Genomic DNA, 57671 nt, shown 5'->3' with positions numbered 1-57671 from the left:
GGACGGGCAAATGCGATGTTGCCGGCGACCGTTGTCGAAAACAGGAAATGGTCCTGCGGCACATAGCCGATTGCTTCCCGCAAGCGCTGCTTTTTGTAGTCGTTGACCGGCGTTCCGCCGAAGGCAATTTCTCCTTCAAAATCATCGAATTCCCGCATCAATAACCGCAGAATCGCTGATTTTCCGGAACCGGTTTTCCCGGCGATGCCGAGCGTTTGGCCGCGTTTCAACATAAAATATACATCCCGCAGCGCCGCGCGTTCGTCTCCCGGAAACTGGAACTTCTCGACCGAAAAAACGATATCGCCTTCTGGGCGCTTGTCGATGGCATTTTCCCGGTCATCGATGTCGACCGGTTCGGCAAGCAGCGCACGGATGCGGTCATAAGAAGCCCGGCCCCGTTCAACGATATTGAACAGCCATCCGAAAGCGAGCATCGGCCAGATAAGAAGCCCAAGATAAGCAGTGAATGCCACCAAGTCCCCAATGGTCATTTCGCCTTGCATGACAAAGTAAGTGCCAAAACCAATCGTTAAAAAATAGCAGATTCCGATAATGGCCGAAATAGTTGGATCAAACAGAGAATCGACCCGCGCGACCCGAATATTTTCTTCCACTACCCTGCCCGACATTTTTTTAAAATCCTCAATATCTTCCTGCTCTTGCCCAAACGTCTTGATTACTTTCATTCCTGATATGCTTTCCTGGGTTTTATCATTCAAATCCGAAAACGTTTCTTGTGCTTTATGGAAACGTTCGTGCAGCAGCTTGCCGTAATAACTCGTCATATAAGCCATAAGCGGCATCGGCAGCAGCACGATGAGCGTTAGTTTCCAATTGATGGTCAGAGCCATAGCTCCGATGACAAAGCCGCCTGTTGCAAATGAGTCGACCAGCGTCAATACACCCGCCCCTGCTGTCTGCTGCACAGCTTGCAAATCATTGGTCGCATGCGCCATCAAATCGCCCACACGGCGTTTCTGGTAAAAAGCAGGCGACATCCGCGTCAAATGGCGGAAGATTTGCTGCCGCAAATTGCGGGCCAGCAAAACCGACGAACCGAAAATCATCATTCGCCATGCGTAACGCAGCACGTACATCGCCAGTGCCGCAGCGGCCAAAATGCCAAGCCACTTCACCAAAAAGGCGGAAGTGAGTGTCCCGCGGCTGATTTCATCGACCACAAAACCGATAATGCGCGGCGGCAGCACTCCCAGGAAAGCTACCAATAACAGCATCAAAATTCCGATGGCGTACTGTTTTTTCCTTTCCTTAAAAAACCAACCTAATTCCAAAAAAACGCGCATTGAACTTTTCCCCTTGCTGTAATGTACTTGTATGTATTGGACTTGTATTATTTTACAGAATTTTCGGGATGAATAAAAGAAAATAATTCGAGTTTTGAAATAAATCAGTCTTCTGGTGTAGATTCTGCCATGCCGGACAAGTGGCCGCCGATCAAATTGGCGCGTTCAAGCGCCGTTCCTGCTTCGGTATAAGAAACAGCCCGCAGCACGGCAGTGGGCCCGTATTTGGCGCGCATGGCATCCATCGCCGCTCCGAGTTTTCGGGTTTGCCATTTGCGCTCTTCAAATAAACTCAGCTGCATCGACGTCTCGTCTTCCAAATTCGACAACGCGATGGCCAGCCGCCGGACCGGGCGCCCGTCGTAAAATTCAGCCAGCAGGCTTTTGCACACTTTGTGGACTTTCAGCGTGTCATTGGTTGCTTCATCAATCGACCGCGACCGGTTAAAGCCGCCGCCAAATGCGTGCATGCTGTAGCCGACCGAAAGCGTTACCGTCCGCCCTGCTTTTCCGGCGACGCGTGCACGCCTTGCGACATCTTCCGACATTTCCAATAAAACCGTTAAAATCGCTTCGCTCGTCGTGTAGTCCCGGTACAGAACTTGCCCTTTTCCAAAGCTCACTTGCCCTTCAATCAACTGCGCGCCGAGATCCGACAAATCGATGCCCCACGCATGGTGATAAAGCTGATTGCCCAAAATGCCAAATTTGTCTTCCAACGCGGCCAAATCATAATTTGCCAAATCACCGACCGAAAAAATGCCCATCGCGTTCAATGTTTTCTCCAAGCGCGAACCAATGCCCCACATTTTGCTGAGCGGCGCCACCGGCCACAGCTTTTTCGGCACGTCTTCGAACGTCCAATGTGCAAATCCTGTTTTCTTGCCATCCAAATCAAGCGCCAGTTTCGCCAGCAGCATATTCGGCCCCATGCCAATGGCAGACGGCAACGAGAACTGCCGGATGATGTCATCTTGCAGATGGGAAATGATGGTTTTCGGCGGCCCCCAAATTTTTTCAGTTCCGCTCAAGTCGACAAAACTTTCATCAATGCTGTAGACGTGGACGGCTTCGCTTGGCACATATTCTTTCAGCAAGCGGGTGATTTCCGTCGAAACGCGGAGAAAAAAATCCATTTTCGGTTCGATTTTTAAAATGCGCGGATCATCGGGAATTTCAAACAGCCGCGTTCCGGTCCGCACGCCAAACTCTTTTTTCAGCGCAGGCGATGCTGCCAGCACGACGCTTCCTTTATGCTCTTGATTGCCGATGACGGCAATGCACGCAGTCAGCGGATCCAACCGGTGGTCAATGGCGACGCAGCTGGCATAAAAACTCCTCATATCCAAACAGATTATAGGGCGCTCTTCCAATCCTTCATACATCTGAAGTCCCCCTTATTTGGTAAATGCTGCTCTTTATAATAATATAGGAACATTTGTTCTTATTCAATAGCCGTTTTTGGATAGAGCTAAACGGCAAAAGAAAGTATTTCCCCCGTTTTGGAAAGTATTTTGATGGAATTGGAAAGTATTTATTCGAAATTGGAAAGTAAATAAGCACATTCGGAAAGTAACTCCAAAAATTTACAAAATCCATAAAAAAATCCGGCTTCCACGAAGTGTGAAAACCGGATTTTTTAATGGGATCCGCCAAACCAAACTAGCGCGCGCTGCTCCATTTCCTGGACAAATGCTTTTTTTGCTTTGCTGTAGAAACTCGTGTCGTCGTGTTGCAAAGCCAGTGGTTCTTTCAACTGATTATAGCGCTTTACTTCTTCCGGATGGCTCTTCAAATAATCGCGGAACACCAAATGCCGCTCAATTTGCGGGTGGTTCGCTGCATACACATGGATGTGGTGGCTTCGATTGTCGCCGCCTTTTCGGAACAGCCGCCTGCCCGAAATTCCCCAATCGCCTGCAACTTCATAGCCCTGCGACAGCATCTCTTCATTGAACACGTCAATTTTTCCGATGTCTTTGACGAGGCACATCATGTCGATGACCGGTTTTGCTTTCATTCCGGGAACCGAGGTGCTGCCGAAATGCTCGAATGCGACAATTTCATCCCCAAAAATCCTTCGTAAAATACGCGTTTCTTCTTCAAACATCCGCGCCCAATTCGGATCAAACTCCGTCAGCCGTACTTTCATATAGTCGCCCCCTTATTACACTATTCCACAGTATAGCGAATCTCCTAAATACTCCGCAATCGATTTTTAAAAGATGCAAAAAACCGGCTTTCCTGAAGGGGGCAGGAAAGCCGGTTCAAAAAATGGACTGTTTACCCGAGAAGTTGCTTGGCAAGTCCGAGTTGGTTGCGTACTTGGTCGAAACCGGTGCCGCCTAGCGAATCGCGGCGTTTTACTGCCGTTGCAGGCTTCAAGGTTTCGTAAATGTCTTCTTCAATCAGCGAACTTGCTTCCTGGAGATCAGCAAGCGGCAAATCTTTCAGGAAATAGCCGCGCTGGATGCAGGTAAATACAAGTTTTCCGGTGACGTCATGCGCTTCGCGGAACGGCATGCCTTTAGCGGCCAAATAATCGGCAAGCTCCGTCGCATTCGAGAAGTCGGAATGAACCGCTTTTTCCATGGAATCCGTGCGGATGGTCATCGTGCGGACCATCCCTTCAAAGATCGGCAAAGAGCCGGCAAGCGTTCCGACAGTATCGAACATGCCTTCCTTGTCTTCCTGCATGTCTTTGTTATAGGCAAGCGGCAAGCCTTTGAGCGTTGTCAGCAAGCCGAACAAATTGCCGTAGACACGTCCGGTTTTGCCGCGGACAAGTTCCGCCATATCGGGATTCTTTTTTTGCGGCATGATGCTTGAGCCGGTTGAAAACGCATCGTCGAGTTCGATAAAGCGGAATTCCTCGCTTGACCACAAAATAATTTCTTCGGCAAAACGCGACAAGTGCATCATCAGCATCGACGCGTTGCTTAAAAATTCAACAATAAAATCGCGGTCGCTGACGGCATCCAAGCTGTTTTCGTAGACGCCCGAAAAACCAAGGAAGCTCGCGGCGAGTTCCCGGTCGATTGGAAACGTCGTGCCGGACATCGCGCCTGCACCAAGCGGCGACAAGTCAATGCGCTTTAGCGACTCGCTCAGACGCGCTTTGTCGCGTTCGAGCATCCAGAAATAGGTCAATAAATGATGGCCAAATGAAATCGGCTGGGCTCGCTGCAAATGGGTATAGCCTGGCACAATCGTCTCAACATGCGCTTCCGCCTGTTCAACGATGGCGCCTTGAAAAGCGGCAATCGATTGGATGATTTCCTGTACCCGATTTTTCAAATACAAATGCATATCCGTTGCCACTTGGTCGTTGCGGCTTCTCGCCGTGTGCAGTTTGCCCCCGACCGGACCGATTTCGTCGATCAAGAGCTTTTCCAAATTCAAATGGATGTCTTCATTTGCCACACTGAACTCAAGTTCGCCGGCTTGCGCTTTTTCTTTGAGCTTCGCTAGCCCCGATAAAATGAGCGCCGCATCTTGTTCGTTCAAGATTTGGCAGGCTGCCAGCATTTTCACGTGCGCCGTGCTGCCTTCCAAATCTTCCATCACCAATTGCTGGTCAAACGAAATCGAGGCCCCAAATTCGTCTACCCATTGTTCGGCCGATTTTTGAAACCGACCGCCCCACAATTTGGTCATGGCTGCACCTGTTTTTTAGCGGCCGGCTCTTTTTTATTGACCATTGAATTGACTACTGTCGGAAGGCCCCATAATTCGATAAAGCCGACAGCAGAAGCATGGTTGAATGTGTCGTCTGTCGAGTAAGTGGCCAACTGCTCACTGTAAAGCGAATTCGGCGATTTACGCCCATCAATGATGGCATGCCCTTTAAACAATTTGACGCGCACCGTACCGTTTACAAACACTTGCGTTTCTTTCAAGAACGCTTGGAGCGCCACACGCAGCGGCGAGAACCACAAACCTTCGTAAATCAACTCGGTCAATTTCTTTTCGATGACCGGCTTGAAATGCGCCATTTCTTTTACCAATGTAATATCTTCCAATTCTTTGTGCGCAGCAATCAACGTCATCGCAGCAGGCGCCTCGTAAATTTCACGCGATTTGATGCCGACGAGGCGGTTTTCCACGTGGTCGATTCGGCCGACGCCGTGTTTGCCGGCGATGGTGTTTAATTCCAAAATCAATTCCGTGAAACCGAGCGGCACGCCGTTCAACTGGGTCGGCACGCCTTGAACAAATTCAATTTCAACGATGTCAGCCGCATCGGGCGTATTTTCCAAAGCGGTCGTGATGTCGTACGCTTCTTCTGGAGGTGCGGCCCACGGATCTTCTAACACGCCGCATTCGTTGGCGCGGCCCCATAAATTTTGGTCGATGGAGAACGGGCTGTCCAAATTAACCGGAATCGGCACATCGTTTTCTTTGGCATAGGCGATTTCTTCATCACGCGACCAAGCCCAAGCACGGACCGGCGCAACCACTTCCAAATTCGGATTTAACGACTTGATCGATACTTCGAAACGCACTTGGTCGTTGCCTTTTCCTGTGCAGCCATGCGCTACAGCGGTGGCTCCGGTTTCTTCAGCTATCTCCACCAGTTTTTTGGAGATAAGCGGCCGGGACAATGCCGACACCAACGGGTATTTGCCTTCGTATAAAGTATGGGCTTGAAGCGATACCAATGCATATTCCTCGGCAAATTCTTGTCTGGCATCAACCATGAAACTTTCCACCGCTCCAACTTGCAGCGCTTTTTGTTTGATGAAATTCAAGTCTTTTCCTTCTCCAATATCGAGGCAGACCGCGATCACGTCATAGCCTTGCCCTTTCAGCCATGGAATGGCTACCGATGTATCAAGTCCGCCTGAGTATGCAAGTACGATTTTTTTATTCATATGTGAAAACCTCCGATGTATTTTTATGCATTATTTAAAATGAATATACACATAATAGCATGGCGTATTTATTAATGCAAGTATATATATAAACAATAATGCATAAAAAAAGCAGCTTTAGCTCCTCGGCTTGTCGAAAAATTTTTTTAAAAAGGTATTGTCTTTGCGGTTCCTGGATGTTTCATGCAATAGAAAATAAATAAAGGCCAGTACAAGTGTATGTTCCTACTTGTACTGGCCTTGAATAAGCTGTTTTACTTGGCGTCGATCGTGTATTTGTGTGTATCAAGATCAACTTTCACTTCGGAAACTTTGCCCGTTTCCATGTTGTTAAACAAAAAGCCAAATTCGTTGTCGCGCACAATCGGCTGGCCCATCATCAAAATGCTCGAAAGCTTTTCTCCCTTAATGAAAGCCTGGAGCGCATCTGCTTGTTCAGTCGACTCCTCATCCGTTAAAATCGTCACCGCATCTGCTTCGCCTTCCATTGGAAACGATCCGCCAAGGGGCCCTTTATAATCGACGCTGACTTTCATGCCAGCACGGATATCGCTAATGACGGCATCGCTTTTCTCGCTGCCGTTGTCCGATTGGACCGTTACGTTTTCATCGACGGTAAAGTAAACATTGTTGACAAGAATTTCAGATTCCGTAACACGAGTAATAAACCCTTTTTCCGCCATTTCTTTCTGCTCTACTGCTGCTTCTTCTTTTTTCGGTGCTTCAGTTTCTTTTTCCGGTGTCGCGGCTTGGTCATTCGAACAAGCGGCCAACATTAAAAAACTTGCTAAAACTACGGTTAATTTCTTCAACATATCCCATTCCTTTTCCTGTTTTTCTCGGTGTCTTAATCTCTATTTTATATACTAGACGCGTTAATTGTAACGGCAAAGCAGAATTGTTGCAATAAAAACAATTGCTCGCCAACTTATGCTTGCGCGTAGCGGAAAATGCCGCCAGCGTCCATTCGTTCGAAAATGAGCCCTTCTTCGAGCAAATAATCGATTTGGCCGATCGTTTCCGAAAGCGTCAGCCCTAGTTCTTTTTCAAAAGCATACGGAAACAATTGGACGGTCAATTCATACACCGTTTTTTCTTGGCCTTTTAACATATCAAGCACTTTTAACGCACGCTGGTGCTGTTTTTCAAGGCGCGAAGACACCAGTTCGTGCACATTCCTCACTTCTTCCCCGTGCCCGCTGTAAATTACATCAATCGGCATTTTCAACAAACGGCCAAGTGAGGCGTTGTATTGAAGCAGCGATTTCGGGCGGCCTTCGGCAGGATCCAGTGGCGGTTCGATCAACGGATTGGATGAAACTTTGGCAATCACGTGGTCGCCGCCGATCATTTCCCTGGTTTCTTCATTCCAAAACGACAAATGGCTTTGGGCGTGGCCCAGCGTTTCCATGACCCGCCATTCGGCATGCCCTGGCAATGCATCGCCTTCGTTGATCGACATATCAAGCGGCCGGCTGCCCATCAAATTGAGCGGGCGCTTCATTTTCTTGACCCAGAAAAACGATTCTTCCGGCACGCCTTCTTCTTGCAGACGCTCCAAGTAAAAAGCATCGTGATACTCAAAGAAAGCCTCATCGCGGCGCAGCCATAAATCATTATACGGATGTCCGTATAATTTCGCGTTTTTGAAGCCATCGACCCAGCCGGCATGATCCGGATGGTGATGCGTCAACACCACTTGCTCGATGTCTTCCGGTCTGACATTTGCTTCTTTCAACCCCGCTTTCAATGCTTCCCATGCTTCGGGAGTTTTAGGGCCGGCATCAATCAGCGTCAGCACATCGCCTTTCATCAAATACGAATTCACGTCGCCTACAGCAAACGGTGTAGGAATAATTATTTTATGTAAACTCATCTGTCCATCTCCTTTGAAACTGAATGACTATTCATCTATCATACCGTTAATTGTTGATGCCGTCACGCTGAAAGAAGAGTTGACAAAAAGTTCGGTCTCCTTCTATAATGCTTGTACATATGAAGCGAAGACGAAGGCCAGTACAGATGGTGAAGGTGCCAAGAGAGTGTGCGACAGCTGAAATGCACATCCCCGCTCCCGTCTCGAACCTGCTTTTGAGCTGCCGTGCAAACACGGCCGTCGTTCCGCGTTAAGGAAATTGAGCCGTGCCGATCGTCGGCAAACTTAGGTGGTACCGCGGAAACCCGAGCGTTTTCGTCCTTGCAGCAGCAGGGACGGATGCGCTTTTTTGATTTTTTGAAAGGACGTGGAAATATGAAAATCGTATGTGTAGGAGCTGGATCGATGGCCGAGGCCATGATTCACGGCTGGGTCAACAAACGCATCTTAAAACCGGATGACATTGCGGTCATGAACAAGTCCGACCTAGAGCGGCTTGAGTTTTTGCGTGACGAGTACGGCGTCCATATTGTTGAAGCCGAAAAAACGGAACTGACGAATGCCAATTTTGTGCTGCTTGCCATGAAGCCGAAAGATTTAGCGGCGGCGCTTGCGCCAATCAAAGAAAAATTTTCGCCTGGCACTGTGATTTTGTCCATCGTCGCCGGCGTTTCCATCGGCGCCATCCAAAAACATGCCGGCGATTTGGCTGTGGCGCGCGCCATGCCGAATACGTCGGCCAGAGTCGGAAAATCGGCAACGGGCGTCGCTTGGAACAAGCAAGTGACGCTTGAAAAGCAGCACGAATTGCGGGAGCTCTTGTCGTCGATCGGCACTGTCACAGTTGTTAAAGAAGAACAGCTCGACGCCGTAACAGCCGTTGCTGGAAGCGGTCCTGCCTACCTTTATTTCATGGCAGAAGCCATGGCGGAAGCAGCGGTTGCGCAAGGCTTGTCCAAGGAAGACGCCGCCAAACTGGTGCGCCAGACGTTTTCCGGTGCCGCCGATATGCTGCAAAGCGGCGGCTTTGCCGAGCTGCGCCAAAAAGTGACCAGCCCTAACGGCACAACTGCGGCTGGAATTGCCATGCTCGAACAGCGGCAATTCAAACAAATCGTCGGCGATTGTGTCCAAGCGGCTTGTCTCCGTTCTCAAGCGCTTGGACGAGAATTCGACTGATTCTTTCTGCTATACTAAAAATCGAACCAGTTTAGGAGGGATATAATGGCAAAATTGTTTGAACCTATGTCTATTAAAGGCATGGATTTTAAAAACCGCATCGTCATGGCGCCGATGTGCATGTATCAAAGCGATCAAGAAGACGGCCAAGTGACCGATTGGCACCGCATCCATTACCCAACACGCGCAGTTGGCCAAGTAGGATTGATCATCATTGAAGCAACTGCTGTGCAAGGCCAAGGCCGCATCTCTTCTCGCGACCTCGGCATTTGGGAAGATGGCCACATTGAAGGGCTGTCTGAAATTGTCCGTCTGATGAAAAACAACGGCGCAAAAACCGGCATCCAATTGGCGCATGCCGGCCGTAAAGCCGATATCACCGGGACCATTTTTGCACCAAGCGCTTTGGCATTCAACGACCGCTACCAAACACCGGTTGCGATGACGATAGAAGACATCCAAGAAACCATCCAAGCGTTCAAAGACGGCGCCATCCGCGCGAAAAAAGCTGGCTTTGATGTGATCGAAATCCATGCAGCTCATGGCTATCTGATCAATCAGTTCCTGTCTCCGCTAACCAATAAACGTGAAGACGAATACGGCGGCTCTTCTGAAAACCGCTATCGGCTATTGCGCGAAGTCATCGACGCCATCAATGAAGTGTGGGACAAACCGCTATTTGTGCGCGTATCCGCCCACGATTACACCGAAGGCGGCATGACGCCAGAAAGCTATATTGAAATGGCAAAATGGATGAAAGAACAAGGCGTCGATTTGATCGATGTCAGTTCCGGAGCCGTTGTGCCAGCGCGCATCCACGCTTTCCCTGGTTATCAAGTGCCGTTTGCGGAAGTGCTGAAAAAAGAAACACCGATCGCTACTGGCGCAGTCGGTCTGATCACGAGCCCACAGCATGCTGAAGAGATTTTGCAAAACGGCCGAGCCGATATGATTTTCTTGGCGCGTGAGCTTCTGCGCGACCCCTACTGGGCTTACCGGGCAGCAAAAGAACTCGGAGCCCAATCCGGCGTACCTGTTCCTTACGAACGCGGCTGGATTTAAAACTCAAAAACAAGCAGCCGCGATATAATCTCGGCTGCTTATTTTTTAAAAACATGATTGTCTCACCACTGGTTAAAGCGGGATAAAGCAGTTGCAAAATAAACGAGATTTAGTATACTAAAAGTAACGCAAAAAAGCCGGGTGTTTGAGCACCCGGACAGCTGTACCGCGTAGAGAGCGGTTGGCTTAGAAGTTAGGTTTTAGAGAATAACCGTCATTCCTTGCCCAGGGGACGGTTATTTTTTTTTGTTCATGACTACCATCATCGAAACGATGAGCGTTAAGCCGCTAATCGTCAAACCGATGCTCATAAAAACGAGCTCGAATGTTTCCGATATAGTCACGTTACCACCCCCTTTCCTGGGGAATGGCCGAACCGCCCTCATACAGCTGTATCTTTATTTTAGCACAAATCGAACGTATGTTCTATTATTTCCATAATCTTTTTTCTTTTCTCCAAATAAAACCAAAACTAAAGAATTTTTTACTATATTTTCCGTAAGGTTTGGTTTTGCTGCTGCCACGCATATTCCGCAAAATCATGGGCAATCAAAGTTTTCGGATAGCCGGCTTTGACTTGGTTCAGCAAGGCTTTTTCATCTTCCGGCAAAAAGCGCGCACTGATGTGGTTGGCGATCAACAGCTTGGCTCCTGCGAGGCGTGCCGTTTCCGCTGCGTCTTTTATGGTTGAATGCCCATATTCTCCTGCCAGTTTCTGGGTTTCGGCATCAAACGTCGCTTCGTGTACAATTACATCGGCATTTTTGCTTAAGCTTACCGCTGCTTCGGAAAACCGTGTGTCTCCAAGTATGGACACGATAAAGCCCCGCTTGCCCGGTTCTGTAACTTTAGCGCTTTCAACCACTTTTCCATTCTCCAGCGTTACATCTTCGCCTTTTTTCAGCTTCGCAAGCAGCGGCCCTTTCGGCACTCCGAGAGCGGCCGCTTTTTCGATCAGCAATTTCGGCGGCAAGGGCTTTTGAGTGATCCGATAGCCATAAGATGGAATCACATGGTCGAGCAGCGCTGTTTCCACCAACATTTCCGCATCTTCAAAAATGATGCCTTCCAATTTTTCATAAAACCGGATCGAATAGGACAAATGCGTCCGGCTAATGCGCAAAATCGTTTCGGTAAATTCCTTGATGCCGGGAGGGCCGTAAATATCCAGCGGTTCGTCTCCGCCTTGAAATGAACGGGACCCAAGCAAGCCCGGCAGTCCGAAAATGTGGTCGCCGTGCAAATGGGTGATGAAGATTTTTTCGATTTTCCGGGGTTTTAGCGTTGTGTGGAGAATTTGATGCTGAGTGGCTTCGCCGCAGTCAAACAGCCATACAGTGCCGCGCTCTTCAAGCAATTTGAGTGCGAGAGCAGACGTGTTGCGGTGTTTGGACGGCATGCCGGCGCCCGTCCCTAAAAACAATAATTGCATATGGTCCCTACTTTCTCTGTTGGTCATGGTCATCTAGAAAATCTTTGCTAAAGCTCGTTTCCGAACCCGAGGCTGGGCGTTTCAATTTGGCAGCTTTTGCACCTTTCACCAATACACTTTTGCCGAATTTCGTTTCCAGCTTCGACATCAGTTCCAAAATTGGTTCATCTTTTGCATGGTCTTGAAAATTAAAAATGGACAATTGCTCGGTCATTTCGCCTTTATCCGCTACATTGGACACCGTAACACCCACCAATCGCAGCGGTTCGCCGTTCCAGTGCTTCGTAAACAGCTGCCAAGCCGTCCGGTAAATATCGTCCGCTTTCCATACTGTGTTTTTTAAGGTGACGCTGCGTGTACGGTTTTGCCAATCGGAACTTCTTGTCTGAATGGAGACAGTCGGTCCTGCCAGCTCTTTCGTTTCGAGCCGCTTTGCCACTTTTTCAGATAATGTACGGAAAATTTTCTTCAAATTTGCTTCGTCCGTTTCGTCGATCGGCAATGTGGTCGACGTGCCGACACTTTTTGTATCATAAATCGAATCGGGATCGACCGCCCGGTTATCGATGCCGTTTGCCCGGTCCTGCAGGCGCACGCCATTTTTGCCCATCTTTTCTTTGATCATGCCCGGGTTGGCCAAAGCCAAGTCCCCGATCGTCCCAATGCCTTGCTTGTTCAGCTTGGCTGCGGTGCTTTCGCCGACGCCGTGCATTTCAATGACTGGCAGCGGCCATAATTTTTCCCCAATGTCGCGTTTTCGCAAGATGGTGATGCCGCGCGGCTTTTTCATATCAGATGCCGTTTTCGCCAAAAATTTATTGGGCGCAATGCCAATCGAGCAAGGCAGATCCAGTTCGGACAGAATGCGCTGCTGCAATTCTTTAGCAATGTCCACCGCATGGCGCTCTGCCGCCAGTTCCGTTACGTCCAAATAGCCTTCATCAATCGATACCGGTTCAACAAGGTCGGTGTATGAGCGCAAAATGTCAAACATCGCTTTTGAGGCCACACGGTAGCGGTCAAAGTTCGGCGGCAATAAAATCAGTTCGGGCAGTTTGCGTTTTGCTTCATGCACTTGCATCGTTGTGTAAATGCCGTGCGCCCGCGCTTCGTACGAACACGTGACAATGATGCCGCGCCGCTCTTTCGGGTTGCCGGCAATGGCGATTGCTTTTCCTTTTAACTCGGGATCATGCGACTGTTCGACCGAGGCATAAAAACTATTCATATCGATATGAAAAATTACTCGGCTTGCCATACAAATCGCTCCATCATCGTTTTCTTCCAGTTTACCACAAGAAAAGCGGCGCACATAAAAAAGAGAGGCACCCAGCCCCTCTTTGCTTACTTCTGTATAAATTGCTGCGTCCAGTAGTTGCCAGACGCAACATAGCCTACGCCAATATGTGTGTATTTTTTATTGAGGATGTTCGCTTTATGTCCCGGGCTGCTCATCCAGCCTTTCATGACTTCCTTAGGAGTTCTATATCCTTGGGCAATATTTTCTCCTGCTGACCGGTATTGGATTCCAAATTTTTTCATCATATCAAACGGACTGCCGTATGTACCGTCATGGCTCATTCTGTTGCGTTTTTTCATATCTTCCGATTTTAAACGCGATACTTTTGCGAGGCTAGTGTCTACTTTTAAAGCCTTAAGGCCAGCTTTCGCTCTTTCTTTATTGACCAAAGTGACTAGTTCGTTTTCATAGGAGGACAATTTATGTACGGAAGCTGCCGCTTTGGCTTGAGCTGCTGCTACAGTCGCCCCATTTTCTGAAGGCACGTTCGCTTGCGAGTGGACTGCCCCTAAAGATGTGGTAGCAGGAAATAGCAATGTTAGCGATAGAGCTGATGCGATAATTTTTTTGTTCATGATGCACTTCTCCTATCATTTTTTTACTATAATGTGTTGCTAAATTAATATAACACGAATTTAGCCACCTAACAATGTCAATATTTTGGAAATAAAGATGAGAAAAGAGAGTCTTCAGTAGAAGACTCTCTTTTGAGTGCTCGTATTCAACTAGATTCAATCAAACTGGCGCGCTGTTTTTTATTGCTTGGCTGATTCTTTGACGATTTCAATGAGCAGTTCCGCCAATTTTTCAAGCTCTTCGATCGGCATGCGCTCGTTGGTTGTGTGGATTTCCTCATAGCCGACGCACAAGTTGACAGTCGGGATTCCGAGGCCGTTGAAAATGTTCGCGTCGCTTCCCCCACCGCTCGTTAAAATGGGTGATGGGCGTCCGATTTTCGCAGCCGCTCTTTGCGCGATTTGCACCGCCGGCTCTGATTCATCAAAATGGAAGCCAGGATACATCAATTTCACTTCAGTCTTTGCCCGTCCGCCGAGGCTTTCGGCCACGTCTTCAAAAACCGATTCCATATGGGCCGTTTGTGCAGCGAGTTTGGCTTCTTTGATCGAACGCGCTTCCGCTAGGATGTGCACTTCGTCGCAGACGATATTGGTCGCCTGTCCGCCTTCAAATCGGCCGATATTGGCCGTCGTTTCCGAATCGATGCGCCCCAATTTCATTTTCGAAATCGCTTTGGCCGCAATCGTGATGGCGGAAATGCCTTTTTCAGGCGCCACGCCGGCGTGTGCCGTTTTGCCGTAAATCGTTGTCCATAGTTTGGCTTGGTTCGGCGCTGATGTGACGATGCCGCCCACTTTTCCGTCGCTGTCGACCGCATAGCCGTATTTCGCTAAAAGGAGTGATGCGTCGAATTCTTTTGCTCCTGCCAGCCCGCTTTCTTCGCCGGCTGTGATGACAAACTGGATATCGCCATGTTCCACTTGCTGTTCCTGGATCGAGCGGATCATTTCAAACAAAGCCGCAATGCCGGCTTTGTCGTCTGCTCCAAGAATCGTTGTTCCGTCTGAATACACATATCCGTCCCGGATTTGAGGCTTGATGCCTTTTCCGGGCACGACCGTATCCATATGCACGGTAAAATAAATGGCAGGAACGGACGCTGCCGAGCCGCGCAAAGTAGCAATCAAATTATTGGCCCCGTGGCCGTTGCGGAAAGAAGAATCGTCTTCAGCTACATAAAAACCGAGTGTTTCTAATTTTTGCTTTAGAACCACTGCAATGTCGCCTTCGTTTTTCGTTTCGGAATCGATTTGCACCAATTCCAAAAAATCGTTCAATAAACGCTCCTTATTCATCCGGTACACCTCTTCTTATAGTGGCATGTTGCCATGCTTTTTCGCGGGACGCGAGTCTTTCTTGTTGCGCATCATTTCCAGCGCTTGAATCAATTTGATGCGGGTTTCCCGCGGATCGATGACGTCATCGACCATGCCGCGGGCTGCAGCAACATACGGATTCGCAAATTTCTCGCGGTATTCTTCAATTTTTGCTGCGCGCGTTTCTTCCGGATTGTCGCTCGCTTCGATTTCACGGGCAAAAATGATGTTGGCAGCTCCTTGCGGCCCCATTACCGCGATTTCAGCATTCGGCCACGAATAAACCAAGTCGGCTCCGATTGACTTCGAATTCAGCGCTACATAAGCGCCGCCGTAGGCTTTTCGCAAAATGACCGTCATTTTTGGAACCGTCGCTTCGGAATAAGCATACAGGATTTTCGCGCCGTGGCGGATGATGCCGCCATGTTCTTGCTTAATGCCTGGGAAAAATCCGGTTACGTCTTCAAATGTGATAATCGGGATATTGAATGAATCACAAAAACGGATAAAACGAGCAGCTTTGTCGGACGAATCAATATCGAGCCCACCTGCCATCACTTTCGGCTGGTTGCAGACAAGGCCGACCGATTCCCCTTTAATGCGGGCCAGGCCGATAACGATGTTTTTCGCAAATTCCGGCTGCACTTCCATAAAGCTGCCGGCATCCACCACTTGTTCCACCACTTTGCGGACATCATACGGGCGAATGGCTTCGTATGGCACAACATCCGCCAGATCCGGACGGTAATCGTCGTCGTCGCCTCCATCCAAGCGCGGCGGCATTTCCTGGTTGTTCTGCGGCAAATAGCCGACCAGTTTACGCACCATGTCTAGCACTTCTTGCTCGGTGCCGCCGCGGAAATGTGCGTTGCCGCTGATTGCTGTATGTACTTTAGACCCGCCCAAGTCTTCAGACGAAATTTTTTCGCCGGTAACGGTCTCAATGACTTTTGGGCCGGTGATGAACATTTGGCTCGTTTTATCGACCATAAACACAAAATCCGTAATGGCAGGCGAGTAAACCGCACCGCCGGCAGATGGCCCAAGAATCACGGAAATTTGCGGAATCACGCCGGAATAAATGGAATTGCGGTAGAAAATGTGGCCGTAGCCATCAAGCGACAACACGCCTTCTTGAATGCGGGCACCGCCTGAATCGTTCAAGCCGATAAATGGAGCGCCGTTTTTAGCCGCCAGGTCCATGACGTTGACGATTTTTTGTGCATGCATTTCGCCAAGGGCTCCGCCGAAAACGGTGAAATCCTGCGAAAACAAATAAATCGGGCGGCCGTTCACTTTCCCGTAGCCGGTCACTACGCCTTCGCCTGGCCCATTCGCCATGCCGAAGTCTGTTGTCCGGTGCTCGACAAACGGATTCAATTCAACAAACGAACCTTCATCCACCAACAAGTCGATGCGTTCACGGGCCGTCAGTTTTCCTTTTTCGTGCTGCTTGTCAATTCGCTCTTCTCCTCCGCCTAGCTCGATTTCCCGCTTGCGGTCATACAATTCGTTAATTCTTTCGTAAATGTCCATTTCCCCACTCCTCTGCTACTGCTTTTCGCACAATTCGTATAATACGCCGTTTGACGATTTTGGATGCAAAAACGCGACCAACGCCCCGCCGGCACCCGTCTTCGGCTGTTCATTCAACAGCTTCACGCCATGTTCGCGAAGCTCAGCCATGCGTTTTTCAATGTTCTCCACGCCAAATGCAATATGGTGGATGCCTTCGCCTCGTTTCTCCAGAAACTTAAAGACGGCGCTTTGTTCATTCAATGGTTCAAGCAATTCCAATTTGATATTTCCCGCATCAATAAACGCCACGCGCAAATTTTCAGATGCCACTTCTTCAATTTTCAACAAAGGGCAGCCAAGCGTTTCCGTATAATATGGCAGAACCTCATTTAAATTCCGTACAGCGATTCCGATATGGTCAACTTTCTTCATCCCGATTCACTTCCCTTTTTTGGCTTCCACTTTATTGTACCCATTCGCTGTAAAAAACTCTAGTTGTTCGCGAATATTCAGCTATTGAGGCGGTTGTTCTTCAAATCGCATAAAAAATATGGTATCCTGATATCAAGTACATTTGAAAATAAAGGAGTTTTCCAATTCATGAGAAACAACTTTTTCCGCAAATTCGTCGTCTATGCTATGATCATTTTGATGCTATTGTCCAGTGTGATGATGGGAATCAGCTTTATCATCTAATTTTATAAGAAACAAAAAGCGGCCGAAACTATACTTCGGCCGCTTTTTTATTATGGAATCCTTTATACGATTGTTTGATTTCCAAATAGCTTTCCATTTCCTGGATCACTTGATACAAAGACGCCATCGCTAAAAACGTTTCGTGGCTTTGGGGCAGCGGCATCGCGGCAAAATCGGCTTTGACCGCATCCAGCTCGTCGATATAGCGATGCGCCGTGTTGCCCGAATGGACATTGTTCGCCAACTCTTCCAGAAAATCTGCGACGAGTTGTGCGTGGTTGACGATTACCGGCAAGGCCGTGATTTTCGGCAATATCCGTTCGATGATGCCGAATTGCTGCTCCCGCATATCGAAATAGCGGTAATGCTTGTTTTCCAAGCGCGTAACGTGATTTTCAACGTCCTGATAGGCCAATGCTTTCGCTTTTTTCAGCAGTTCCTCCGCTTCCATCAATTCTTTGCCGCTCCACGCCGATTCGCCCCGGCGCAAATACACCACCATTTCTTGAAAAATCGACGAATACAGCGATTCGATGTCATAGCGGTAGTCATCCAGTTTCCGCTCGATGCTCGGCATGTACATGTTTACCAAAAGCGCCGTGCCAAAACCGACCCCCATGAGCATCAATTCATTCAAAAACAAATCCCCGGTTAAATTTTTGGAATCGTAAATATGCAGCAAAATGACCGAACTGGACACAAATCCTTCTGAAAAGCCGAGAGACACGAGTGCTGGAATAAAAAGCAAAATCATGACACCTAAAACGACCGGCTGGTAGGCAATTCCTTCAAAGAAAACGAAGGCATACAAAATGGCGATTAAGCTTGCTACCAAGCGTGAAAAAGCGGCGCGAATCGATTTCTTTTTTGTTGGCTGGATGCACAAGATGGTCAGGATTCCTGCTGAGACGTAATAATCCAGATGCAGCAATTGGGCTAGTGTAATGGCAATCGCTACACCTGCTGCTGTTTTCATGGTCCGATAGCCAATAGAAAAACGCTTTAATTTCATAAATGCCTCCAATTTTCGACATGAAAAAATGCCCCGCTAATGGGGGCATTATGAGATTACAACTCGTCGCAATGCTCTTCGAACAATGCTTGGATATGCGTGATGACCGACATTGGGTCATGCCCTTCGATTTCGTGGCGCCCAATTTCATCCACCAATTTGCCGTCTTTCATGATGGCAAACGATGGAGACGATGGAAGATGGTCATCTCCAAAAATCGCGCGGGCTTGAGCCGTTGCTTCTTTATCTTGTCCTGCAAAAACTGTATACAAGTTATCAGGGCGTTTGTCGTAATGGATGGCATGCAATGCAGCTGGACGGGCAATGCCGCCTGCGCAACCGCATACAGAGTTGACCATGACAAGGCTTGTTCCTGGTTTAGAAAAAGCTTCAGTTACTTCTTCAGCTGTTTGGAGCTGTGTATAGCCGCCGTCCAATAATTCCTGGCGGGCTTGTGTTACGATATCATTCATTAAAAAATTAAAATCCATAGCCATTCTTATCACTCCTTCTATCATACTCTGTTAATCATAGCATCCCTTGAAAAGACATGCAAAAAACCTTACTCGAAGAGGCTGGAAATAGCTTTGGAAACCGTCAGTTCCCCGTTCACCACTTGTTTTTCAAGCGTTTTGACCAGTTCCCGCTTAGCGGATTGGCTGAAAAAACGGCTGTGGAGTTCATCGGCAATCATGGAACCAAACCAGTCTTTCGTCTGCTCCTGCCGCCGTTTTTGCCAGTAGCCGCTCGCCTGCACCGTTTCCTCAAACTGCTCCACCATGTCCCAAATATCCCGAATGCCTGTCTGTTCGAGAGACGAAGCCGTGAGCGCCTGCGTCTTCCAGCTTTCGGTAGCCGGCTGCAAAAAATGCAGCATTTGCTTGTACTCGGCTTGCGTTTTCTTGGCCAGTTTGGCGTTATTGCTGTCTGCTTTGTGGACTACGATGGCATCAGCCAGCTCCAAAATGCCTTTTTTCATGCCTTGCAACTCATCACCAGCTCCGGTCAGCACGAGCAGCATGAACAAATCCACCATACCGCGCACCAAGGTTTCGCTTTGGCCGACTCCGACCGTTTCAACCAGAATTACGTCATAGCCTGCTGCTTCACATAACAGCATCGTTTCGCGCGTTTTCTTATGGACGCCACCGAGCGTACCGGCAGTCGGCGATGGCCGGATAAACGCGTGCGGATTGCGGGCGAGCTGCTCCATCCGCGTTTTATCGCCCAAAATGCTGCCGCCGGTTAATGACGAACTGGGATCGATCGCGAGTACCGCGACGCGTTTACCGAGTTCTGTTAACATTCCACCGAACGTTTCGATAAACGTGCTTTTCCCGGCTCCTGGCACGCCGGTGATGCCAATGCGGATGCTGTTTCCGGTAAAAGGCAACAGCTGGTTCAATAATTCCTGCCCTTGTGCTTTATGGGCAGGATTCGAACTTTCCAAAAGCGTAATGGCTTTTCCCAAATAAAGACGGGAGCCGCTTTTGACGCCTTCTGCAATTTCTGCAATATTAAGCGCCGCACCAGGCGGTTTTTTGAATTTTTTCCGAGGATTTGAACTCATGCCGTCGTGGGAAGCAGCAACGCCTTTTAAGACTTGCCGAGAGACGTTTTCCTGATCCATCAGTCCGCCACTTCCTCATAGCCAAGGCGCGTGTAAATTTCCTCGATGACTTTCTGTGCTGCTACCGGAATAACGGTTCCGGGGCCAAAAATGGCACTGGCGCCATTTGCGCGAAGAAACGCATAATCTTGCGCAGGGATTACGCCGCCGACGACGATCAAGATGTCTTCACGGCCGATTTTTTTCAATTCAGCTGCCAGTTCCGGCACAAGCGTCATATGCCCAGCCGCCAGCGAACTCACCCCAATTACGTGGACATCGTTTTCTGCGGCTTGCTGAGCCGTTTCAGCCGGCGTTTGGAACAACGGTCCGATATCCACGTCAAAGCCGAGGTCCGCGAATGCGGTTGCGATAACTTTGGCGCCGCGGTCATGTCCGTCCTGCCCCATTTTCGCAATCAAAATGCGGGGACGGCGCCCTTCATTTTCCATAAAGTCTTCCGTCATTTCTTTGACCACTTGGATTTCTTCTTGGTTGGAGAAATTCGAACTGTAAATGCCGCTCACAGATCGGATCACCGCCTTATGCCGTCCTGATGCCACTTCGATGGCATCGGAAATTTCACCGAGGCTTGCCCGGTGGCGCGCCGCTTCCACTGCATACGCTAAAATATTGTCTTCTTCGTTTAAAGCTGCTTCTGTCAGGCGCTTTAGCGCTTCCTGAACTTTTTCATTGTCGCGTTCCGCTTTCATGCGGTCCAAACGCTCGATTTGCGTTTTCCGAACCAGCGTATTGTCGATATTTAAAATATCGATCGGGTCTTCCTGATTAAGCCGGTAGCGGTTGACGCCGATGATGATTTCTTCATCCGAATCGATTTGTGCTTGCTTTTTGGCAGCCGCTTCTTCAATGCGCATTTTCGGAAGTCCCGTTTCAATCGCTTTTGCCATGCCGCCAAGGTTTTCAACTTCTTCAATCAAATCCCATGCTTTTTCCATCAGTTCATTGGTCAGCGCTTCCACTGAGTACGAACCGCCCCACGGATCGATGACGTTGGTCATTCCCGTTTCTTCCTGAAGGAACAATTGCGTATTGCGGGCAATGCGCGCGGAAAAGTCTGTCGGCAGCGCTATCGCCTCGTCGAGTGCATTGGTATGCAGGGACTGCGTATGGCCCATAGCTGCGGCGTTCGCTTCAATCAGCGTACGGGTGACATTATTAAACGGATCTTGTTCCGTCAAGCTCCAGCCGGACGTTTGGGAATGCGTGCGCAACGCCAGCGATTTATCGTTTTTTGGATCGAACGATTTCATCATTTTCGCCCAAATTTCACGCGCTGCCCGCATTTTCGCGATTTCCATGAAATAGTTCATGCCGATGCCCCAGAAAAACGACAGCCTTGGAGCGAACGAATCAATTTCAATGCCTGCAGCAAGCCCAGTCCGCACGTATTCCAATCCATCAGCGAGCGTATAGGCAAGTTCAATATCGGCAGTCGCTCCCGCTTCCTGGATGTGGTAGCCAGAAATGGAAATCGAATTGAATTTCGGCATCCATTGCGACGTGTAGCTGAAAATATCTGCAATGATGCGCATCGACATGGCAGGCGGATAAATATACGTATTGCGCACCATGTATTCTTTCAAAATGTCGTTTTGGATCGTCCCTGACAGTTGTTCGGGCGACACGCCTTGTTCTTCGGCGGCGACGATGAAAAATGCCATGATTGGCACAACCGCACCGTTCATTGTCATCGATACCGACATTTGGTCGAGCGGAATGCCGTCAAACAAAATCTTCATGTCTTCTACGCTGTCGATGGCAACGCCCGCCTTTCCGACATCGCCGACGACGCGCGAATGGTCCGAATCATAGCCGCGGTGTGTGGCCAAGTCAAAAGCAACGGATAAGCCTTTTTGGCCCATCGCCAAATTGCGGCGGTAAAACGCATTGCTTTCTTCAGCGGTCGAGAATCCAGCATATTGCCGCACGGTCCACGGCCGTGACACATACATTGTTGGATAGGGCCCACGGACATTGGGAGCAAATCCCGGCATGCTTTCTTCATGGAAAGCAACATCTTTTTCGGTGTAAACAGGCTTGATGGCAATGCCTTCATTGGTGACAAAAGCGTTGTCGTGTTTCAAACCGCTTTCTTGGATGTTGACGTTTTGGATATTCACTTTGGAAAAATCAGGTTTGGTCATATTAGAAAGCCTTCTTTCCTAAGCTAAGAATTTGTTCAAGTTTTGCCGTCAACGGTTTTCCGCTGTAAATAGCTTCGCCGATTCCGTTCACTTTCCACTCGTTCATCAGTTCGACCGGGAATTTCCCTGCAACATCGAGCACCGCTTCGGTTGAAATACCTGGAAGCACGGCTTCGATTTGGCTAGGCTGGCCGCAAATCACGGCATAACCAATTTCGTTTTCCGTTAAAAAGCGGTTGATGTCTTCAGCGGAATTCAATTCTGGACTCAACAGCGGCTCGATTCCGCCGACTGCTAAAAATCCGAGCACGAAATCCGATTGGCGTTTCACGTCTTTTAGCGGGCCTAAATGAAGGACGGCCGTTTTCAGCATACTTTCCTTGCTCGTTGCCCGCAATTTCTCGAATGGCGTAGCAAGGCGTTTTGCAGCCAAATATTCCAAATGGCTGAAACGGATGTCATCATTTTTAACTGCTTCTTGTGGGTTGGCGTAAATATTGGTGCCGATCAGCGATGCTTTTCGGCTGTCTGTTTTCGCTTCCCGCTCCAGCCATTTCGCTTGGAAATCATCGGTCAGCCAGCCGGATTTCACCGCTTCTTTATAGCCGCCCGCTTGTTCGATTTCTAGGAAATAACTCCAAGCCGCTTGCACAAATTCATGGGTCAAAGTTTCAATAAAATACGATCCGGCAGCTGCATCGATTACATGCGAAACATGCGCTTCTTCTTTTATGACCAATTGAACGTTTCGCGCGATCCGCCGGCTGACGGCATCTGGAGTCGTTAAAAAGTCGTGTGGATGGACCGTATGGGCATCGGTTCCGCCAAGCACCGCAGAAAGTGTTGCGTTTCCTGCCCGCAGCAAATTCACGTACGGATCCAGCTTGGAATAGGAACGTACCGAAGTTTCGGTGAAAATCGGTACCGTGTGAGCCGTTTCGCCGTAAGCCGAACAAAATGCGTTCCACAAGACGCGGAATGCCCGCAATTTCGCGATTTCCTGGAAAAAATGCGTATCAATGGCAAAACGCACCCACAAGCGCTCGGCTTGCTCTTTGAAATTGCCCGGTTCGATGTGATCTGCCAGCATGCTGAGTGCGACGCCCAGTTCATGGACGATCGAACCGCCTGAATTGTGCACCGGCAGCAAATCGATCAATTTCGTGCGAACATTCTCAGGCGCTTCGACCGGATCTTCCGAGAAAATAACGCCTTGGACGCGAGCCGCTTGGTCCGCTTCAATAAAATCAAAAACGCGTAAAATCGCCCGGTCTTCGTGGGTCAGTTTAAAATAAATCGGGTAATCGACAATCAATGCCGCCAGCTCTTGAAGTTGATCGTCTTCCCATTCCAGGTTGTTTAAACTCGTGTAAACGACCATTTCATTTCCACGTGCCAAGCCTTCTTTAATGGACTCTAAAATTTGGCCGGCTGTTTCGCCAACCACTTCTTGTGCCACCAGCCAGCCTGCATGGTTTTTGCCATTCTGAACGGCAGCCGTCTGCATCGGCAGAACGCCTGAAAGTTTGTCGAGCATTTCTTTCGTATACAAAGGCTCTAACAGGATGCCTTCAACGGTCGGTGTTTTTAACGCAGCATCAAAAGACTTGCCTTTTAATGCCTGTTCAGCAGCTGCTTGCCACTCCTGATATGTACGTTTTGAAAATCGGGTCTTTTTCATCGATTCAATTGTCACGCTATTCCCTCCCCAAGGCTATCTCTTTTCATTTTACCTGACTCATCGTGGACATTAAAGCAAAAAAAGCTTGAAGCCGCGATGGACTCCAAGCTTTTCATTAATATACCGACGTATTTTCTTTAGACATATTCTCCAAAATTTCTTTCACACGCGCCAGGAATTGTCCGCAAACAAGTCCGTCAAGCACACGGTGGTCAAGAGATAAGCACAAGTTCACCATATCACGTACGCCAATCATGCCGTTAGCCATGACCATTGGGCGCTTCACAATCGACTCCACTTGGACAATAGCCGCTTGCGGATGATTGATGATGCCCATGGACTGGATGGAACCGAATGATCCGGTGTTGTTGACCGTGAATGTGCCGCCTTGCATATCTGCCGATTTCAGCTTGCCAGAACGGGCTTTTAGCGCCAGCTCGTTGACTTCCTTGCCGATGCCTTTGACCGATTTTTCGTCCGAGTTGTGGATGACCGGAACGAACAATGCATTGTCTGAAGCGACCGCGATGGAAATATTGATGTCTTTTTTCTGGATAATTTTGTCTCCAGCCCACATCGAGTTCATCATCGGGAATTCTTTTAATGCTTGCGAAATGGCTTTTACGAAAAACGCAAAATACGTAATGTTGAAGCCTTCTTTTTTCTTGAATTCGCCTTTGATGGAATCGCGGTAAGCGACCAGGTTCGTTACATCCACTTCAATCATCATCCACGCATGCGGCGCTTCGTGTTTGCTCTTCAGCATATTCGCTGCAATTGCGCGGCGGACGCCGGTAACTGGAATTTCAATGTCGCCAGGTGCGCTTTCAATCGAAGCCGATTTTGCTGCTGGTGCAGAAGCTTGCGGCTGTGCTGCTTGTGGAGCTGCGGGTTGCGCAGGTTCCTGGGCTGCTGCAGGAGCATCGCCCGCTTTCGGAATGTTGCCGCTGTCGATCAGCGCCATCAAATCTTTGCGCGTGATGCGTCCTTCATTGCCTGAACCGTTTACTTGGGCAAGGTCGATGTCGTTGTCTTGCGCCAAACGAAGCACTGCCGGTGAATACCGAGCTTTGGATCCCGCTGGACGCGCAGGCTGTGAAGAGCCTTTGGTGCCGGTCATGCCGGTTGTCAGTTCCGTGTCAGCTGCTGGCATGACGTTTTCCTTGCCAACATTTGCCGGCTGCGGAGTTGCGTCGCCCGCTGGAGCCGAATCGCCGCCTTCGGTTTCAATCGTACAAACGATTTCGCCGACTGCAAGCGTATCGCCTTCTGCAGCGACTAATTCTTTGATGATCCCTGTGAATGAAGAAGGAACTTCCGCTGTTACTTTATCGGTGTTCACTTCTGCCAAAGGATCGTATTTATTGACATGGTCGCCTGGCTGAACAAGCCATTTTTCAATGGTTCCTTCTGTTACACTTTCACCAAGCTGAGGCATTTTAATGTTTTCAATAGCCAAAGGGATTCCTCCTTAACTGCTTTTTTCTTTCTTTTTCAACCCTGTACGGACGCAACTGCTTCTGGATGTCATTGCAGATATTCCGCAAAACAGCTTCGCTTGCCGCGAAGCGATGCAGGAGTACTACTCGCTGCATAAATCGCGTAGAGTCCTGCCCAAAGCGGCTGAAGCGGCTTATAAAAGGCACCTTCTTTAGTTCAACTTATAAAATTTATTATTAAAACTCAGCAAGTTCTCTCATGGCTTTTTCAACTTTATCCGGATTGATCATAAAGAATTTTTCCATGGTCGGCGCGTAAGCCATTGCCGGCACGTCTGGACCTGCTAGGCGTTTGATCGGAGCATCCAGGTCGAACAAGCAGTTTTCAGCGATGATCGCTGCCACTTCTCCGATGATGCTTCCTTCTTTATTGTCTTCTGTAACAAGCAATACTTTGCCGGTTTTTTTCGCAGCTTCGATGATGCCTTCTTTATCCAGTGGATAAATGGTGCGAAGGTCAAGGACGTGTGCGGAAATGCCGTCTTCTGCCAAGCGTTCTGCTGCCTGCAAAGCGAAATGGACCGCCAAGCCGTAAGTGATGACGGTAATGTCATCGCCTTCGCGCTTGACGTCTGCTTTGCCGATTTCGATTGTGTAATCTTCTTCAGGCACTTCGCCTTTGATCAAGCGGTACGCGCGTTTATGCTCGAAAAACATGACCGGATCTTCATCGCGGATCGCTGCTTTCAACAAGCCTTTCGCATCGTATGGCGTTGAAGGAATAACGATTTTCAGCCCTGGCTGGTTGGCAAATACCGCTTCTACCGATTGCGAATGGTAAAGCGCGCCGTGGACGCCTCCGCCAAATGGTGCACGGAAAACGATCGGGCATGACCAGTCGTTGTTCGAACGGTAACGAATGCGGGAAGCTTCTGAAATGATTTGGTTGACTGCCGGCATGATGAAATCGGCAAACTGGAATTCAGCGATTGGGCGCATGCCGTACATCGCAGCTCCGATAGCTACGCCTGCAATGGCAGACTCAGCAAGCGGTGCATCCACTACGCGGTCTTCGCCGAATTGGTCGTAGAGGCCTTGCGTCGCTTTGAACACGCCGCCTTTTTTGCCGACATCTTCACCGACAACAAAAACGTTTTCATCGCGTTCCATTTCTTCTTTCATGGCAAGCGTGATGGCGTCAATATAATTCATAACTGCCATTATTCGTTTCCTCCTTTTTCAGCGTAGACGTATTTCAATGCATCTTCCGGTGCTGCGTACGGTGCATTTTCTGCATAATCCGTTGCTTCGTTGACAATCACCATGATGCGGTCGTTGATTTCTTTTTCAAGTTCGTCGGTTAAGATGTTGTTTTCTTTCAAATAAGCGCCGAATAACAAAATCGGGTCTTTGTCTTTTTGTGCAGTCAATTCATCTGCAGACCGGTATTGGCGGTGGTCATCATCTGATGAGTGGGCCGTCATTCGTTCTGATACCGTTTCGATCAAGCTCGGGCCTTCGCCTCTGCGTGCGCGGTCGGCTGCTTCTTTAACATGCTTGTACACTTCGATCGGGTCGTTGCCGTCGATCGTAACGCCCGGCATGCCGTAGCTTGCCGCCCGGTCCGATACGTTTTTGCTCGCTACTTGGCGGTCAAAAGGAACCGAAATCGCGTATTTATTGTTTTCAACCATTGTGATGATTGGCAATTTGTGGACGCCGGCAAAGTTCAAGCCTTCGTGGAAATCGCCTTGGTTGGATGATCCTTCGCCAAGAGTTGTAAACGTGATGAAATCTTGTTTTTTCATTTTTCCAGCAAGTGCAACGCCAACTGCGTGAGGCAATTGCGTCGTAACAGGTGAAGAACCCGTCAAAATGCGGTTTTTCTTCTGCCCGAAATGCCCCGGCATTTGGCGTCCGCCTGAGTTTGGATCTTCCGCTTTTGCAAACGCAGAAAGCATCAATTCTTTTGGCGTCATGCCGAAATGAAGGACTACGCCTAAATCGCGGTAATAAGGTGCGATATAATCTTTTTGATTGTCCAGTGCAAATGCTGCCCCTACTTGAGCCGCTTCTTGCCCTTGGCAAGAAATAACGAACGGAATTTTTCCTGCACGGTTCAAAAGCCACATGCGCTCATCGACGCGGCGGGCAGTCATCATCGTTTCGTACATCTTTAGCACATCGTCATTCGTCAAACCAATTTCTTCGTGTTTTGCAACCATTCCAATTCCTCCTTTAACTATGGATCGCTTTGCCGTCAACCGCCAACGCCGCTTCGCCCATCACTTCGGAAAGTGTCGGATGCGGATGGATGGTATCGGCGATTTCCCACGGAGTGGCATCCAGAACCATGGCAAGGCCTGCTTCTGAAATCATATCGGTTACGTGGGGCCCGATCATATGGACGCCTAAAATGTCGTTGGTGTCTTTATTGGCGATGATTTTGACGAAACCATCAGATTCGCCATATACTAAGGCTTTGCCGATCGCTTTAAACGAAAACTTGCCGACTTTTACGTTAAATCCTTTTTCTTTTGCCTGATCTTCCGTAATGCCGACGCTTGCTGCCTCAGGGCTCGAATAAATGCAGCGCGACACAAGATCGTAATTGATGGCATGGGGGTTATTGCCTTTAATGTGCTCAACTGCAGTAATTCCTTCATGGGATGCAACATGTGCCAATTGAAGACCGCCGATCACATCACCAATCGCGTAAATATGGGATTCTTTTGTCTGGAAGGAATCTTTCACTTTGATAAATCCTTTTTCGACGATGATATCGGTATTTTCCAAGCCGATGTTTTCGATATTTGCTTGACGGCCGACTGATACCAGCATTTTTTCAGCAGAGAATGTTTCCATTCCGCCTTTTATTTCCGCTTGGACCGTTACACCGTTGTCGCCGGTTTCAAGCGTTTCTGCCATAACTTTAGCGCTCACTGCAAATTTGATGCCTTTTTTCGCAAGCAATTTTTGCATTTCTTTGGAGACGTCTTTGTCTTCGGTCGGAATAATGCGGTCCGCATACTCAATGACGGTCACTTCGACGCCGAAATCATTGAGCATCGATGCCCATTCGATTCCGATAACGCCTCCGCCGACTATTAGAATAGACTTAGGAAGTTCTTCCATTAACAACGCTTCATCCGAACTCATCACGTACTTGCCATCAATCGTTAAACCAGGCAATGTGCGCGGGCGTGAGCCGGTCGCAATGATGACGTTATTTGGAATCAGCATTTCGTTTTCTTCGCCGTTATTCAGTTCAACGGAAATCGTTCCTGCATTTGGAGAAAAAATAGACGGTCCCAAAATCCGGCCAATTCCTTCGTAAACGTCGATTTTGCCTTTTTTCATCAAGCCTTGGACGCCTGCATGCAATTGGTCGACAATGCCTTGTTTCCGCTGCTGCACCCGAGAAAAATCAAGGGATACATCGCCTGTGACCACGCCGAAATCTGCTGCGTGATTTTTAGCCGTCGAGTAGACTTCAGCGCTCCGCAGCAACGCCTTGCTTGGAATACAGCCTTTATGTAAGCAAGTTCCGCCAAGATTTCCTTTTTCGACGATTGCCGTTTTCAAGCCAAGCTGTGCTGAACGTATAGCAGCTACGTATCCGCCCGTGCCGCCGCCTAAAATTACCACGTCATAGTTTTGAGCCATGAAAATGACCTCCTTCTTGCTTCTTTATCCTGTTGGATAGATTTTTGATTTTTCCTCGCCTTTTAATACCCGGACCGCACCTTCCGCTAAAGCTTGAAGGTCGTTTTCTCCTGGGTACACCACCACATCCGCTATCCAGCTGACTCGTTTTGTAATGGAATCGACAAATCCTTTTCCATACGCCAGTCCGCCGGTTAAGATGATGGCATCTATGTTTCCACTTAATACAGCGCTTGCAGAACCGATTTCACGAGCAACTTGATAAGCCATTGCTTCGTAAACTTGCTCCGCTTGTTTGTCGCCTTTTTGGATTCGCCTTTCAACAGCCATTACATCATTCGTGCCCAAATATCCGGCCAGCCCACCGTGGCCGATCAGTTTTTTCATGATTTCATGGCGGTAATACTGCCCGGAAAAACACAAATCAACCAAATCGCCAGCTGGCACTGTTCCGGCGCGTTCAGGACTGAAGGGCCCGTCGCCGTGCAAACCGTTATTGACTTCAATTACGCGTCCACCCGAATGGACGCCGACAGTTATGCCGCCGCCCATGTGAGTGACTATTATTTTTAATTCTTCGTATTTACAGCCCTGCTCTTTTGCATAAAGGCGGGCTGCTGCTTTTTGGTTTAACGCATGGAAAATCGATTTCCGGTCAATCAAGGAAAACCCTGAAAACCGGGAAATTGGATCCAATTCGTCCACGACAACCGGATCGACAATAAATGAAGGAATGTTCAGCCCGCCGGCAATTTCGTAAGCGAGAATTCCGCCTAGGTTCGAGGCATGCTGGCCAGCATAGCCCGCCCGCAAATCGCTAAGCATATCCGAATTCACCAAATAGGTGCCTCCTTCAATTGGCCGGAGCAATCCGCCTCTGCCGCAGACCGCTGACAAGTTGGACACGTTCATGCCTTCTTCATCCAACGCTTCCAAAATTTTTTGTTTCCGGTATGCGTGCTGGTCGGAGAACGAGGCAAATTGTGCCAACTCGCGTTCAGAATGATGAATGGTTTTTTCCATAATCAGGATATCGTTGTCAAAAACGCCGATCTTAGTCGAAGTTGTGCTGGGATTGATGACTAATATGCGATGCAGCTGTCCTTGCAAAACGATCTCCCCATTTCTTTGCTTTTGTCCAGCTTCAGCGGCCAGCTTCTCGGGTCGTAAGCCACTCTGCCTGTGTGGCAAAAAGCGCCACTTCGGCAGATTGTCTTACGCCTGTCGAACCTAAACGGCCGCTTCCGCTTTTCTTTTGTCTAGTCTCCAGTGCCTAGCTCTTCGGGACATAAGACTGCTCGGCTGTGCAGCAAAAAGCGCCGCTTCGCCGATCTGTCTTATGCCTGTCAGAGCTGAACAGGCACTTCCGCTTTTCTTAGCGTCTGCTTAAGATATTGTGTTCGTTGCGCAAAAACTGGCTGCGCGAGTTGCGTACGCGTTCAATGCGCTCTTCCGCCATACGGTCAGCAGCAATATAGCTTGGCACGTTATCGCGTTTTGAGATTTCGAAGATTTTAGAAATGCTGTCGTAAATTGTTTCAACGCGCTTCATCGCACGTTCGTTGTTGTATCCGTATAATTCATCTGCAACGTTGATGACGCCGCCAGAGTTGATAACAAAGTCAGGTGCATAAACGATGCCTTTTGCTTCAAGTTCATCGCCGTGGCGTTCTTCTTTTAATTGGTTGTTCGCAGATCCTGCAACCACTTTCACTTTTAATTGCGGAATGGTGTCATCGTTGATGATCGCGCCCATTGCACATGGAGCAAAAATGTCGGCTTCTTGCGAATAAATTTCGTTCGGTTCAACTGCAATTGCACCAAAGTCGTTTACTGCGCGTTCAACAGCTTCTTTGTTGATATCGGCAACGATCAATTTCGCGCCTTCTTCGTGAAGGTGTTTGCAAAGTGTATAAGCAACGTTTCCGACGCCTTGGACAGAAATGGTTTTGCCTGCCAACGAGTCGTCGCCGAATGCTTCAAGCGCTGCCGCTTTCATGCCGATGTAAACGCCGTAAGCAGTTACTGGCGAAGGGTTGCCTGAAGATCCGAATGCTGGAGAGATTCCAGTAACAAAATCTGTTTCTTCGTGGATCAAGTCCATATCAGCCACAGTAGTCCCTACATCTTCAGCTGTAATGTAACGGCCGTTCAAGCCTTGGATAAAGCGGCCGAATGCGCGGAACATTTCTTCGTTTTTGTCTTTCAACGGATCGCCGATAATAACGGTTTTCCCGCCGCCAAGGTTAAGCCCAGCAGCTGCGTTTTTATAAGTCATGCCGCGGCCTAGGCGGATTGCATCTTCGATTGCTTCTTCTTCTGTTGCGTAGTTCCACATGCGCGTCCCGCCGAGTGCAGGCCCAAGCGTTGTGTCATGAATGCATATGATGGCTTTAAGCCCTGAGTTTTTATCTTGGCAAAAAATTAATTGTTCGTAGTCGTGTTGTTCCAGTCTTTTGAAAATTTCCATTGTCAATTCCTCCTAATATGTCTCATGAAATAGTTGAAGATTGAATCGCTAAAGCCAGGGAAAGCAATCGGCTTTCTGCGCTGTCTGCCCGGGAAGCTAAAACTATTGGCGCTTTTGCTCCCATCACCACAGACCCGGCTTTTGCATTTGAAAAATGAATCAATGATTTGTATAGGATATTGCCGGATTCAATGTTTGGAACGAGCAAAATATCGGCTTTGCCGACTGAATCGCCCAAAATTCCTTTGTGTTTGGCCGCTCCTAGCGAAATCGCATTGTCGAGCGCCAAAGGCCCATCGACAACGCAGCCCGGAATTTGGCCGCGCTTGTTCATCACCGCCAGCGCAGCCGCATCGAGTGTGGCTGGCATATTGGGATTGATGGTTTCGATTGCAGCAAGAGGCGCCACAATCGGCATGTCAATGCCAATTGACGTTGCAAGTTGAACAGCATTTTGGATAATGTGTTTTTTGTGTTGGAGGTCTGGTGCAATATTCATTGCCGCATCGGTTATAAATAACAGCCGCTCAAATCCAGGAATTTCGAATGCTGCAACATGGGACAATAGCTTGCCCGTCCGCAGGCCAAAATCCGGATGCAAGACCGCTTTTAAAAACAATGCGGTAGGGATATACCCTTTCATCAAAACAGTGGATTCATTGACGAAAACCGATTGTACAGCCTTTTCAGCTGCGTCAGCCGATCCATCGGCATGAACCAGCTCAATTTTCGGATGTCCGATCAATTGCGGGAAATGGCCTTGAATCATTTCCGTTAATAGTTCTTCATCGCCAAACAGTTTAAACGCGGCCAATTGTTTTTGGAGAGCCAAATTAACCGCTTCCAAAACTATATTATCTGCCGCTGCTGCCACCGCTATGGTTTCAATCGTATGTACGGCCATTTTTTCGGTTAAAGCAGTCAATGCAACCAAGTTTTGTCACCCCGCTCCTTATCTATTAAAACAGAAAAAAGCTTATTATATAAGGGATGTAAGCGTTTTATTTCGGTTTCCGGACCCTTTACCTTGCAAATCTTTGCAAAACCCTGCAAATCTTTGCAAAGCCCTCAGTTTAGGCCATATTTTTCGAGTTTATAATACAAAGTCCGGAGCGAAATTTCCAGCTGTTTAGCTGTTTTGGATTTATTCCCTTTAAATTGCGTAAGCGCATGGTGGAGAATGGCCCGTTCCACGGTATCCAGCTGTTCTTGCAAAGGCACCGAAGCTTCTACGACCACTTCGTTCTTGGCTTCAGCCGCTTTCAGCATATTCAAGGGAATGTGGTCTTCCGTCATCACTTTTTCGTACATCTGCATGAAGATCATGGCGCGGCTGATGACATTTTCCAATTCCCTGACGTTGCCCGGCCAATCATAGACCCGCAAAAGCTGCAGCGCTTTGTCTGTAATCGATTCGACATTTCGCCCGTACTCCTGGTTGAGTTTTAACAGGAGGCGTTCGATGATTTGCGGAATGTCTTGCTTGCGGCTGCGCAAAGGCGGAATTAAAATTGGCATGCGGTTGAGCCGATAGTATAAATCTTCGCGGAACGTGCCGTCGAGGAGCGCTTTTTCCATATTGGCATTGGTCGAGGCTATTACACGGACATTGACGGGAATCGGTTTGGTTCCGCCGATGCGCATCGTTTCATGTTCCTGCAAAACCCGCAGCAATTTACTTTGGATGGCCGGCGACAATTCACCGATTTCATCCAAAAAGATGCTGCCGTTGTTCGCTTCTTCGAAAAGCCCTCTTTTTTCCCCACTCTTTATAAAAGGAACGGCTCCTTCTTCGTAGCCGAACAATTCGCTTTCCAGCATCTCCTCAGAAAGAGCTGCACAGTTGACGCGGACGAATTTGTTGAATTTCCGTTCGCTTGCACTATGGATCGCGTGCGCAAACAACTCTTTTCCAGTACCCGATTCTCCCCTCAGCAAAACGGTAACAAGCGTTTGGGCGGCAAGCTTGGCTTGCTGCAGCGACAATTGCATTTCAGAAGAAAACCCGATAATGTCATCAAATGTATATTTGGATTCAAGCGTGCGGATGATGCTTCGGGCACGGTCCAATTCTTTCATTAACGATCGGATTTCTGTTGTATCGTGGATAACGCCGACGCTTCCTTTTAATTTATTGTCTACGATGATCGGGGCTACATTGACAATCACTTCGCGGTTGGACGGGCCGACTTTCATGTTGACGCCACGCACAGGCTTACGGGTTTTCAACGCTTTAAAGTGCATGCTTTCCCCCTCCGAAATATCAGCGGAGGCCGGCTGGCCGATGACGTCTTCCATCTGCAAGCCGGTAATGCGCGTATAGGCAGGATTGACAATTAAGCCGTTGCCGTTTTCATCCACGACGGAAATGGCATCGTCGCTCGACTGAATGATCGCTTGCAGCATTGTCTGAATTTCTTTCAAATCGGTTATTTCTTCGGCCAGCGACACCACTTCCGTAATATCTTTGAACACGGCAAAAGCGCCGATCGTTTCCCCGTGCTCATCAATCATCGGGAATCGCGACGTGACAATTTTCGAACCGTTTGTTAGTTGCAGTTCCCTGTTCAGATCGGTTCTTCCCGTTTCATAAATGCGCGGCAGTTCACTCGCTGGGATCAATTCGTGGATCGGTTGCCCGATGACGGAATCGATAGCGACATCAAGCATCCGGGCAGCGCTTTTATTCAAAAAAATGATCCGGTTGTTGCGGTCAATGCCGACCATTCCTTCTTCTATTGAATTGAAAATGATGTTTTGCTTATAGCTTTCTTCGCTTAAACGCGTAATGAAATGCTCTTTTTCGTTTAACAGTTTGACCAATACATTGGCAATGCTCCCAGGAATGATGACCGTTTTTTTTAAGAAGTGCCGCTGCAGCTCGAGTTGGACTTCGTCACTTCCCGTTGCATTAAAAACAATGTCAACATCGCCTGCCGAATAGCTGCGGTAGTCATTGTACGCTGAAATTCCAGCAGTCCGCGCCATCCCAATGGCGGGGGCAGCCAAATTAATGTCCACCACGCCTTGAACTTGCAGATAATCTGATTCCAGTAACATTTGAAGTATGGCAGAACCGCCGACGCCTCCGCCGACAATTAATACGTTTTGCAATTGCATTCAAACCCTTCATCGTGTTTTTTGCAAACCTTTGCAATCCTTTTCTTAGCGTACAGCAGGTTTGAATTCTTGACAACTTTAATGGAATTGGAAACAATGGGAGGGAAGGAGTGGAAACATGGGACGATTTTTAGCGTTTATAATCTTACTGATACCCGGCATCATGGCAGCTTACGGAATCAAACTTATGCGAGATACCTTATTTAATAAATTACTCGAGCCTTACCCCGCGTTATGGCTGCAATTTACTTTGGGAACGATTTTCGTTATACTCGGTATTGGATTTTTTGCTGGCTTCTTGCTTAACCGAGACCGCAAAAAAGGAACGGTTCAAAAAAGATTCCAAAAATAGAAAAAGTGCTTCCCTTTTTGGGAGAGCACTTTTTCTTCTTTAGACAACTGTTGCCTCTTCTAAGCAACTTAATCGAATGTTACATTATGCTGCACATCGTCTTGATTAGTCCAAGTAATGGTCGTTCCGGGGGCGACTGTAATGGTTTCTTCCCCGTATGCAAAGTCAGCGATCTCAATGGCAGCCTCTCCAGAAATATCCGCACCTTCTTCCACTAGGACTGTCATGGTCATCTTCGGATGAGGTTGGCAATGAATTGGAAATTCCCCTGCTTCATTAAACAAATAACTTACCTTTTCACCTTTGGCGATCAATGGCGATGCCTCTCCGCTTTTCGCTTCTGCCGGGTTGTCCCCGCTTGGTTCAGCAGCCGGTTTTTCTTCCTTTTCATGGTCTTGAGCATTCATGTCCTCTGCGGGCATCTCTTGATTTGCTTGTTGCGCTTCCCCGCCGCATGCACCAAGAAGCAAAAGCCCTCCAACAAACATAGCGCTGAATTTTTTGTTCACGTTGATCTCGCCCTTTCTATAGTTTATTCAATAAACGAAAGGAAATAACATGTCGAGACTTCCACAAAACAAAGCCAGTGCTGCTGCCGAAACCCTTATTTTAAGTAGATTATGCGCTTGAAAAAGCCGTTTGGCAATGCCCTTTTCCATGTATTTTCCCGTTGTTTTAGTTTTTTTTTGGTGCCGATTTGGGTTTTATGTATTTCCTTATGTAAAAAACTACATTTCTTGCTTTGCGCAGGATATTTTGTTTTATTCAAATAAAAACAGCAGTTTTTAACCAATGTAGGATAAAAACTGCTGTTTTATAACGTAGCAAAGCATGAAATTTTTTAACGTTTAAAGCGAATTGTATCCGCAACCATTGCGATAAATTGCGAATTGGCCGGCTTGAATTCCAAATGCTCTTCGCTATAGCCAAAAATAGTTGATAAATGCTGCGTATCGCTATTGTTCCAGACGGATTCAATGGCGCTGCGGATTGAGCGTTCCACACGCGTCGGTTTCGTATTATATAATTTTGCAATGGTAGGATATAATGATTTCGTCACTTTTGTTAAAAAGTCAGGATCTTCTAAAACCAAGGAAATGGCTTCCTTTAAATACGTATAGCCATTCAAATGAGGCGGAATGCCAATTTCTTTCACAAGGTTTGTGATTTGTTCGTCACGGATTTCTTTTTCGCTTTTTGGATCCCCTTTTGCCCGGTTATCCATGATGTGATTGATTTGCAAAACAAGCCGTTCCGCTTCAAAAGGTTTCATAATAAAATAAGAAGCCCCGTTTTCAGCGGCCTGGCTCATGATCGCTTCTTGGCCGAAAGCCGATAGCATGATCACTTCAATGTTTTTCAATTCCTCATCTTCTTTAATTACATCCAGTACGGCTATGCCGTCTAAAAAAGGCATGATGACGTCGAGCAGCAATACATCAATTTGATGGTTTTTTAGCATATCGACGCACATTTTACCGTTGTAGGCAACTGCAGATACCTCCATATTTGGCTGGTTGTTCAAATAATCGCTAATGAGGGTGACCAGTTCGCGATTATCATCTGCAATAGCGATTTTAATCTTCTCCATTTCGTACTCCCCCTGGCGACTGCCTCTTGCTGTTTCATCTCATCGTAAGCTTTCGGTCATGAGCCAGTGTCAACAGTTCTTCAGCATGCTGCAATGTTAAATCTGTGATTTCAGCTCCCGACAACATGCGGCTCATTTCTTCCGTCCGTTCACGGCCGCTAAGTTCATGGACCGCTGTTATGGTCCGTTGTTTGTCCACGCGCTTCTCGATAAACAAGTGCTGGTCTGCCATCGCTGCCACTTGAGGCAAATGCGAAATGCATAGCACCTGTGAATGAATCGAAATCGCCGCGATTTTTTCGGCAATCGCTTGCGCCACACGTCCGCTCACACCAGTATCCACTTCGTCAAAAATGAGGGATGTGACGCCTTGGTGCTTGGAAAAAATAGTCTTCAGCGCAAGCATCATCCGAGACAATTCTCCGCCGGACGCCACTTTCGTCAGCGGTTTAAGCGGCTCTCCCAAGTTGGTTGAGATGTAAAAAGAAATTGCATCCCGGCCATGCCGGTCAAATTTATTGTTCGGCAAAGCACTAAAGTTCACTTCAAAAGAGGCTTTCCCCATATGAAGCTCTTGCAATTGCTCCATAATGGCCATGCCAAGGCTGACTGCAGCTTTTTTCCGGAGAATCGTTAATTCTTCCGCTTCTACCCGAAGGTCTTCCGTCAATTCTTTCAGCTTTGCCTGATCCAGCTGAAGGCGCTGGTCGCGGTTAAGCAATTTGTCCAGTTCTTCTGTCTGCGCTTCATGGTAAAGCAAAATATCTTCGACCGAAGCACCATATTTTCTTTTTAGCGATTGAATGAGCGACAGCCGCTGTTCAATTTCGTTTAAGCGCTCTGGATCAAACTCCATCACATCAATGATGCGCTTGATTTCCGTTGAAATGTCCTGGATTTGGAAAAATGCGCTCGACAAAGACTCCGAGTGAACGGTAAATTGCTCGTCTACTGAAGCCGCATGCTCGAGTTCCGACATCGCTGAACCAACCCAATCCAACCCCTTGGATTCGCCTTGGATCGCTTCGTGCGCTGCAGATACCGATTCGTATATTTTATTGAAATTCTGCAGCTTCTTGCGCTCCTGGATAAGATCTTCTTCTTCGCCCGCTACAAGTTCCGCGGCCCCGATTTCGCGCAGCTGAAAAGTCAGCAAATCGATGCGCTGGGCAATTTGCTGCTCGTTGTCATTATAAGAAGCAAACTCGCGTTTTAAACGGCTGTATTTCTCAAACGTGTGGGCGTAGCTTTCTTTCGCTTTCGACAAACTGCTGCCTGCGAATTGATCCAATAAATGCAAATGTTGTTTTTCGTCCATCAATTCCTGCGTTTCATGCTGGCCATGGATGTCAATCAACGCTCCGCCAATTTCCCGCAAAATGGAGATTGTCACCAATTTCCCATTGATCCGGCAAACATTTTTCCCTTTATCGTTCAATTCCCGGCGCAGCACAATGTCTCCGTCGCTTGTCGGAACCCCGAGCTCTTCCAACTTTTGAAACACAGGATGGCTGGCGCTTTCAACTGAAAACAAGCCTTCGATTTCAGCTTTGCTCGCCCCATGCCGAATAAATTCCTGGCTTCCCCGTCCGCCGGCAAGCAAATGGACTGCATCAATAATGATTGATTTCCCTGCCCCTGTCTCTCCGGTCAAGACGGTCAGTCCTTCATTAAAACTGACAGCCAATGCATCGATAATCGCAAAATTGCGTATCCCCAATTCCCTTAGCATAATTTCTCACCTCAATTAAAGCATTTCAATTAAACGCTGCTTTAAAATTTCACGCTGTTCCGTGTCCCGGCAAATGATCAAACATGTATCATCGCCACAGATGGTTCCCAAAATTTCTTCCCAATCCAAATGGTCAATTAATGAACCAATGGCGTGGGCATTGCCCGGCAAGGTTTTCATAACCAGGAAATGGCTGGCACCGTCAATGCTGACAAATGCATCAGTCAATGCACGGTGCAATTTCTGCATAGGATTAAAGCGCTGATCAGCTGGCAAGCTATACTTGTACCGGCCATCCTGCAGCGGCACTTTCACCAAATGCAATTCTTTTATATCGCGCGAAACGGTCGCTTGGGTCACCGCATAACCTGCTGCTTTAAGCAAATCCACGAGCTCGTCTTGCGTTTCGATTTCTTGGTTAGAAATAAGGTCTCGTATTTTAATATGACGCTGTCCTTTGTTCATCGGGGCCTCCTGGGATGAATATTTATTCTATATCCCTAATATCGTACCTTTAAACGGCATCAAAAACAAGAAAACACATTCCAAAATGGAATGCGTTTATAACGTTTCGTGTGCAATTTTGACAATTTCTTCAACCGTTTCTTCGGAAACTGCTAAAATTTCGCTGTTTTCGTGGGCTGATTGAAGGTGAAAAAGAAATTCGATATTGCCTTCGCCTCCGGTAATGGGGGAGAAACTCATGTTTTTTAGATGAAAACCGGCCTCAGTCGCAAAAGCACCGACTTTCAATAGTACGCCACGGTGCACTTTAGGATCGCGGACGATGCCTTTTTTGCCGACATTTTCCCGCCCGGCTTCAAACTGTGGTTTAACCAAAGCGATGACATCGCCTCCCGGAACCAAAATTTGCTTCAACACCGGCAAAATGATTTTCAACGAAATGAACGATACATCGATCGTTGCAAATTCCGGCAAACCGCGTTCAAAATCTTCCGGTTTGGAATGGCGGAAGTTGGTGCGTTCCATGACGGTGACCCGCTCATCCTGGCGAATTTTCCACGCCAGCTGGTTATAGCCGACATCCAGCGCGTAGCAATGCTTGGCACCGTTTTGAAGCGCGCAATCGGTGAATCCGCCCGTAGAAGAGCCGATGTCTAACATCAGCTTGCCTTCTACAGAAAGATCAAATTCAGCCAACGCTTTTTCAAGTTTTAGACCGCCGCGGCTAACGTATTTCAAATCGCTGCCCTTCAGTTGCAGCGGAGCATCTTCCGGGATTTTTTCACCCGGCTTATCCATCCGCTCTTCATTGGAATAAACGATGCCCGCCATGACGGCCCTCTTCGCTTTTTCACGCGTTTCGCAGATGCCCCGTTCAACCAGCAAGACATCTACACGTTCTTTTTTCGGTTTGTTCATAAGGCTTTAAATCCTGCTTTTGTTTTTAGTTGGACATGCTTTTTGACCACGTTGACAATTTCATCGCTATTTAAATGAATTTCATCCATTAATTCCGCTACATCGCCGTGTTCGATAAATTGATCCGGAATGCCAAGCCGATCGACTACAGCTTTCGTGTACTGGTTTTCTTGGACAAATTCCAATACCGCGCTGCCAAATCCGCCTTGCAGTACAGCTTCTTCAACCGTAATAACAGGCACGCTGCGGTTAAAAATCGAATGAAGCATTTTAGTGTCCATTGGCTTGATGAAGCGGGCATTGACCACTTCAGCATGAATGCCTTGTTCTTCGAGTTCAAGTGCGGCATGAAGTGCCATCGGGATCGTTGTGCCAAAGGTTAAAATGACAGCATCTTTCCCTGGTTTCACTACTTCCCATGATCCGATCGGCAACGCTTTTAATTCGGTGTCCATTGCAACGCCCAAACCATTGCCCCGCGGATAGCGAAGTGCAATCGGACCGCCGTTGTAATCAATCGCCGTTTTAACCATATGCTGGCCTTCATTTTCGTCTTTAGGCATCATGATGACCATATTCGGCAAATGGCGAAGGAAAGCGATGTCAAAGACGCCTTGATGCGTTTCTCCATCCGCTCCGACTAGACCAGAACGGTCGATGCCGATAAAGACATTTAAGTTTTGGCGGCAAATATCGTGAAGCACTTGATCGTATGCGCGCTGAAGGAATGTCGAGTAAATTGCTAGAAACGGTTTCATGTTTTGAGTGGCCAGTCCTGCAGCCATTGTCGTTGCATGTTGCTCGGCAATGCCGACATCAAACATTCGTTCAGGGAATTCAGAAGCAAAGCCTTCCAGTTTAGAACCAACTGGCATAGCGGGCGTAATGGCCACAATTCGGCCGTCTTTTCGGGCAAGTTTCCGCACCGTTTCTGCGATCAATCCGCTCCAAGACGGCGCTTTCCCGGACGATTTCACCAAATCGCCAGTTTCCATTTTATAGGGGCCTGTTCCATGCCATGTGCCGATGATGTCTTGTTCAGCCGGCAAAAAGCCTTTTCCTTTTTTGGTCACAACGTGAAGAAGCACAGGGCCATCCACTTTTTTCGCATACAAAAGGTTTTCTTCAAGCTCTTCTAAGTTATGTCCGTCAATCGGTCCAAGATACGTAAATCCAAGTTCTTCGAAAAACATGCCGGAAACAAGCAAATATTTCAAGCTGTCTTTGACGCGCTCAGCTGTTGCCGCTAGTTTCCCGCCGACTGCAGGGATTTTTTTCAAAATGTATTCCAAATCATCTTTTGCTTTGTTGTATTTGCCAGCTGTCCGCATCCGCCCCAATACATTATGGAGAGCACCGACATTTGGCGCAATCGACATTTCGTTGTCGTTCAAAATGACGATCATATTAGTTTGTTCGTGGCCAATGTGGTTCAGCGCTTCAAGCGCCATCCCGCCGGTCAATGCTCCATCTCCGATAATCGGAATGACATGGTTTTTGTCTTTTTTGATGTCGCGTGCCGCTGCCATTCCCATAGCCGCAGACAATGAAGTAGAGCTGTGTCCGGTTTCCCATACATCATGCTCGCTTTCGATTCGTTTCGGAAAACCGCATAAGCCTTTAAATTGGCGAAGTGAATCAAATTGGCCCGCTCTGCCCGTTAAAATTTTATGGACATAAGACTGATGCCCTACGTCCCAAAGCAGTTTATCAGAAGGGCTGTCAAACACTTTATGCAGCGCTATCGTCAATTCCACAACACCGAGGTTCGGGCCGATGTGGCCTCCTGTTCGTGATAAGTTTTCTATTAAAAATCGCCGGATATCTTCACTTAATTCAACAAGCTGCTCATTGTTCAGCTGTTTTAAGAAAGATGGACTGGTAATCGTATGAAGATCCATTGCCATCACTCACCTTTTTAGAAATTTTGCCGTAAATATGTCTGTTTCTATTATAACAATGTATAAAGAATAGACAAATTACAGCACTGAAATTCAGTTTTTTCTTTGCACAATCAATTCTGTCAGTTCAGTTAGCAGCGTCAATTGGCCGCCAAGCGAGCTGATTGCCTGAAGGGCTTCATTTGCATGAAACTCCAATTTTTCCTTTGCTTTTGGCAGCGTCAAAATGCCCGGATACGTGCTTTTTTCGCTGGATTCGTCTTTTCCGGCTGTTTTTCCAAGCTCTTCAGAAGTGCCGGTTACGTCCAAAATATCATCTTGGATTTGAAAAGCGAGGCCCAAATGCTCGCCAAATCGGCCAAGCGCTCTGATGTCTTCCGCTGAAGCTTGGGCCAGTATGGCTCCGGCTAAAATGCTGAACGTTAACAAAGCCCCGGTTTTCAAACGATGAACGTTTTCCAGTTCTTGTAAGGAAAGCTTTTTTTCTTCTCCTTCGATGTCAAGAACTTGTCCACCGACCATGCCTTCGGCTCCGGAAGAAATGCTCATCAAATCAATGAGGCGGACCTTGTCGTCGCTTGAAACGTGTTCCAAGCGCGCAATAATGCCAAAGCTGTAAGTCAACAACGCGTCACCCGCTAAAATCGCCAGCGCTTCGCCGTAAACCACATGGTTTGTCGGCATCCCTCTTCTCAAATCATCGTCATCCATGCTCGGCAAATCATCGTGAATCAACGAATACGTGTGGATCATTTCGATTGCAGCTGCCACTTTTAAGGCATCTGGATGTTCACCGCCCAATTCATGGAGCACCGCCAACAGCAATATCGGACGGATCCGTTTGCCGCCTGCTTGCAATGAATAGTTCATTGCTTCTTTTAACGATGCCGGAATGGCCAAAGCCTTGATTTGCGCAGACAGTTCCTGTTGAATCAACGGTTCATAATGCGTGCGAAATTCGGCTAAGTTCATTTGGAAGGACCGTCCGTTTCTATGTTCGCCGGCACTTCTTTGCCGTCGTTCATCATGGTGACAAGCTGTTTTTCTGCACTTTGCAATTTATCATGGCACACTTTTGACAGTTTCATGCCTTTTTGATAAAGCGTCAGTGCGTGTTCAAGCGGCACATCTCCTTGTTCTAAAAGACGAACGATTTCTTCCAATTGTTCCATCGCTTCATTAAACATAATTTCTTTTTCAGCCATCTTAAGAATCTCCTTTGCTTGTTGGGATCACATCTTCTACGGACGCTTTTACGGTTCCATCTTTCAAAGCGATTTCAAGTTTATCGCCTCGTGCAACTTGGACCGTGCTTTTGACGACTGCCCCGTCTTTGTACGGGATTGAATAGCCGCGGTCCATAACTTTTAGCGGACTCAATGCATCAAGGGTGCGCATAGCGGCAGACAGCTGGTGTGAGCTGTTTTTTAAATGAACTTCCATCAATTGATCCAAGCGCTTGGCCAATTGATCGATGTCCAGTTCGGACTGCTTGATGCGTTTTAGCGGTGCTTTGCTTTGCAGCTGGCTATCCACACTGGCATGCCGTTCTTTGCTGCGCCGCAATTGCTGCAACGCTTCCCGCTGCAGCGAATCGGTCGCACGTTCAACGCGTTCGATAAACGGGCGGTACAACCGGTCCGGATAAGCGAGCGGAAACGAACTGGTCAACCGGCCTAGCGCCGCTTTTTCTTTCGCCAAACTGTTGGCAATGGTACGGTACATGCCGGCACGGTAGTTTAAGACGCGGTCCAGCAATTCCGTTTTGCTTGGAACAGCGAGTTCTGCCGCAGCAGTTGGCGTAGCAGCGCGCAAATCCGAAACAAAATCAGCGATGGTCGTATCGGTTTCGTGGCCAATTGCGCTTATGACGGGTATGCGAGAAGCGAAAATGGCGCGTGCGACACTTTCCTCATTAAATGCCCATAAATCCTCAATCGAACCACCGCCACGGCCGACGATCATCACATCATAATCGCTTTGGTTTGCCGCTTGGATCGATTTGACGATCGAAGGCGCTGCTCCCGTCCCTTGCACAAGCGTTGGATACAGCACGACTTTGGCAAGCGGGTACCGGCGGTTAAGCGTGATGATGATGTCTCGGACAGCCGCTCCAGTCTGGGCAGTGATGACCGCTATTTTTTTCGGAAACCGGGGGAAGGTTTTTTTGTGGGCAGGACTGAACAAGCCTTCTTTTTGAAGCTTTTCTTTCAGCTGCTCAAATGCCAAATAATAATCGCCGATGCCGTCCGCCTGCATAGATTGGGCATACAGCTGATACTGGCCAGAAGCTTCGTATACCGTCACATCGCCGCGAATCAAAACGGTCATTCCGCTTTCCGGCCTGAATTTCACCGATTTGGCATTGGCGGAAAACATGACTGCCGGAAGGCGGGCTGCATTGTCTTTGAGCGTAAAATAAATATGTCCGCTCGTATGGATTTTTACATTCGATAATTCGCCTTTAACGTAGACATCCCGCAAATGAGGATCCGCATCAAATTTCTTTTTTATGTATTTTGTCAACGCTTTGACGCTTAAATACGGGTCGGCCATTCCAATTTCAACCCCTGTCTCAGAAAGTAAAAAGCTGTCTTTCTCCCGAAAAACAGCCCTGCTTTTATTTAGTTTACATGGTTCCCGTACTTTTGTCTTTTGTGATGCTGTTTTCAGCTGATTGCACGGTGTTTTCCATCAACATGGCAATGGTCATCGGACCAACGCCTCCAGGCACCGGAGTCATATACGAAGCGGTATTTTCCACATCCGCAAAATCCACGTCTCCGCATAATTTTCCGAATTCATCGCGATTCATGCCTACGTCGATAACGACAGCTCCCGGTTTGATATGGGTGCTTTTCAGCATTTTTGGAATGCCGATCGCCGCAATCAGTATATCCGCTTGCTTGGAGTGGAAGGCCAAATCGACTGTTTTTGAATGGCAGTACGTCACCGTTGCGTTTTTTTGCAGCATCAATTGGCCGACCGGCTTGCCGACAATATTGCTTCGCCCAATGACGACGGTATGTTTGCCAGCAGGATCAATTTCGTAATGCTCCAACAGTTTGATGATGCCATGCGGCGTGCACGGCAAAAAGGCTTCTCTGCCGATCATCATATTGCCGACTGAAATCGGATGGAATCCGTCCACATCTTTTGCTGGATCGATCGCTAAAATGACATTGAATTCATCTATCTGTTTCGGCAGCGGCAGCTGGACCAAAATGCCATGGATGTTCGGATCTTGGTTGAGCGACTCGATGGTTGCCAAAAGTTCTTGTTCAGGCAGTGTATCTGGAAATTGGAGAAGATCTGACCGCATGCCAAGTGCTTCGCATGTTTTTTGCTTGTTTTTTACATATGTAAGAGAGGCAGAATTTTCGCCAACGATCACGACGGCAAGCCCGGGGACAATGCCTTGTTTTTTTAGTTTTTCGACTCGTTGCTGTACTTGCACTTTAATTTCTTGGCTTACTGCTTTTCCATCTATTCGTATAGCAGTCACAGTCATTCCTCCAAACTTAATTTGCTAGTTCATCGGTAAATTTCGACAACACGCCATTGACAAAACGGCTTGATTTTTCATCACCAAATGTCTTGCTGAGTTCAATTGCTTCGTTCATGACCACGCGGGACGGTGCATCTTCCATATAGCTCAATTCAAAAACTGCCATTCTCAGTATGGTCCGTTCAATTTTCGGCAAACGTTCAAGCGACCAATTTTCCAAGTGGCCTTTTAATTTTTCGTCGATTGCTTCTAAATTGGTATGCGTCCCTTGGACAAGCATATTGAAAAAATTATCGTTCTCGCCTGCCATGACATGGTCGATTGCTTCATCGATCGTAAGTTCAGTTCCATCCAATTGAAATAAGGTTTGGAGCGCCTTTTCTCTTGCTTCGTGTCGTTTCATAATAAATTCGGTCTCCTTTTTGGGCTAATTATCCCTCATTATACAGGTAAACCCGCTGAACTTCCATGTTTGAAATAGTCTGACAAGAACCAGCCCGAAAGGCACTTCGGGCTGGTTCTTTGCGTCGAAGCTAGCGCAGCGATGCAGGAGCACATGGTTTTAGCGGGGCTGTTTTACGGAATATCGGCAATTGGCAATTATTTATACAATTTATTTAACTTACATATTTTAAAAGATTAGAGCATAGTGTTATACATAAAAAGCTACCCATTAAAGCCAGAACAGGCGCTTCAACGGATAGCTCATGAGTTTATTCGATATGGGGTGCTGTTTCAAACTGGACGCCTGTAATATGGACGTTCACTTCCTGCGTTTGCAAAGAAGTCATCGTTTCAAGCGTTTGCCGTACTTGTTCTTGGATTTTTTGCGCCGTTTGAGGAATCGAAACCCCGTAATTGACGACGCAAAAAACGTCGATCATCAAACCGCCTTCGGTCAATTCGGTTTTCACGCCTTTGCCGAGCACTTTCTTCCCGAGACGTTCAACCACGCCGGAAGCGAAATTGCCGCGCATGCTGGCGACGCCTTCGATATCCGTTGCAGCAATGCTTGCAATGATTTCCAAAACTTCGGGCGCCACTTCAATATTGCCCAAGTTTTGCGCGCCAGTGGATTTCATTTTTAGGTAGGAAACTGTTTTTTCAGCCATTGGTGATTCTCCTTCCTAGGACTCTAGCACATCGTAAAGTTCAAGGAATTTCGTATTGAAATCCCCGGATTTAAACACTTCGTGATCCATTAATTTTGAATGGAAAGGAATGGTCGTATGGACGCCTTCGATTAAAAATTCGCCCAATGCCCGTTTCATTTTGGCAATCGCTTCTTCGCGCGTATCAGCAAAAGTGATCAGCTTCGCTACCATGGAGTCGTAATATGGCGGAATGCTGTAGCCTGGATACATCGCGGAATCGATGCGGACGCCCATGCCGCCTGGCGGCAAATAGACTTCCACTTTGCCTGCTGAAGGCATAAAATTCTTCGCCGGATTTTCGGCATTGATGCGGCATTCGATTGCCCATCCCTTGAATTTCACATCTTCTTGTTTGTAAGCAAGCGTTTCGCCAGATGCAACTTTTAATTGCTGCTGGATCAAGTCAATCCCCGTAATCATTTCCGTTACCGGATGCTCCACTTGGATGCGGGTATTCATTTCCATGAAATAAAACTGTTGGTTGGCCACATCGAAAATAAATTCAACGGTGCCCGCTCCGCGGTAGTTGACGGCTTGCGCCGCTTTTACTGCCGCGTCGCCCATTTGCGCCCGGATTTCCGGCGTAACGGCCGGTGAAGGCGCTTCTTCCACCAGTTTTTGCATGCGGCGCTGAATCGAGCAATCGCGTTCGCCTAAATGAATGGCATTTCCATGGGAATCCGCCAACACTTGAATTTCCACATGGCGGAAATCTTCGATGAATTTCTCGATGTAAACGCCCGGGTTGCCAAAAGCAGCGGCCGCTTCTTTTTGAGTCATTTGAAGGCCTTTGACAAAGTCTTCGCGGGTACGAGCTACGCGGATGCCTTTACCGCCGCCGCCGGCTGTCGCTTTGATGATGACCGGAAAGCCAATTTTCTCTGCAATTTCCAGCCCTTCTTTTTCGTTTGCCACAATGCCCGTCGATCCCGGAACAACCGGAACTCCGGCTTCGCGCATCGTTTCGCGCGCGACATCTTTTGTTCCCATCTTGGAAATCGCAGCAGATGTCGGCCCGATAAACACGATGTCGACCGCTTCGCAAAGTTCTGCAAAGCTAGCGTTTTCGGCTAAAAATCCGTATCCCGGATGAATGCCGTCGCAGTTCGTCAATTTCGCTACACTGATGATGTTGGAAAAGCTTAAATAGCTGTCTTTTGATGCTTTTGGCCCGATGCAATACGCTTCATCTGCCAATTGGACATGAAGGGCTTCTTTATCCGCTTCCGAATAAACAGCAACGGTTTCAATATCCATTTCTTTGCAGGCGCGGATAATGCGGACCGCAATTTCGCCACGGTTGGCAATCAATACTTTTTTCACGTAGTTTCTCCTCCTCAGTTTGTTTTTACGAGGAAAAGAGGCTGGCCGTACTCGACAAGCTGGCCATCTTTAACGAGAATTTCAGCAATTTCCCCATCTACTTCTGCTTCGATTTCATTGAATAATTTCATCGCTTCAACGATGCAGACCACTTGGTCAGCTGTAACGCGCGTGCCTTGCTGAACGTAAGCCGCTTCTTCCGGAGATGGCGATTGGTAAAACGTGCCGACCATTGGAGAAAGAATCGGGTGCAAGTTTTCATTTTTTTGAGCTGGGATTTCAGGCACTTCTTCGGAAACCAATTCTTCTGCTTTAGGCGTATTTGCAGGCGCAGCCGCTACCGGAACGGGTGCTGCAGGTGCTGAAGCCGCTTCGTTTGTCGGAGCGCTTGCTGAAGCTCCCCCATTTTTTTTCAATTTGATTTTTGTGCCTTCGGCTTCGTATGTGAATTCATCAATTGAAGACCCATCCACTAATTTAATGATTTCACGGATTTCTTGAATTTTCAAATTATCCTACTCCCCTTCACTATGTATATGCTATTCACCTAATCTATTTTAGACGTTTTCTCATCTTTTTGAAATAGGCAACCTAACATTTAAAAAAAGGCCTCTGCTTATAGAGGCCATTTCCGTTTTTATTGTGCGCGTGATACGTATGAAGAATCGGTTGTGTTGATGATCAGTTTGTCGCCTTCGTTGATAAAGAACGGCACTTGCACAGATAAGCCGGTCGAAAGAATTGCCGGTTTCGAACCGCCGCTCGCTGTGTCGCCTTTGATGCCTGGATCGGTTTCAACCACTTCAAGAATGACCGAGTTCGGCAATTCAACGCCAAGAACTTCTCCTTGGAACTGGATCACTTGCACTTCCATGTTTTCCTGAAGGAATTTCAATTCGTATTCGATGTTTTTAGCTGGAATTTCGATTTGGTCGTACGTTTCGGTATCCATAAACGCGTGGGCATCGCCACTGGCGTATAAGTATTGCATTTTGCGGTTGTCGATTTGCGCTTTTGCCACTTTTTCTCCAGCGCGGAATGTTTTTTCCGTTACGCTGCCTGTGCGTAAATTGCGCAGTTTTGTGCGGACAAACGCTGCTCCCTTTCCTGGTTTCACGTGCTGGAATTCCATAACGCGCCAGATGGCGTTATCCACTTCAATGGTTACGCCGGTTTTAAAATCGTTTACTGAAATCATGTAAGTTCCTCCGTTTGTTATAAAATACGTAGCTCTTTTGTGGAGTTAGTCAATCGTTCATTTCCTGACTCGGTTATCAGTATATCATCTTCAATACGAACTCCGCCAACTCCGGGCACATATATTCCCGGTTCAACCGTGACAGCCATGCCTGGTTCAAGGACCGTTTCCGATTTGAAGGATAGCCCAGGACCTTCGTGCACTTCAAGGCCGATGCCGTGCCCAGTCGAATGGCCGAATGCTTCACCGTATCCTTTGGACTTGATGTGATCGCGGGCAATCGCATCTGCTTCAATGCCGGACATTCCCGGCCCGATTTTTTCGACTGCCAATACTTGGGAATCCAACACGATCTGATAAATTTCTTTCAGTTCTTCAGAAGGTTCGCCAACTGCTACCGTGCGCGTGATGTCGGAAATATAGCCATTGTAAAGCGCACCAAAGTCCAGTGTCACCATGTCGCCTTGTTCGATTACTTTATCTGTCGCAACGCCGTGCGGCAATGCCGAGCGCGTTCCTGAAGCTACAATGATATCAAACGATGAAGAAGTTGCACCTTGTTGTCTCATGAAAAATTCCAGTTCGTTGGAAACTTCCAGTTCAGTCCGTCCAGCGCGGATAAAACCGCAGATGTGTTCATACGCCGCGTCCGCGATTTTCGCCGCTTGCTTCAATACTTCCACTTCTTCTGGTGTTTTGATCATGCGAATTTTTTCGATTAACCCGCTAACCGGTTTTAATTCCGCTTCGAGCTTCTCTTTGTATTGCACAAATGTGGCATAAGTTATGTATTCTTGTTCAAACGCCAAGGACTTGATGCCTTGTTCTTTGGCGAGTTCCGTCACTTCTTCTAATAGGCTTGTTTTTGCTTGGATAATTTCAAAGTCTTTTACTTGAGCTGCCGCCTGTTCGGTATAGCGGAAATCAGTAATGAACCATGCTTTGTCGCGAGTGACCACCGCGAGGCCCGCAGTTCCGGTAAAGTTCGTGATGTACCGCAAGTTATATGAGCTGGTTACCAGCAACGCTTCAAGCTGTTGTTTTTCCATTTCCGTGCGCAATTTTTGTAATTTCAATCTAGTCATCCCCTTTGGTTTGATAGTAATAACGCGTGCAGCGCCAATTTGTAGACATCCTTGCCGAAACCTGCGATTTGCCCTGCTGCGACCGGCGCAATAAACGAATGATGGCGAAATTCTTCTCGGCTGTAAACATTCGAAATATGCACTTCGATTACTGGAAGCTGAACTGACGCAATCGCATCACGAATGGCTACGCTTGTGTGCGTGTAAGCGCCGGCATTCAACACTATGCCGGACAATTTATCGTCTCCCGCTTCGTGGATCCAGTTGATCAAGTCCCCTTCTTGATTTGATTGGCGGCATTCCAGTTCGATGCCATGTTCCGCGGCAAACTGGCCCAGCTCTGTTTCCAGCTCTTGGAGCGTGAATGTTCCGTACGCTTCTTTTTCTCGCTTGCCGAGCCGATTCAAGTTCGGTCCATTCAAGCACAACACCCTCATTTCACCACTCCTCTCCTTCAACTCCTTCATTATTTTATCACAAGGAGTGAATCGAGCAACTATTACAAAAACAATAAACGGCACGAATTGCAAGCGCATAATCGCTTAGGCATGAAAACAGAAAAAAACGCGGCGGCCGAAGCCGTCGCGTTCAGATAGATCAAAGCCCGCATTTTAATTGGGCATTGCAGTTGGTGCAGGTGTTGCAGCCACCCATTTCTTCCACTGTCCCTTTTCGGCAAACCGGACAAATGTCGCCTACTTCAGAGCCGATTGTCACATTGGTAGAACGAAGATCTTGAATGGTATCAATAAGGACGATTGGACGTTTCGCTGTTACTTCCTCAGCATGCTCTTCTTCAAACGTGTTTTCTTCCGCTTTCAGCGTCAACACTTGAGAATCACGGCTGCCGTCAACGTAAACTGTACCGCCTTTTGCGCCGCCTTTGTAAAGCCGTTCGTAGACGCCTTCTACTTGCTCAACTGTGTAGCCGCGCGGTGCGTTCACCGTTTTCGAAATGGACGAATCGATCCAGCGTTGGATGATGCATTGCACATCAGCATGGGCTTCAGGCGCCAAATCCATTGACGTGACAAACGCTGTCGGAAGATTTTCTTCGTCGGCTTCTGGATTGTTTTTCAAATACTCCCGAACGATATCGGCTTTTACTTCGATAAATTTGCCGAGTCTGCCGCTGCGGTAGTAAGTGAAGGAATAATAAGGTTCTAATCCGGTAGACACGCCGACCATTGTGCCCGTCGAACCGGTTGGCGCGACCGTCAATAGATGCGAGTTGCGAATCCCTTTTTCAAGAATAGCTTCCCGGATATGTTCCGGCATGCCTTGCATAAAGCCGGTTTCCGTAAACGCTTTGCGGAGCGCCGCCGTTTCTTCGTCAGTCTTGCCGACTAGGAACGGGAAGCTTTCGCGTTCTACAGCCAATTCAGTTGATTCTTCATATGCCGCCACTGCAATCGTTTTGAAGATCTCATCGACCAGCTCGTTGCCTTCTGGCGAGCCGTATTCTTTATCGCAATAAATCAACAGATCCGCAAGGCCCATCACACCAAGGCCGACACGGCGTTCACCGAGTGCCTGTACGCGGTTTTCTTCCAAGAAATAAGGCGTTGCATCGATGACGTTGTCTTGCATGCGGACGCCGACGCGAACCGTTTCTTTCAATGCTTCAAAATCCACTTGTTTTGTAGCGGCATCTGCAAACTGCGCCAAGTTGACTGCAGCCAAGTTGCACACTGAATAAGGAGCTAACGGCTGCTCGCCGCACGGGTTGGTCGCTACCACTTTTTGGCCGTATGCTTTCGCATTGGTTTTTTCATTGGCGTTGTCAATAAAGAAAATGCCCGGTTCTGCTGAATAAGTCGCGCAGACATTGATCAAGTTCCAAAGGTCGCGCGCTTTCATCGTCCGGTAGGTGCGGACTTTGTGGCCCATTTTTTCCCACTCGCGGACATCGCCGACTTCGTGCCATTGTTCGTTGTAAATGGCCATTTCTTCTTTTGAATACGATTCAACAGCCGGGAAGCGCAATTCGAAATCCGCATCGTTTTCGACAGCTTCCATGAAATCGCTTGTCAATGTCACGGAGATATTGGCGCCGGTCAGAAATTCTTCGTTATGCACGGAGTACGTTCCGCCGTCGCGAAGTTTTGTTTCAGCGTCGCGCATGATTTTTTCATTAAAGCCGCCCATGCCTGGAATCGCACGATAATTTAAGATGCCTTGATACATCGCTTCTTCTTGCTCTGTCAATGGCTTGAATTTTAATTTCTCATTGGCCAGCTTTTTGATTGTTTCGTCTTCCGTGTTTTCAATCAAATAACGGAGAATGCGCGGATTTTGCATTTTCGAGATGATAAATTCCGCAATATCCGGATGCCAGTCAGCCAGCATGATCATTTGTGCCCCGCGGCGCGATCCGCCTTGTTCAACCAAATGTGTCAGTTTGGCAATGTCATCAAGCCATGAAACGGAACCTGAGGACTTGCCGTTGACGCCGCGCGCCAATGTATTGCGCGGGCGAAGCGTTGAACCGTTTGTTCCGACGCCGCCGCCACGTGACATGATTTCCATCACTTGTTTGCGGTGGTCCGAAATGCCTTCGCGTGAATCTGCTACAAACGGCATTACGTAGCAATTGAAATACGTAACGTCTGTGTCAGCCCCGGCTCCGTAAAGAACGCGCCCTGCTGGAATGAATTTCAATCCGACAAGCTGCTCGTAGAATTTTTTAAACCAATGCTGGCGTTTTTCAGGTGTTGCTTCTACTGATGCAAGTCCAGTCGCATTGCGTTTTGCGATTTGTTCGTAAAAGACTTCAAGCGGTTTTTCAATGACATCAAGCGAACGCAAAACAATGCCTTTTTCCTGTTCGTCCGGCTTGTCGATGGCGCTTCTGTAATCTTCTTCAATCCACACGCGCGCTTTGTTGGCCGCTTTATCAAGAGAGACGATATAGCCAAGCCCGCGTGCCGGGAATTTCGGATCTTCCTTAACCGTCAAGACGACAAAATCGCCCGCTTTCAGCGTCTTTTTTTCCGTATCCTTGAACGAATAACGGTCAATCATGACGAGGCGCGAAACCCCTTTGTGTGTAATTTTCATGTCTTTTGTGACGGCGTGGACTTGAGGAAACGATTTAATGTCCTCGTTTAAAGAACCAGCATCTAAAGTATATTCGGATTGTGTGGCAGAAACCATTTGACAATTCCTCCTTCATATTATATGGAGATGAACACTATATATAGTATTACTACATTCCCCATGATACTATATGTTGAAACACTTTTAAATAACAAAATTATGCTTCCCTTTTTTAATGGAGTGAAAAGCTCGATTTATCAAGGTTTTCATTTTCAAAATGAGCCAAAAGACTCCTTAGCCCTTGAAAACTCTCAGCATCTTCAGCCTTTTTATTTCTTTAAACACTTGACATCTGCTAGTTGCTCTGCTGTCAATTTGTAAGGCTGCAAGTTAACTTCACGAGCTGCGGTGAAACCGACTTTTCCAGCCAAAACGCACTCTATCTTTCGCTTTTTCATTTTATACTTGAAAACCGTTTGATAAATTGCCAAGAAGGATAATTCACAAGATTGCCTCCTAAATTCCGCAATAAGTGTAACATTGCCATTGAATAACCGTCACTCCTTCTTTTATAATGAAGAGAGAAAAGAAAGGGGCAAGAACATTGGAGTTACTTTATACAATTTTAGTTATTTTAGTAGTAGCGATCGCATTCGCTGTCGTTTCTTATTTGCGCATTAAAAAAGCGGTCACCACGTTAACGCAAGAACAATTTATCGAAGGCTACCGAAAAGCCCAATTGATTGATGTCCGGGAAGCAAAAGATTTTGCTGCTGGGCACATTTTAGGATCGCGCAACATTCCACAAACACAATTGCGCCAACGCTATAAAGAAATCCGCGCCGACAAGCCGGTTTACTTATACGACCAAAACGGAGCCCGCAGCGGCCGTGTCGCTCTTTTTCTAAAGAAAAAAGGCTACAACGACATTTATCAATTGCAAGGCGGGTTCAAGCAATGGACCGGCAAAATCAAAGCCAAATCCTAACAAAAAAAGTCTTTCCTAAGCGGGAAGACTTTTTTTTCTACAGCAAAATTCATTTGCAGGTAGTGAAAGTCCTTTTTTCTCTCGTTTTGATCACCAGACGAAGCCATTAAAGCACTCATTGCTTTTATGATCGTTGTAAGCAAACCGAATATACCTATTCAACTTCTAAAGAAATGAGGAACTTTGATGAAACCAATGATTTTATTTCCACATAATGATTCCCTTCGCGACATATTGCCGTATTATGCGGATATTGCAGCGGTTTCGAGCCGTATCGTTTCTGCGTTGAACAATCGGTCGGAAGGTTCCTGGATGCAAGTGGACATTTCCGATACCATCATTCAGCTGCATACCTATTTGTTGGAAATGATGGAAAATGGCTTGGTGCCCTACGAAACGCTGTCATTTGTCTACGAAGGGCGGCCGCTCGGCAAAATCACTCATGCAGCGGATGATTCGCACAGCGGCAAATTAAAAATCCAGGAAACGTTCGAAAACCGCTTGGTCTTTTTTCCGGAGCACGAAGTGGCCATTTGCCAGTTGGCTTATTACACGAGCTCGGACAACAGCTGGCCGGAATTCCATTGCTTTGCAAAATCGGTGGATGCGGCATTCACTTTCTTAGAAGCGATGAATGAAAAGCAGCGCCAAGTGCTGATGAGCAAAATCACGTTCCTTGTGGATACCGACGAAGGCATAAAGCGCCGCAAGAATGGCGAAATGGCCATCGTGGCCCGTGAAGAAGTAATGCTCAATGAAGGAACCAAAAAAGATATTTTCCGGTCCATTGATGAATTTTTTAACGCCGACGGCCAGTTTTTCAAAGATTACGGAGTTCCTTATAAACGCGGCATTTTGCTTTACGGCGCACCGGGCAATGGCAAAACGACTTTGGTCAAGTCCATAACCGGGTCGACAAATGCGCCTGTCGTCTATTGGCAAATAACGGAATTTACAAACAGCTACTCGATCCAGGAAGTGTTTGGCATCGTGTCGCGGCTGGCGCCGGCCATTTTGGTCATTGAAGACATCGATTCCATGCCGGAATTCACCCGCTCGGTTTTTTTGAACACTTTGGATGGCACACAATCGCGTGAAGGGCTTTTTATCATCGGGACGACCAATTACCCTGAACAAATCGATCCGGCCTTAATCAACCGTGCAGGCCGCTTTGACCGAGCCTATGAAATTCCGTCGCCGGACAAGAAGCTTCGTGAACGCTACTTGCGAAAACTTGACGTCAATTCAATTTTTACTGAAGCTGAAATGCTCGAAATGGCCAATTTGACAAAAAGCTTATCGATTTCCCAACTCAACGAGCTTTACATGTCTTCTGCCCTCAATTGGCATTATGACGGCGATTCGGGATTTGCCAAGCGGATTGCGGAGCTGCAAAAACAAAACAAGCGCACCAAGCAAAAAGATTGGGTGGAAGAAGAATCTCCGATCGGGTTTTAAATAAAAAAATCCCACTTATTTGAAGTGGGATTTTTTTATGTTTAGTTTAATACGACAAATTAGCATTTCTTGAAAGCACCTATAAAAATAATATATCCGCAATGAGAAAAAGCACGGTCAATAGCGCGACTGCAAAAACCGACTGCAGCGAAATCATTTTTCCATTTTTCTCTTTCTCAAAAAACGATTTTATCACGACGAAAACGACTGCTACAAAGAACGTTCCGATTACCTGTCCCAATTCTAACTCCTCTATGGCTTTCCCTGCTTCCTGCCGGCTTCATCGCCTTATTAACTAACTATATCACAGTATATTTTAGTATCAGCCTCTCCATAAAAAACCCCATTCCAACAAATAAACGGGGGGTTCACGTTTGTTTTGTAAAAATTCCTTTATCGCCGTGCCAAAGAATTACTTATAATATTTTTTCAAATTACCATTCTCACATTCTTCTAACAAATAACGAGAATAAGTCTGCAAAAATTGTGAGATCGCCGCAACTTCTGCAGTAGCTTCTTTCGCTCTTTTCTCATCGACTGAAAGCAAATAGATTGCCGCACTTTATTATATATACATTGTTTCCTTTTTCGATCCCTTTTTTGAATCCATACAGAAAAACACCCTCAACATCATTTGCACATACGAAGTTGGAGGTGTTTTTTCCTTGTCTCACTTTCATGGTCACTCTAGTGAAGACACTATATTTTCAATCTATCATTCAAGCTTTTAATTTATATTGTTCAATATGCTTTAATTTCCTTTTCACCCTAACTACCTCTTCCAATTCCGCAATATTGATTTTAGGGTTTGCGGGATCGAAAACTGTAGAAATATAACTTACGACAAAAGAGTATGTAGCTTTAAGCCGGAAGTTTCGATAGTCAACGGAATCTTCGGTCGTTGTCCAGTAAAACGTATTGTCATCTGCATCCATCAAAGCAATTACACGAAGTTTGCCATTTTTGAAACAAGATGAAAACTCCAAGTTCTTGATATACCGCTTTCCTTTTTCGAACCCATTCACTTCATTAATAGCAAGCACCATCGAAATCCACCTCTTTCCCATAGTGTGTACACTAATTAATATAACAGAACCTATGTTCTATTTGCAACAGAAAGTACTCAAAAAAGATTAAATTTCATCATATTTCTGAATTATGCCTACGACTTTTTTATTATTTTCAATAAGTGTTATTCAGCAAATCAAAAAAGGCGTCCCGAAATAACTTTTGGGACGCCTTTTTGCCTTCTATTATTCGGCTTTGGTGTAGCGCAATATTGGTTTGCGTGCTGCTTTTGTTTCATCTAGTCGTTTGATGACCGTCGTATGCGGTGCATCTTGAACGATTTCCGGATTTTCTTCCACTTCTTTGGCGATTTGGATCATCGCGTCGATAAAGGCATCCAATGTTTCTTTGGATTCCGTTTCCGTCGGCTCGATCATCATGCCTTCTTCCACATTCAACGGGAAGTAGATTGTCGGCGGATGATAGCCAAAGTCGAGCAGGCGTTTAGCCATATCCAATGTGCGAACGCCCAGTTTTTTCTGGCGGCGGCCGCTCAAGACAAATTCATGCTTGCAATGGCGGTCGTATGGCAAATCGAAATGCGGCTGAAGTCTGCGCATCATGTAATTGGCGTTCAGTACTGCGTATTCGGTAACCGCTTTTAAGCCGTCTGGACCCATCGAACGGATATACGTATACGCACGGACGTTGATGCCGAAGTTGCCGTAGAACGGTTTTACGCGGCCGATCGATTCCGGACGGTTGTAATCGAACGTCAAGCCTTCTTCGGTTTTCACCAGAACCGGTTTTGGCAAATAAGGAATCAAATCTTTCTTGACGCCGACTGGACCTGATCCAGGACCGCCGCCGCCGTGTGGGCCAGTGAATGTCTTGTGCAAGTTTAAATGGACCACGTCAAAGCCCATGTCTCCAGGGCGCGCTTTCGACATAACCGCGTTTAAATTGGCGCCGTCATAGTAAAGCTTGCCGCCGACTTCGTGGATGATGGCAGCCATCTCTAAAATCTGCTCTTCAAAAAGGCCGAGCGTGTTCGGGTTTGTCAGCATCAATGCTGCTGTATCCGGCCCGACAACACGCTTCAAGTCTTCCAAATCGACTAAGCCGTGTTCGTTTGATTTGACCGTAATCGTTTCAAATCCAGCGACTGTCGCTGAAGCCGGGTTTGTACCGTGCGCCGAATCGGGAACGATGACTTTTGTGCGGTTCATGTCGCCGCGCGATTCGTGATACGCACGGATCATCATGAGCCCCGTCCATTCGCCGTGTGCGCCGGCAGCCGGCTGAAGCGTCACTTCGTCCATGCCCGTGATTTCCACCAAATGCTCTTGCAGATCATACAGCAATTCCATTGCTCCTTGAACCGTTGATTCGTCCTGCAGCGGGTGGATGTTGGCAAATCCCGGGAAACGCGCAACGGTTTCGTTGATTTTCGGATTGTATTTCATCGTGCAAGAGCCAAGTGGATAGAATCCGGAATCAACGCCGTGGTTGCGTTTTGACAACGCCGTGTAATGGCGCATGATATCCAGTTCCGACACTTCCGGCAAATCGGCAGCTTCTTTGCGAAGCAAACCTTCCGGCAAAAATTCATTCAAATCAAGTTCTGGCACATCTAATGTCGGCAAG

General features: G+C 47.5%; 52 protein-coding genes and 1 pseudogene (2 of these 53 running past the window's edge). 6 read left to right on the top strand and 47 right to left on the bottom strand.

The genetic code is table 11. The features are described from left to right. The 7 genes from ACRRQV_RS02045 to ACRRQV_RS02015 all read right to left on the bottom strand — a co-directional run. On the bottom strand, positions 1 to 1307 hold the 5' portion of the coding sequence (locus ACRRQV_RS02045; protein ID WP_432527133.1) for an ABC transporter transmembrane domain-containing protein. The gene continues 448 nt to the left of window position 1, outside the view; the window shows 1307 of its 1755 coding nt (coding positions 1-1307); it begins with the start codon at positions 1305 to 1307; its stop codon lies off the left edge, out of view. 104 nt (positions 1308 to 1411) lie between these two features. Continuing rightward, a complete protein-coding gene (locus ACRRQV_RS02040; RefSeq protein ID WP_432527131.1) occupies positions 1412 to 2692 on the bottom strand; it encodes a DNA polymerase thumb domain-containing protein in 1281 nt (426 codons plus the stop codon). A gap of 254 nt (positions 2693 to 2946) precedes the next feature. Next, positions 2947 to 3459, bottom strand: a complete 513-nt coding sequence (locus ACRRQV_RS02035; RefSeq protein ID WP_432527129.1) for a GrpB family protein — start codon at positions 3457 to 3459, stop codon at positions 2947 to 2949. A gap of 131 nt (positions 3460 to 3590) precedes the next feature. Further along, positions 3591 to 4964, bottom strand: coding sequence for an argininosuccinate lyase (argH, locus tag ACRRQV_RS02030; RefSeq protein WP_432527127.1), 1374 nt, complete (start codon positions 4962 to 4964; stop codon positions 3591 to 3593). Further along, positions 4961 to 6181, bottom strand: a complete 1221-nt coding sequence (locus tag ACRRQV_RS02025; protein ID WP_432527125.1) for an argininosuccinate synthase — start codon at positions 6179 to 6181, stop codon at positions 4961 to 4963. The genes argH and ACRRQV_RS02025 overlap by 4 nt, the downstream gene beginning before the upstream one ends. Before the next feature lie 254 nt (positions 6182 to 6435). Beyond that, entirely contained in the window at positions 6436 to 6996 is a 561-nt protein-coding gene (locus ACRRQV_RS02020; protein WP_432527123.1) for a DUF3221 domain-containing protein, read from the bottom strand. A gap of 113 nt (positions 6997 to 7109) precedes the next feature. Next, positions 7110 to 8057: an MBL fold metallo-hydrolase gene (locus ACRRQV_RS02015; RefSeq protein WP_432527121.1), complete on the bottom strand. Its 948-nt coding sequence runs from the start codon at positions 8055 to 8057 to the stop codon at positions 7110 to 7112. A gap of 375 nt (positions 8058 to 8432) precedes the next feature. Here ACRRQV_RS02015 and proC point away from each other — a divergent pair, with 375 nt between their 5' ends. Then, positions 8433 to 9236 carry a pyrroline-5-carboxylate reductase gene (gene proC, locus ACRRQV_RS02010; RefSeq protein ID WP_432527119.1) on the top strand — a complete coding sequence of 268 codons (804 nt, stop codon included), beginning with the start codon at positions 8433 to 8435 and terminating at the stop codon, positions 9234 to 9236. Between the two features lie 45 nt (positions 9237 to 9281). Continuing rightward, positions 9282 to 10298, top strand: a complete 1017-nt coding sequence (namA, locus tag ACRRQV_RS02005) for an NADPH dehydrogenase NamA (RefSeq protein WP_432527117.1) — start codon at positions 9282 to 9284, stop codon at positions 10296 to 10298. A gap of 487 nt (positions 10299 to 10785) precedes the next feature. Here the strand turns inward: namA and rnz are convergent, their stop codons facing one another. The 6 genes and pseudogenes from rnz to mce form a co-directional block, all read right to left on the bottom strand. Further along, entirely contained in the window at positions 10786 to 11730 is a 945-nt protein-coding gene (gene rnz, locus ACRRQV_RS02000; RefSeq protein WP_432527115.1) for a ribonuclease Z, read from the bottom strand. 7 nt (positions 11731 to 11737) lie between these two features. Beyond that, positions 11738 to 12988, bottom strand: coding sequence for a DNA polymerase IV (locus tag ACRRQV_RS01995; RefSeq protein ID WP_432527113.1), 1251 nt, complete (start codon positions 12986 to 12988; stop codon positions 11738 to 11740). Positions 12989 to 13074: 86 nt separating this feature from the next. Next, positions 13075 to 13524, bottom strand: a pseudogene (locus tag ACRRQV_RS01990) (CAP domain-containing protein); the annotation flags it as partial. A 261-nt stretch (positions 13525 to 13785) separates the two neighbouring features. After that, positions 13786 to 14904: a M20/M25/M40 family metallo-hydrolase gene (locus tag ACRRQV_RS01985; RefSeq protein WP_432527111.1), complete on the bottom strand. Its 1119-nt coding sequence runs from the start codon at positions 14902 to 14904 to the stop codon at positions 13786 to 13788. A 15-nt stretch (positions 14905 to 14919) separates the two neighbouring features. Beyond that, entirely contained in the window at positions 14920 to 16461 is a 1542-nt protein-coding gene (locus ACRRQV_RS01980) for an acyl-CoA carboxylase subunit beta (RefSeq protein WP_432527109.1), read from the bottom strand. A gap of 15 nt (positions 16462 to 16476) precedes the next feature. Continuing rightward, positions 16477 to 16875 carry a methylmalonyl-CoA epimerase gene (mce, locus tag ACRRQV_RS01975; protein WP_432527107.1) on the bottom strand — a complete coding sequence of 133 codons (399 nt, stop codon included), beginning with the start codon at positions 16873 to 16875 and terminating at the stop codon, positions 16477 to 16479. A gap of 168 nt (positions 16876 to 17043) precedes the next feature. On the opposite strand from mce, the gene prli42 reads away from it, so the two are divergent. After that, positions 17044 to 17139, top strand: coding sequence for a stressosome-associated protein Prli42 (gene prli42 / locus ACRRQV_RS01970; protein ID WP_432527105.1), 96 nt, complete (start codon positions 17044 to 17046; stop codon positions 17137 to 17139). Positions 17140 to 17167: 28 nt separating this feature from the next. Here the strand turns inward: prli42 and ACRRQV_RS01965 are convergent, their stop codons facing one another. The 13 genes from ACRRQV_RS01965 to ACRRQV_RS01905 form a co-directional block, all read right to left on the bottom strand. Beyond that, a complete protein-coding gene (locus ACRRQV_RS01965; RefSeq protein ID WP_432527103.1) occupies positions 17168 to 18151 on the bottom strand; it encodes an aromatic acid exporter family protein in 984 nt (327 codons plus the stop codon). A 56-nt stretch (positions 18152 to 18207) separates the two neighbouring features. Continuing rightward, positions 18208 to 18648 (bottom strand): BrxA/BrxB family bacilliredoxin, encoded by a 441-nt coding sequence (locus ACRRQV_RS01960; protein ID WP_432527101.1) that lies wholly within the window; start codon positions 18646 to 18648, stop codon positions 18208 to 18210. 65 nt (positions 18649 to 18713) lie between these two features. Then, complete coding sequence (meaB, locus tag ACRRQV_RS01955; protein WP_432527099.1) at positions 18714 to 19781, bottom strand: methylmalonyl Co-A mutase-associated GTPase MeaB; 1068 nt, start codon at positions 19779 to 19781, stop codon at positions 18714 to 18716. Next, positions 19781 to 21928, bottom strand: a complete 2148-nt coding sequence (scpA, locus tag ACRRQV_RS01950; protein ID WP_432527097.1) for a methylmalonyl-CoA mutase — start codon at positions 21926 to 21928, stop codon at positions 19781 to 19783. Before scpA ends, meaB begins: the two co-directional genes overlap by 1 nt. A gap of 1 nt (position 21929) precedes the next feature. Next, positions 21930 to 23624: a methylmalonyl-CoA mutase family protein gene (locus ACRRQV_RS01945; protein ID WP_432527095.1), complete on the bottom strand. Its 1695-nt coding sequence runs from the start codon at positions 23622 to 23624 to the stop codon at positions 21930 to 21932. A 100-nt stretch (positions 23625 to 23724) separates the two neighbouring features. Then, complete coding sequence (locus tag ACRRQV_RS01940) at positions 23725 to 25068, bottom strand: dihydrolipoamide acetyltransferase family protein (RefSeq protein ID WP_432527093.1); 1344 nt, start codon at positions 25066 to 25068, stop codon at positions 23725 to 23727. Positions 25069 to 25285: 217 nt separating this feature from the next. Continuing rightward, positions 25286 to 26269, bottom strand: coding sequence for an alpha-ketoacid dehydrogenase subunit beta (locus tag ACRRQV_RS01935; protein ID WP_432527091.1), 984 nt, complete (start codon positions 26267 to 26269; stop codon positions 25286 to 25288). Next, positions 26269 to 27273, bottom strand: a complete 1005-nt coding sequence (locus tag ACRRQV_RS01930) for a thiamine pyrophosphate-dependent dehydrogenase E1 component subunit alpha (RefSeq protein WP_432527089.1) — start codon at positions 27271 to 27273, stop codon at positions 26269 to 26271. Before ACRRQV_RS01930 ends, ACRRQV_RS01935 begins: the two co-directional genes overlap by 1 nt. Before the next feature lie 13 nt (positions 27274 to 27286). After that, positions 27287 to 28714, bottom strand: coding sequence for a dihydrolipoyl dehydrogenase (gene lpdA / locus ACRRQV_RS01925; RefSeq protein ID WP_432527087.1), 1428 nt, complete (start codon positions 28712 to 28714; stop codon positions 27287 to 27289). A 24-nt stretch (positions 28715 to 28738) separates the two neighbouring features. Then, positions 28739 to 29824 carry a butyrate kinase gene (buk, locus tag ACRRQV_RS01920; RefSeq protein ID WP_432527085.1) on the bottom strand — a complete coding sequence of 362 codons (1086 nt, stop codon included), beginning with the start codon at positions 29822 to 29824 and terminating at the stop codon, positions 28739 to 28741. A gap of 265 nt (positions 29825 to 30089) precedes the next feature. After that, a complete protein-coding gene (locus tag ACRRQV_RS01915) occupies positions 30090 to 31184 on the bottom strand; it encodes a Leu/Phe/Val dehydrogenase (RefSeq protein ID WP_432527083.1) in 1095 nt (364 codons plus the stop codon). Between the two features lie 22 nt (positions 31185 to 31206). Further along, positions 31207 to 32088: a phosphate butyryltransferase gene (gene yqiS, locus ACRRQV_RS01910; RefSeq protein ID WP_432527719.1), complete on the bottom strand. Its 882-nt coding sequence runs from the start codon at positions 32086 to 32088 to the stop codon at positions 31207 to 31209. Positions 32089 to 32252: 164 nt separating this feature from the next. Then, the gene (locus tag ACRRQV_RS01905; RefSeq protein ID WP_432527717.1) at positions 32253 to 34298 is read right to left on the bottom strand and encodes a sigma 54-interacting transcriptional regulator; all 2046 of its coding nucleotides are present in this window, start codon (positions 34296 to 34298) and stop codon (positions 32253 to 32255) included. A 124-nt stretch (positions 34299 to 34422) separates the two neighbouring features. Here ACRRQV_RS01905 and ACRRQV_RS01900 point away from each other — a divergent pair, with 124 nt between their 5' ends. Next, on the top strand, positions 34423 to 34656 hold the full coding sequence (locus tag ACRRQV_RS01900; RefSeq protein ID WP_432527081.1) for a DUF2627 domain-containing protein: 234 nt from the start codon (positions 34423 to 34425) through the stop codon (positions 34654 to 34656). 68 nt (positions 34657 to 34724) lie between these two features. Here ACRRQV_RS01900 and ACRRQV_RS01895 read toward each other — a convergent pair whose 3' ends face one another. From ACRRQV_RS01895 to ACRRQV_RS01810, 18 genes are all read right to left on the bottom strand, one after another. Further along, positions 34725 to 35165 carry a plastocyanin/azurin family copper-binding protein gene (locus ACRRQV_RS01895; protein ID WP_432527079.1) on the bottom strand — a complete coding sequence of 147 codons (441 nt, stop codon included), beginning with the start codon at positions 35163 to 35165 and terminating at the stop codon, positions 34725 to 34727. A gap of 332 nt (positions 35166 to 35497) precedes the next feature. Further along, positions 35498 to 36247, bottom strand: a complete 750-nt coding sequence (spo0A, locus tag ACRRQV_RS01890; RefSeq protein ID WP_432527077.1) for a sporulation transcription factor Spo0A — start codon at positions 36245 to 36247, stop codon at positions 35498 to 35500. 34 nt (positions 36248 to 36281) lie between these two features. Next, on the bottom strand, positions 36282 to 37979 hold the full coding sequence (gene recN, locus ACRRQV_RS01885) for a DNA repair protein RecN (protein ID WP_432527075.1): 1698 nt from the start codon (positions 37977 to 37979) through the stop codon (positions 36282 to 36284). 15 nt (positions 37980 to 37994) lie between these two features. After that, positions 37995 to 38444 carry a transcriptional regulator AhrC/ArgR gene (gene ahrC / locus ACRRQV_RS01880; protein ID WP_432527073.1) on the bottom strand — a complete coding sequence of 150 codons (450 nt, stop codon included), beginning with the start codon at positions 38442 to 38444 and terminating at the stop codon, positions 37995 to 37997. A 96-nt stretch (positions 38445 to 38540) separates the two neighbouring features. Then, complete coding sequence (locus ACRRQV_RS01875) at positions 38541 to 39362, bottom strand: TlyA family RNA methyltransferase (RefSeq protein WP_432527071.1); 822 nt, start codon at positions 39360 to 39362, stop codon at positions 38541 to 38543. Next, positions 39359 to 41263 (bottom strand): 1-deoxy-D-xylulose-5-phosphate synthase, encoded by a 1905-nt coding sequence (gene dxs, locus ACRRQV_RS01870; RefSeq protein WP_432527715.1) that lies wholly within the window; start codon positions 41261 to 41263, stop codon positions 39359 to 39361. The genes ACRRQV_RS01875 and dxs overlap by 4 nt, the downstream gene beginning before the upstream one ends. A 93-nt stretch (positions 41264 to 41356) precedes the next feature. Beyond that, a complete protein-coding gene (locus tag ACRRQV_RS01865; protein WP_432527069.1) occupies positions 41357 to 42235 on the bottom strand; it encodes a polyprenyl synthetase family protein in 879 nt (292 codons plus the stop codon). Then, entirely contained in the window at positions 42232 to 42468 is a 237-nt protein-coding gene (locus ACRRQV_RS01860; RefSeq protein WP_432527067.1) for an exodeoxyribonuclease VII small subunit, read from the bottom strand. The genes ACRRQV_RS01865 and ACRRQV_RS01860 overlap by 4 nt, the downstream gene beginning before the upstream one ends. A gap of 1 nt (position 42469) precedes the next feature. Continuing rightward, positions 42470 to 43819 (bottom strand): exodeoxyribonuclease VII large subunit, encoded by a 1350-nt coding sequence (xseA, locus tag ACRRQV_RS01855; protein WP_432527065.1) that lies wholly within the window; start codon positions 43817 to 43819, stop codon positions 42470 to 42472. A gap of 73 nt (positions 43820 to 43892) precedes the next feature. After that, a complete protein-coding gene (gene folD, locus ACRRQV_RS01850) occupies positions 43893 to 44768 on the bottom strand; it encodes a bifunctional methylenetetrahydrofolate dehydrogenase/methenyltetrahydrofolate cyclohydrolase FolD (protein WP_432527063.1) in 876 nt (291 codons plus the stop codon). Positions 44769 to 44784: 16 nt separating this feature from the next. Continuing rightward, positions 44785 to 45174: a transcription antitermination factor NusB gene (gene nusB / locus ACRRQV_RS01845; RefSeq protein ID WP_432527061.1), complete on the bottom strand. Its 390-nt coding sequence runs from the start codon at positions 45172 to 45174 to the stop codon at positions 44785 to 44787. Positions 45175 to 45484: 310 nt separating this feature from the next. After that, on the bottom strand, positions 45485 to 45883 hold the full coding sequence (locus tag ACRRQV_RS01840) for an Asp23/Gls24 family envelope stress response protein (protein WP_432527059.1): 399 nt from the start codon (positions 45881 to 45883) through the stop codon (positions 45485 to 45487). 15 nt (positions 45884 to 45898) lie between these two features. Then, positions 45899 to 47248, bottom strand: a complete 1350-nt coding sequence (gene accC / locus ACRRQV_RS01835; protein WP_432527057.1) for an acetyl-CoA carboxylase biotin carboxylase subunit — start codon at positions 47246 to 47248, stop codon at positions 45899 to 45901. A gap of 14 nt (positions 47249 to 47262) precedes the next feature. Continuing rightward, on the bottom strand, positions 47263 to 47757 hold the full coding sequence (gene accB / locus ACRRQV_RS01830) for an acetyl-CoA carboxylase biotin carboxyl carrier protein (RefSeq protein ID WP_432527055.1): 495 nt from the start codon (positions 47755 to 47757) through the stop codon (positions 47263 to 47265). A 128-nt stretch (positions 47758 to 47885) separates the two neighbouring features. Further along, positions 47886 to 48446 carry an elongation factor P gene (gene efp, locus ACRRQV_RS01825; RefSeq protein WP_432527053.1) on the bottom strand — a complete coding sequence of 187 codons (561 nt, stop codon included), beginning with the start codon at positions 48444 to 48446 and terminating at the stop codon, positions 47886 to 47888. A 17-nt stretch (positions 48447 to 48463) separates the two neighbouring features. After that, positions 48464 to 49531: a M24 family metallopeptidase gene (locus ACRRQV_RS01820; protein WP_432527051.1), complete on the bottom strand. Its 1068-nt coding sequence runs from the start codon at positions 49529 to 49531 to the stop codon at positions 48464 to 48466. Continuing rightward, on the bottom strand, positions 49528 to 49968 hold the full coding sequence (gene aroQ / locus ACRRQV_RS01815; RefSeq protein WP_432527049.1) for a type II 3-dehydroquinate dehydratase: 441 nt from the start codon (positions 49966 to 49968) through the stop codon (positions 49528 to 49530). The genes ACRRQV_RS01820 and aroQ overlap by 4 nt, the downstream gene beginning before the upstream one ends. 160 nt (positions 49969 to 50128) lie before the next feature. After that, on the bottom strand, positions 50129 to 52687 hold the full coding sequence (locus ACRRQV_RS01810) for a vitamin B12-dependent ribonucleotide reductase (protein ID WP_432527047.1): 2559 nt from the start codon (positions 52685 to 52687) through the stop codon (positions 50129 to 50131). 487 nt (positions 52688 to 53174) lie between these two features. On the opposite strand from ACRRQV_RS01810, the gene ACRRQV_RS01805 reads away from it, so the two are divergent. Together ACRRQV_RS01805 and ACRRQV_RS01800 are read left to right on the top strand one after the other, a co-directional pair. Next, complete coding sequence (locus ACRRQV_RS01805) at positions 53175 to 53558, top strand: rhodanese-like domain-containing protein (RefSeq protein WP_432527045.1); 384 nt, start codon at positions 53175 to 53177, stop codon at positions 53556 to 53558. Between the two features lie 186 nt (positions 53559 to 53744). Further along, complete coding sequence (locus ACRRQV_RS01800; RefSeq protein WP_432527043.1) at positions 53745 to 55016, top strand: ATP-binding protein; 1272 nt, start codon at positions 53745 to 53747, stop codon at positions 55014 to 55016. Positions 55017 to 55095: 79 nt separating this feature from the next. On the opposite strand, the gene ACRRQV_RS01795 is transcribed toward ACRRQV_RS01800, so the two are convergent. The 3 genes from ACRRQV_RS01795 to gcvPB all read right to left on the bottom strand — a co-directional run. Continuing rightward, a complete protein-coding gene (locus ACRRQV_RS01795) occupies positions 55096 to 55257 on the bottom strand; it encodes a hypothetical protein (RefSeq protein ID WP_432527041.1) in 162 nt (53 codons plus the stop codon). Between the two features lie 478 nt (positions 55258 to 55735). Beyond that, positions 55736 to 56083 (bottom strand): hypothetical protein, encoded by a 348-nt coding sequence (locus ACRRQV_RS01790; RefSeq protein ID WP_432527039.1) that lies wholly within the window; start codon positions 56081 to 56083, stop codon positions 55736 to 55738. 186 nt (positions 56084 to 56269) lie between these two features. Then, positions 56270 to 57671 carry the 3' portion of an aminomethyl-transferring glycine dehydrogenase subunit GcvPB gene (gcvPB, locus tag ACRRQV_RS01785; protein WP_432527037.1) on the bottom strand. The gene runs 62 nt beyond the window's last position, so only the last 1402 of its 1464 coding nucleotides appear in the window; its start codon lies beyond the right edge, outside the window — the gene reads right to left on this strand; the stop codon is at positions 56270 to 56272.

This window comes from Planococcus sp. YIM B11945, from assembly GCF_050864155.1.
Lineage (GTDB): Bacteria > Bacillota > Bacilli > Bacillales_A > Planococcaceae > Planococcus.
The sequence above is the reverse complement of the archived record's forward strand: the minus strand, read 5'-3'. Positions and strand labels throughout refer to the sequence as shown.

Excerpts from the sequence above, each read along its gene's own strand:
- dxs (WP_432527715.1), bottom strand. The coding sequence starts at position 41,263 with ATGGATCTTCATACGATTACCAGTCCATCTTTCTTAAAACAGCTGAAC.
- ahrC (WP_432527073.1), bottom strand. The coding sequence starts at position 38,444 with ATGAACAAAGGACAGCGTCATATTAAAATACGAGACCTTATTTCTAAC.
- ACRRQV_RS01860 (WP_432527067.1), bottom strand. The coding sequence starts at position 42,468 with ATGGCTGAAAAAGAAATTATGTTTAATGAAGCGATGGAACAATTGGAA.
- ACRRQV_RS01965 (WP_432527103.1), bottom strand. The coding sequence starts at position 18,151 with ATGAAATTAAAGCGTTTTTCTATTGGCTATCGGACCATGAAAACAGCA.
- ACRRQV_RS01865 (WP_432527069.1), bottom strand. The coding sequence starts at position 42,235 with ATGAACTTAGCCGAATTTCGCACGCATTATGAACCGTTGATTCAACAG.
- ACRRQV_RS01960 (WP_432527101.1), bottom strand. The coding sequence starts at position 18,648 with ATGGCTATGGATTTTAATTTTTTAATGAATGATATCGTAACACAAGCC.
- nusB (WP_432527061.1), bottom strand. The coding sequence starts at position 45,174 with ATGAAACGACACGAAGCAAGAGAAAAGGCGCTCCAAACCTTATTTCAA.
- mce (WP_432527107.1), bottom strand. The coding sequence starts at position 16,875 with ATGAAGAAAGTTGACCATATCGGAATCGCTGTACGGAATTTAAATGAG.
- ACRRQV_RS02025 (WP_432527125.1), bottom strand. The coding sequence starts at position 6,181 with ATGAATAAAAAAATCGTACTTGCATACTCAGGCGGACTTGATACATCG.
- scpA (WP_432527097.1), bottom strand. The coding sequence starts at position 21,928 with ATGACCAAACCTGATTTTTCCAAAGTGAATATCCAAAACGTCAACATC.
- ACRRQV_RS01820 (WP_432527051.1), bottom strand. The coding sequence starts at position 49,531 with ATGACTAGATTGAAATTACAAAAATTGCGCACGGAAATGGAAAAACAA.
- ACRRQV_RS01875 (WP_432527071.1), bottom strand. The coding sequence starts at position 39,362 with ATGAACAAACCGAAAAAAGAACGTGTAGATGTCTTGCTGGTTGAACGG.
- rnz (WP_432527115.1), bottom strand. The coding sequence starts at position 11,730 with ATGCAATTATTGTTTTTAGGGACGGGCGCCGGCATGCCGTCCAAACAC.
- yqiS (WP_432527719.1), bottom strand. The coding sequence starts at position 32,088 with ATGGCCGTACATACGATTGAAACCATAGCGGTGGCAGCAGCGGCAGAT.
- ACRRQV_RS02035 (WP_432527129.1), bottom strand. The coding sequence starts at position 3,459 with ATGAAAGTACGGCTGACGGAGTTTGATCCGAATTGGGCGCGGATGTTT.
- ACRRQV_RS01935 (WP_432527091.1), bottom strand. The coding sequence starts at position 26,269 with ATGGCAGTTATGAATTATATTGACGCCATCACGCTTGCCATGAAAGAA.
- aroQ (WP_432527049.1), bottom strand. The coding sequence starts at position 49,968 with ATGAGGGTGTTGTGCTTGAATGGACCGAACTTGAATCGGCTCGGCAAG.
- ACRRQV_RS01995 (WP_432527113.1), bottom strand. The coding sequence starts at position 12,988 with ATGGCAAGCCGAGTAATTTTTCATATCGATATGAATAGTTTTTATGCC.
- efp (WP_432527053.1), bottom strand. The coding sequence starts at position 48,446 with ATGATTTCAGTAAACGATTTTAAAACCGGCGTAACCATTGAAGTGGAT.
- ACRRQV_RS01840 (WP_432527059.1), bottom strand. The coding sequence starts at position 45,883 with ATGGCTGAAAAAACAGTTTCCTACCTAAAAATGAAATCCACTGGCGCG.
- meaB (WP_432527099.1), bottom strand. The coding sequence starts at position 19,781 with ATGGATCAGGAAAACGTCTCTCGGCAAGTCTTAAAAGGCGTTGCTGCT.
- namA (WP_432527117.1), top strand. The coding sequence starts at position 9,282 with ATGGCAAAATTGTTTGAACCTATGTCTATTAAAGGCATGGATTTTAAA.
- xseA (WP_432527065.1), bottom strand. The coding sequence starts at position 43,819 with ATGGCCGACCCGTATTTAAGCGTCAAAGCGTTGACAAAATACATAAAA.
- ACRRQV_RS01810 (WP_432527047.1), bottom strand. The coding sequence starts at position 52,687 with ATGGTTTCTGCCACACAATCCGAATATACTTTAGATGCTGGTTCTTTA.
- argH (WP_432527127.1), bottom strand. The coding sequence starts at position 4,964 with ATGACCAAATTGTGGGGCGGTCGGTTTCAAAAATCGGCCGAACAATGG.
- ACRRQV_RS01800 (WP_432527043.1), top strand. The coding sequence starts at position 53,745 with ATGAAACCAATGATTTTATTTCCACATAATGATTCCCTTCGCGACATA.
- ACRRQV_RS02015 (WP_432527121.1), bottom strand. The coding sequence starts at position 8,057 with ATGAGTTTACATAAAATAATTATTCCTACACCGTTTGCTGTAGGCGAC.
- proC (WP_432527119.1), top strand. The coding sequence starts at position 8,433 with ATGAAAATCGTATGTGTAGGAGCTGGATCGATGGCCGAGGCCATGATT.
- ACRRQV_RS01900 (WP_432527081.1), top strand. The coding sequence starts at position 34,423 with ATGGGACGATTTTTAGCGTTTATAATCTTACTGATACCCGGCATCATG.
- ACRRQV_RS02020 (WP_432527123.1), bottom strand. The coding sequence starts at position 6,996 with ATGTTGAAGAAATTAACCGTAGTTTTAGCAAGTTTTTTAATGTTGGCC.
- lpdA (WP_432527087.1), bottom strand. The coding sequence starts at position 28,714 with ATGGCTCAAAACTATGACGTGGTAATTTTAGGCGGCGGCACGGGCGGA.
- ACRRQV_RS01915 (WP_432527083.1), bottom strand. The coding sequence starts at position 31,184 with ATGGAAATTTTCAAAAGACTGGAACAACACGACTACGAACAATTAATT.
- ACRRQV_RS01985 (WP_432527111.1), bottom strand. The coding sequence starts at position 14,904 with ATGAATAAGGAGCGTTTATTGAACGATTTTTTGGAATTGGTGCAAATC.
- recN (WP_432527075.1), bottom strand. The coding sequence starts at position 37,979 with ATGCTAAGGGAATTGGGGATACGCAATTTTGCGATTATCGATGCATTG.
- prli42 (WP_432527105.1), top strand. The coding sequence starts at position 17,044 with ATGAGAAACAACTTTTTCCGCAAATTCGTCGTCTATGCTATGATCATT.
- ACRRQV_RS01790 (WP_432527039.1), bottom strand. The coding sequence starts at position 56,083 with ATGGGAAAGAGGTGGATTTCGATGGTGCTTGCTATTAATGAAGTGAAT.
- ACRRQV_RS01930 (WP_432527089.1), bottom strand. The coding sequence starts at position 27,273 with ATGGTTGCAAAACACGAAGAAATTGGTTTGACGAATGACGATGTGCTA.
- ACRRQV_RS01980 (WP_432527109.1), bottom strand. The coding sequence starts at position 16,461 with ATGGACATTTACGAAAGAATTAACGAATTGTATGACCGCAAGCGGGAA.
- spo0A (WP_432527077.1), bottom strand. The coding sequence starts at position 36,247 with ATGGAGAAGATTAAAATCGCTATTGCAGATGATAATCGCGAACTGGTC.
- ACRRQV_RS02040 (WP_432527131.1), bottom strand. The coding sequence starts at position 2,692 with ATGTATGAAGGATTGGAAGAGCGCCCTATAATCTGTTTGGATATGAGG.